The 53,842-nt window shown below is 70.3% G+C and carries 58 protein-coding genes; 38 read left to right on the forward strand and 20 right to left on the reverse strand.

Annotated features, from left to right (window positions below):
• Positions 1-56: 56 nt before the first annotated feature.
• The 4 genes from hemC to NVS83_RS16705 all read left to right on the forward strand — a co-directional run bounded on the left by hemC (position 57) and on the right by NVS83_RS16705 (position 4,866).
• Entirely contained in the window at positions 57-1,019 is a 963-nt protein-coding gene (gene hemC / locus NVS83_RS16690; RefSeq protein WP_258740325.1) for a hydroxymethylbilane synthase, read from the forward strand.
• Between the two features lie 5 nt (positions 1,020-1,024).
• Complete coding sequence (locus tag NVS83_RS16695; protein ID WP_258740326.1) at positions 1,025-1,741, forward strand: uroporphyrinogen-III synthase; 717 nt, start codon at positions 1,025-1,027, stop codon at positions 1,739-1,741.
• A gap of 93 nt (positions 1,742-1,834) precedes the next feature.
• Positions 1,835-3,253: a hypothetical protein gene (locus NVS83_RS16700; RefSeq protein ID WP_258740327.1), complete on the forward strand. Its 1,419-nt coding sequence runs from the start codon at positions 1,835-1,837 to the stop codon at positions 3,251-3,253.
• Positions 3,250-4,866: a heme biosynthesis protein HemY gene (locus NVS83_RS16705; RefSeq protein WP_258740328.1), complete on the forward strand. Its 1,617-nt coding sequence runs from the start codon at positions 3,250-3,252 to the stop codon at positions 4,864-4,866. The genes NVS83_RS16700 and NVS83_RS16705 overlap by 4 nt, the downstream gene beginning before the upstream one ends.
• A 494-nt stretch (positions 4,867-5,360) precedes the next feature.
• On the opposite strand, the gene cobT is transcribed toward NVS83_RS16705, so the two are convergent.
• The 3 genes from cobT to NVS83_RS16720 form a co-directional block, all read right to left on the reverse strand.
• Positions 5,361-7,349: a cobaltochelatase subunit CobT gene (cobT, locus tag NVS83_RS16710; RefSeq protein ID WP_258740329.1), complete on the reverse strand. Its 1,989-nt coding sequence runs from the start codon at positions 7,347-7,349 to the stop codon at positions 5,361-5,363.
• 169 nt (positions 7,350-7,518) lie between these two features.
• A complete protein-coding gene (gene cobS / locus NVS83_RS16715; RefSeq protein WP_258734552.1) occupies positions 7,519-8,502 on the reverse strand; it encodes a cobaltochelatase subunit CobS in 984 nt (327 codons plus the stop codon).
• 52 nt (positions 8,503-8,554) lie between these two features.
• On the reverse strand, positions 8,555-9,175 hold the full coding sequence (locus NVS83_RS16720) for a J domain-containing protein (RefSeq protein WP_258734551.1): 621 nt from the start codon (positions 9,173-9,175) through the stop codon (positions 8,555-8,557).
• A gap of 110 nt (positions 9,176-9,285) precedes the next feature.
• Between NVS83_RS16720 and NVS83_RS16725 the strand changes: the two genes are divergently transcribed.
• Positions 9,286-9,582 (forward strand): BolA family protein, encoded by a 297-nt coding sequence (locus NVS83_RS16725; RefSeq protein ID WP_258740331.1) that lies wholly within the window; start codon positions 9,286-9,288, stop codon positions 9,580-9,582.
• Positions 9,583-9,692: 110 nt separating this feature from the next.
• Here NVS83_RS16725 and NVS83_RS16730 read toward each other — a convergent pair whose 3' ends face one another.
• The 3 genes from NVS83_RS16730 to NVS83_RS16740 all read right to left on the reverse strand — a co-directional run bounded on the left by NVS83_RS16730 (position 9,693) and on the right by NVS83_RS16740 (position 12,815).
• Entirely contained in the window at positions 9,693-10,967 is a 1,275-nt protein-coding gene (locus tag NVS83_RS16730) for an HlyC/CorC family transporter (RefSeq protein WP_258734549.1), read from the reverse strand.
• A 124-nt stretch (positions 10,968-11,091) separates the two neighbouring features.
• Positions 11,092-12,228, reverse strand: a complete 1,137-nt coding sequence (gene aroB / locus NVS83_RS16735) for a 3-dehydroquinate synthase (RefSeq protein ID WP_258740332.1) — start codon at positions 12,226-12,228, stop codon at positions 11,092-11,094.
• Positions 12,225-12,815 (reverse strand): shikimate kinase, encoded by a 591-nt coding sequence (locus tag NVS83_RS16740; RefSeq protein WP_258740333.1) that lies wholly within the window; start codon positions 12,813-12,815, stop codon positions 12,225-12,227. The genes aroB and NVS83_RS16740 overlap by 4 nt, the downstream gene beginning before the upstream one ends.
• A 140-nt stretch (positions 12,816-12,955) precedes the next feature.
• Between NVS83_RS16740 and NVS83_RS16745 the strand changes: the two genes are divergently transcribed.
• The 4 genes from NVS83_RS16745 (at position 12,956) to NVS83_RS23470 (ending at position 17,206) form a co-directional block, all read left to right on the forward strand.
• The gene (locus tag NVS83_RS16745) at positions 12,956-13,099 is read left to right on the forward strand and encodes a hypothetical protein (RefSeq protein WP_258734546.1); all 144 of its coding nucleotides are present in this window, start codon (positions 12,956-12,958) and stop codon (positions 13,097-13,099) included.
• A 30-nt stretch (positions 13,100-13,129) separates the two neighbouring features.
• The gene (locus NVS83_RS16750; protein WP_258740334.1) at positions 13,130-14,128 is read left to right on the forward strand and encodes a site-specific tyrosine recombinase XerD; all 999 of its coding nucleotides are present in this window, start codon (positions 13,130-13,132) and stop codon (positions 14,126-14,128) included.
• A gap of 116 nt (positions 14,129-14,244) precedes the next feature.
• Positions 14,245-15,198, forward strand: a complete 954-nt coding sequence (locus tag NVS83_RS16755) for an acetyl-CoA carboxylase carboxyltransferase subunit alpha (RefSeq protein ID WP_258734544.1) — start codon at positions 14,245-14,247, stop codon at positions 15,196-15,198.
• Positions 15,199-15,292: 94 nt separating this feature from the next.
• Positions 15,293-17,206: a L,D-transpeptidase family protein gene (locus NVS83_RS23470; RefSeq protein WP_309486211.1), complete on the forward strand. Its 1,914-nt coding sequence runs from the start codon at positions 15,293-15,295 to the stop codon at positions 17,204-17,206.
• 128 nt (positions 17,207-17,334) lie between these two features.
• On the opposite strand, the gene NVS83_RS16765 is transcribed toward NVS83_RS23470, so the two are convergent.
• A complete protein-coding gene (locus tag NVS83_RS16765) occupies positions 17,335-17,736 on the reverse strand; it encodes a nuclear transport factor 2 family protein (RefSeq protein WP_258740335.1) in 402 nt (133 codons plus the stop codon).
• Positions 17,737-17,770: 34 nt separating this feature from the next.
• Positions 17,771-20,563 carry a preprotein translocase subunit SecA gene (secA, locus tag NVS83_RS16770; RefSeq protein ID WP_258740336.1) on the reverse strand — a complete coding sequence of 931 codons (2,793 nt, stop codon included), beginning with the start codon at positions 20,561-20,563 and terminating at the stop codon, positions 17,771-17,773.
• Between the two features lie 459 nt (positions 20,564-21,022).
• Between secA and NVS83_RS16775 the strand changes: the two genes are divergently transcribed.
• From NVS83_RS16775 to NVS83_RS16785, 3 genes are all read left to right on the forward strand, one after another.
• Positions 21,023-22,060, forward strand: a complete 1,038-nt coding sequence (locus NVS83_RS16775) for a peptidylprolyl isomerase (RefSeq protein WP_258734540.1) — start codon at positions 21,023-21,025, stop codon at positions 22,058-22,060.
• Between the two features lie 195 nt (positions 22,061-22,255).
• Positions 22,256-23,494, forward strand: coding sequence for a bifunctional glutamate N-acetyltransferase/amino-acid acetyltransferase ArgJ (gene argJ / locus NVS83_RS16780; RefSeq protein ID WP_258740337.1), 1,239 nt, complete (start codon positions 22,256-22,258; stop codon positions 23,492-23,494).
• 10 nt (positions 23,495-23,504) lie between these two features.
• The gene (locus NVS83_RS16785) at positions 23,505-23,915 is read left to right on the forward strand and encodes a (deoxy)nucleoside triphosphate pyrophosphohydrolase (protein ID WP_258740404.1); all 411 of its coding nucleotides are present in this window, start codon (positions 23,505-23,507) and stop codon (positions 23,913-23,915) included.
• Between the two features lie 6 nt (positions 23,916-23,921).
• On the opposite strand, the gene NVS83_RS16790 is transcribed toward NVS83_RS16785, so the two are convergent.
• Positions 23,922-24,803 (reverse strand): methyltransferase domain-containing protein, encoded by an 882-nt coding sequence (locus NVS83_RS16790; protein ID WP_258740338.1) that lies wholly within the window; start codon positions 24,801-24,803, stop codon positions 23,922-23,924.
• 112 nt (positions 24,804-24,915) lie between these two features.
• On the opposite strand from NVS83_RS16790, the gene NVS83_RS16795 reads away from it, so the two are divergent.
• The 4 genes from NVS83_RS16795 to NVS83_RS16810 are packed head-to-tail and all read left to right on the forward strand — an operon-like array spanning position 24,916 to position 27,492.
• The gene (locus tag NVS83_RS16795) at positions 24,916-25,782 is read left to right on the forward strand and encodes a ComF family protein (protein WP_441296846.1); all 867 of its coding nucleotides are present in this window, start codon (positions 24,916-24,918) and stop codon (positions 25,780-25,782) included.
• A 40-nt stretch (positions 25,783-25,822) separates the two neighbouring features.
• Positions 25,823-26,080, forward strand: coding sequence for a glutaredoxin 3 (gene grxC, locus NVS83_RS16800; protein ID WP_258734537.1), 258 nt, complete (start codon positions 25,823-25,825; stop codon positions 26,078-26,080).
• Between the two features lie 27 nt (positions 26,081-26,107).
• Positions 26,108-27,019 carry a carbon-nitrogen hydrolase family protein gene (locus tag NVS83_RS16805; protein ID WP_258740339.1) on the forward strand — a complete coding sequence of 304 codons (912 nt, stop codon included), beginning with the start codon at positions 26,108-26,110 and terminating at the stop codon, positions 27,017-27,019.
• Entirely contained in the window at positions 27,016-27,492 is a 477-nt protein-coding gene (locus tag NVS83_RS16810) for a DUF1178 family protein (protein ID WP_258740340.1), read from the forward strand. The genes NVS83_RS16805 and NVS83_RS16810 overlap by 4 nt, the downstream gene beginning before the upstream one ends.
• Before the next feature lie 6 nt (positions 27,493-27,498).
• On the opposite strand, the gene NVS83_RS16815 is transcribed toward NVS83_RS16810, so the two are convergent.
• The 3 genes from NVS83_RS16815 to NVS83_RS16825 are packed head-to-tail and all read right to left on the reverse strand — an operon-like array spanning position 27,499 to position 29,035.
• A complete protein-coding gene (locus tag NVS83_RS16815; RefSeq protein ID WP_374115079.1) occupies positions 27,499-28,125 on the reverse strand; it encodes a DsbE family thiol:disulfide interchange protein in 627 nt (208 codons plus the stop codon).
• Positions 28,122-28,292 (reverse strand): heme exporter protein CcmD, encoded by a 171-nt coding sequence (gene ccmD, locus NVS83_RS16820; protein ID WP_258734534.1) that lies wholly within the window; start codon positions 28,290-28,292, stop codon positions 28,122-28,124. The genes NVS83_RS16815 and ccmD overlap by 4 nt, the downstream gene beginning before the upstream one ends.
• A gap of 8 nt (positions 28,293-28,300) precedes the next feature.
• A complete protein-coding gene (locus NVS83_RS16825) occupies positions 28,301-29,035 on the reverse strand; it encodes a heme ABC transporter permease (protein ID WP_258740341.1) in 735 nt (244 codons plus the stop codon).
• Positions 29,036-29,195: 160 nt separating this feature from the next.
• Here NVS83_RS16825 and NVS83_RS16830 point away from each other — a divergent pair, with 160 nt between their 5' ends.
• Positions 29,196-29,579 (forward strand): DUF930 domain-containing protein, encoded by a 384-nt coding sequence (locus NVS83_RS16830; protein WP_258734532.1) that lies wholly within the window; start codon positions 29,196-29,198, stop codon positions 29,577-29,579.
• 12 nt (positions 29,580-29,591) lie between these two features.
• On the opposite strand, the gene NVS83_RS16835 is transcribed toward NVS83_RS16830, so the two are convergent.
• Positions 29,592-31,109, reverse strand: coding sequence for a pyruvate kinase (locus NVS83_RS16835; RefSeq protein ID WP_258740342.1), 1,518 nt, complete (start codon positions 31,107-31,109; stop codon positions 29,592-29,594).
• Between the two features lie 101 nt (positions 31,110-31,210).
• A complete protein-coding gene (locus NVS83_RS16840) occupies positions 31,211-31,426 on the reverse strand; it encodes a hypothetical protein (protein ID WP_258740344.1) in 216 nt (71 codons plus the stop codon).
• 322 nt (positions 31,427-31,748) lie between these two features.
• Between NVS83_RS16840 and ffh the strand changes: the two genes are divergently transcribed.
• The 5 genes from ffh (at position 31,749) to rplS (ending at position 35,731) form a co-directional block, all read left to right on the forward strand.
• Positions 31,749-33,302, forward strand: a complete 1,554-nt coding sequence (gene ffh, locus NVS83_RS16845; RefSeq protein ID WP_258740345.1) for a signal recognition particle protein — start codon at positions 31,749-31,751, stop codon at positions 33,300-33,302.
• A gap of 136 nt (positions 33,303-33,438) precedes the next feature.
• Positions 33,439-33,804, forward strand: coding sequence for a 30S ribosomal protein S16 (gene rpsP / locus NVS83_RS16850; RefSeq protein WP_258734528.1), 366 nt, complete (start codon positions 33,439-33,441; stop codon positions 33,802-33,804).
• A gap of 150 nt (positions 33,805-33,954) precedes the next feature.
• Complete coding sequence (gene rimM, locus NVS83_RS16855) at positions 33,955-34,497, forward strand: ribosome maturation factor RimM (protein WP_258740346.1); 543 nt, start codon at positions 33,955-33,957, stop codon at positions 34,495-34,497.
• An 11-nt stretch (positions 34,498-34,508) separates the two neighbouring features.
• Positions 34,509-35,228, forward strand: coding sequence for a tRNA (guanosine(37)-N1)-methyltransferase TrmD (gene trmD, locus NVS83_RS16860; protein ID WP_258740347.1), 720 nt, complete (start codon positions 34,509-34,511; stop codon positions 35,226-35,228).
• A 95-nt stretch (positions 35,229-35,323) separates the two neighbouring features.
• Positions 35,324-35,731, forward strand: a complete 408-nt coding sequence (gene rplS / locus NVS83_RS16865) for a 50S ribosomal protein L19 (RefSeq protein WP_258734525.1) — start codon at positions 35,324-35,326, stop codon at positions 35,729-35,731.
• 138 nt (positions 35,732-35,869) lie between these two features.
• Here the strand turns inward: rplS and NVS83_RS16870 are convergent, their stop codons facing one another.
• Positions 35,870-36,118, reverse strand: coding sequence for a hypothetical protein (locus NVS83_RS16870; protein ID WP_258734524.1), 249 nt, complete (start codon positions 36,116-36,118; stop codon positions 35,870-35,872).
• 254 nt (positions 36,119-36,372) lie between these two features.
• Between NVS83_RS16870 and NVS83_RS16875 the strand changes: the two genes are divergently transcribed.
• The 9 genes from NVS83_RS16875 to leuB all read left to right on the forward strand — a co-directional run bounded on the left by NVS83_RS16875 (position 36,373) and on the right by leuB (position 42,216).
• Entirely contained in the window at positions 36,373-36,564 is a 192-nt protein-coding gene (locus NVS83_RS16875) for a hypothetical protein (protein ID WP_258734523.1), read from the forward strand.
• A gap of 80 nt (positions 36,565-36,644) precedes the next feature.
• Positions 36,645-38,066 carry a 3-isopropylmalate dehydratase large subunit gene (gene leuC, locus NVS83_RS16880; RefSeq protein WP_258734522.1) on the forward strand — a complete coding sequence of 474 codons (1,422 nt, stop codon included), beginning with the start codon at positions 36,645-36,647 and terminating at the stop codon, positions 38,064-38,066.
• Positions 38,067-38,088: 22 nt separating this feature from the next.
• Complete coding sequence (locus tag NVS83_RS16885; protein WP_258734521.1) at positions 38,089-38,223, forward strand: hypothetical protein; 135 nt, start codon at positions 38,089-38,091, stop codon at positions 38,221-38,223.
• Between the two features lie 5 nt (positions 38,224-38,228).
• Positions 38,229-38,669, forward strand: coding sequence for a metallopeptidase family protein (locus NVS83_RS16890; protein WP_258740348.1), 441 nt, complete (start codon positions 38,229-38,231; stop codon positions 38,667-38,669).
• Positions 38,670-38,737: 68 nt separating this feature from the next.
• Positions 38,738-39,298 carry a cytochrome b gene (locus NVS83_RS16895; protein WP_258734520.1) on the forward strand — a complete coding sequence of 187 codons (561 nt, stop codon included), beginning with the start codon at positions 38,738-38,740 and terminating at the stop codon, positions 39,296-39,298.
• A gap of 96 nt (positions 39,299-39,394) precedes the next feature.
• Entirely contained in the window at positions 39,395-40,000 is a 606-nt protein-coding gene (gene leuD, locus NVS83_RS16900) for a 3-isopropylmalate dehydratase small subunit (protein ID WP_258734519.1), read from the forward strand.
• Positions 40,001-40,122: 122 nt separating this feature from the next.
• Positions 40,123-40,506 carry a RidA family protein gene (locus tag NVS83_RS16905; protein WP_258740349.1) on the forward strand — a complete coding sequence of 128 codons (384 nt, stop codon included), beginning with the start codon at positions 40,123-40,125 and terminating at the stop codon, positions 40,504-40,506.
• A 76-nt stretch (positions 40,507-40,582) separates the two neighbouring features.
• On the forward strand, positions 40,583-40,921 hold the full coding sequence (locus tag NVS83_RS16910) for a ribbon-helix-helix domain-containing protein (RefSeq protein WP_258740350.1): 339 nt from the start codon (positions 40,583-40,585) through the stop codon (positions 40,919-40,921).
• A gap of 185 nt (positions 40,922-41,106) precedes the next feature.
• Positions 41,107-42,216: a 3-isopropylmalate dehydrogenase gene (gene leuB / locus NVS83_RS16915; protein ID WP_258734516.1), complete on the forward strand. Its 1,110-nt coding sequence runs from the start codon at positions 41,107-41,109 to the stop codon at positions 42,214-42,216.
• 115 nt (positions 42,217-42,331) lie between these two features.
• Here leuB and NVS83_RS16920 read toward each other — a convergent pair whose 3' ends face one another.
• Entirely contained in the window at positions 42,332-42,604 is a 273-nt protein-coding gene (locus tag NVS83_RS16920; RefSeq protein WP_258734515.1) for a hypothetical protein, read from the reverse strand.
• A gap of 106 nt (positions 42,605-42,710) precedes the next feature.
• A complete protein-coding gene (locus tag NVS83_RS16925) occupies positions 42,711-43,643 on the reverse strand; it encodes a polyprenyl synthetase family protein (RefSeq protein ID WP_258740351.1) in 933 nt (310 codons plus the stop codon).
• A 238-nt stretch (positions 43,644-43,881) separates the two neighbouring features.
• Here NVS83_RS16925 and NVS83_RS16930 point away from each other — a divergent pair, with 238 nt between their 5' ends.
• The 4 genes from NVS83_RS16930 (at position 43,882) to NVS83_RS16945 (ending at position 48,441) form a co-directional block, all read left to right on the forward strand.
• Positions 43,882-44,562: a transglycosylase domain-containing protein gene (locus tag NVS83_RS16930; RefSeq protein WP_258740352.1), complete on the forward strand. Its 681-nt coding sequence runs from the start codon at positions 43,882-43,884 to the stop codon at positions 44,560-44,562.
• A gap of 155 nt (positions 44,563-44,717) precedes the next feature.
• Entirely contained in the window at positions 44,718-44,903 is a 186-nt protein-coding gene (gene rpmF, locus NVS83_RS16935) for a 50S ribosomal protein L32 (protein WP_018387408.1), read from the forward strand.
• Positions 44,904-45,228: 325 nt separating this feature from the next.
• Positions 45,229-46,530: an alpha/beta hydrolase gene (locus tag NVS83_RS16940; protein WP_258740353.1), complete on the forward strand. Its 1,302-nt coding sequence runs from the start codon at positions 45,229-45,231 to the stop codon at positions 46,528-46,530.
• A gap of 177 nt (positions 46,531-46,707) precedes the next feature.
• Positions 46,708-48,441: a GGDEF and EAL domain-containing protein gene (locus tag NVS83_RS16945; RefSeq protein ID WP_258740354.1), complete on the forward strand. Its 1,734-nt coding sequence runs from the start codon at positions 46,708-46,710 to the stop codon at positions 48,439-48,441.
• A gap of 116 nt (positions 48,442-48,557) precedes the next feature.
• Here NVS83_RS16945 and phaR read toward each other — a convergent pair whose 3' ends face one another.
• Positions 48,558-49,139: a polyhydroxyalkanoate synthesis repressor PhaR gene (phaR, locus tag NVS83_RS16950; RefSeq protein WP_258734510.1), complete on the reverse strand. Its 582-nt coding sequence runs from the start codon at positions 49,137-49,139 to the stop codon at positions 48,558-48,560.
• A gap of 259 nt (positions 49,140-49,398) precedes the next feature.
• Here phaR and NVS83_RS16955 point away from each other — a divergent pair, with 259 nt between their 5' ends.
• The 3 genes from NVS83_RS16955 (at position 49,399) to yddG (ending at position 52,519) form a co-directional block, all read left to right on the forward strand.
• Entirely contained in the window at positions 49,399-50,577 is a 1,179-nt protein-coding gene (locus NVS83_RS16955; RefSeq protein WP_258734509.1) for an acetyl-CoA C-acetyltransferase, read from the forward strand.
• A gap of 150 nt (positions 50,578-50,727) precedes the next feature.
• Positions 50,728-51,453, forward strand: coding sequence for an acetoacetyl-CoA reductase (phbB, locus tag NVS83_RS16960; RefSeq protein WP_258734508.1), 726 nt, complete (start codon positions 50,728-50,730; stop codon positions 51,451-51,453).
• 199 nt (positions 51,454-51,652) lie between these two features.
• Positions 51,653-52,519: an aromatic amino acid exporter YddG gene (gene yddG, locus NVS83_RS16965; protein ID WP_258740355.1), complete on the forward strand. Its 867-nt coding sequence runs from the start codon at positions 51,653-51,655 to the stop codon at positions 52,517-52,519.
• A 3-nt stretch (positions 52,520-52,522) separates the two neighbouring features.
• On the opposite strand, the gene NVS83_RS16970 is transcribed toward yddG, so the two are convergent.
• Entirely contained in the window at positions 52,523-52,963 is a 441-nt protein-coding gene (locus NVS83_RS16970) for a cupin domain-containing protein (RefSeq protein WP_258740356.1), read from the reverse strand.
• 3 nt (positions 52,964-52,966) lie between these two features.
• Positions 52,967-53,740: a hydroxyacylglutathione hydrolase gene (gene gloB / locus NVS83_RS16975; protein WP_258740357.1), complete on the reverse strand. Its 774-nt coding sequence runs from the start codon at positions 53,738-53,740 to the stop codon at positions 52,967-52,969.
• Positions 53,741-53,842 lie beyond the last annotated feature (102 nt).

Below are 53,842 nucleotides of genomic sequence, written 5' to 3' on the forward strand. Positions count from 1 at the left end.
TCCGGATGCCGGACGGCGTTTTTTCGCCCCGTGAACCGCTAGCATCGCAGGGCCCAATGACGCAATCGTCCCCTTCCTCCGCGCCTTCCGATCCTTCCGCCTCGCCGAAGCTCCGCCTCGGCACGCGCGGCAGCATTCTCGCCCTCTGGCAGGCCGAAGCGGTGCGCGACGCGCTGCTCAAGGCGCATGGCTGGGAGCCGGAGGCGATCGAGATCGTCACCATCCGCACCACGGGCGACGCCCTCACCGACCGCGCCCTATCCGAGGCGGGCGGCAAGGGGCTGTTCATCAAGGAGATCGAGGAGGCGCTGCTCGACCGGCGCATCGACCTTGCCGTGCACTCGGCCAAGGACATGGAGACGCGGCTGCCGGACGGGCTGCACATCGTCGGCTACCTGCCGCGCGGCGAGGTGCGCGACTGCCTTGTGAGCCGCGATGGCGGCGGTCTCGACGACCTGCCCCAGGGAGCGAAGGTGGGCACCGCCTCGCTGCGCCGCGCCGCCCAGCTCCGCCGGCTGCGGCCGGACCTCGAGATCGGGCTGATGCGCGGCAACGTGCAGACGCGCCTTGGCAAGCTCGAGCGTGGCGAGTTCGACGCGACGCTGCTCGCGCTCACCGGGCTGGAGCGGCTCGGCATCGCCGACAAGGCGAGCGCGATTCTCGGCACCGACGACTTCCTGCCCGCGGTCGGGCAGGGGGCGATCGCCATCGAATCGCGCTTCGGCGACATCGAGGTCGACGCGCTGCTGGTGAAGGCGGTCTGCCCGGTGACGGGGCTGGCGCTGCGCGTCGAGCGTGCCTTCCTCGGCGAGATGGACGGCTCCTGCCGCACGCCCATCGCAGGCCTCGCCGAGGTCGACGGCGAGGAGATCCATTTCCGCGGTGTCGTGCTCTCGCCCGATGGCGAGCAGTATTTCGAGATCGTCCGCCACGGGCCGGTGAACCGGGCGCTGGAGCTGGGCATCGCCGCGGGGCGCGAGCTGCGCGCCATGGTGCCGCCCGGTCTGATCGGCGGCTGAGCGCCATGGCGCCCGCTGCCCGCGTGCTGGTCACCCGCCCGGCGCCCGACGCCGAGGCGACGGCCGGCCGGCTGCGGGCGGCCGGATTCGCGGCCGTGGTCGACCCGATGCTGGTGGTCGAGCCATTGCCCGGCACGAGCCTGCCGGAGGGGCGTTTCGACGCGGTGGCGCTGACCAGCGTGAACGGGGCGCGGCTGCTGGCCGGGCGGGCCGAGCTCGCCGGGCTGCGCGCGCTGCCGCTCTACGCGGTCGGCCGGCGCACGGCGGCGGCCGCGCCGGCCGGCTTCGCGGCGACCCGCGTGGCGGGCGGCAGCGGGGCGGCACTGGCCGAGCTGCTGCGGGCGGAGCTGCCCCCCGGCGCCCGGCTGCTGCATGTGGCAGGCGAGGACCGGGCGGTCGATCTCGGCGCCGAGCTCGCGGAGGCGGGGATCGATGTCGGTCTGTTCGTGATCTATCGCGCGGTGCCAGCGAGGGCGCTGGCGCCGGCCACCATTGCCGCGATCGAGGGCGGGCAGGTGGGGGCGGCGTTCCACTTTTCCCCACGTACGGCGGCGACGCTGGCCGAGCGCGCGCATGAGGCGGGGGTGGCCGCGCGGCTGGCCGAAGTGGAGCATCTGTGCTTCTCGGCGGGGGTCGCCGCACCGCTCCGCTCCGCCGGATGGCGTACCCGTATCGCAGCGACACCGAGCGAAGAGGGGTTGTTCGCGCTGCTGAAGCGATGAAGCATGGGGTCCTCCGAGGTTGCGGCCGGCTGCCCCCCGGTCTATCCCGGGAACCACGACCCGGCCCGCGCTTTATGTTCCAGAGGTATGCACGTGGCGACTGACGATCCGACATTCGAGCCGAAGAACGATGGCGGAAAGAAAGGCGCGGGCAAATCGCGCCGCCGCCCGCCGCCGACGCTCGACCTCGCCGCCACTGAGGTGAAGTCGGCCGGTCCCAAGGCACCGGAGGACGAGGTTCCGCCCGCAGGCGCGCCCATCTCCGGAGAATCCGCGTCGCCGCAGACGGCGTCCGGGGAGACCGCCCCCGAGGGGACGGCCCCGCACGGCGCTCCCGGCAAGGTGCCGGTCCTCGACCTCGACGAGACGCCCGCCAAGGCCGACCCGAAGGACGAGACGGTGGTCGCCGCCGAGCCCGAGACGCCGGCACCGGATGCGCCGGACACGGCTTCCGCGCCGGGCGACGGCGGCTCCGGGGACGGTCCCTCCGAACCCGCGACGCCTCCCGTCGCCCCGCCGCCGCGCCGCCAGCTCGGCCTCGTCGGCGTGTCGATCGCGGCGCTGGTCGCCGGCTTGATCGGCGGCGCTTTCGCCTTCGCGGTGGCATCCACCTTCTACGGCGCCAGCCAGAACGTCGATGCCATCACCGAGCTCGAGGCGCGCGCGCTCGACCTGCGCCAGCGGGTCGAGGCGATCGAGGCCAAGGAAAACGCGGCCCCGTCCGGCAACGGCGGCGCCGTGCCTGCCGAGTTCGCCTCGCGGCTCGACGAGCTCGAGGCCGGGCTCGACGCGCTCGGCAAGAAGGTCGACGCGCCGCCCGCGCCGCCGGCCGGCCTGTCGGAGCTGAGCGACCGTCTGGCCTCGCTCCAGAAGAGCGTCGAGGCGATGCCCGCCCCGGCGCCGGCCGCCTCGCCCGATGACCTCGCCGCGGCCAATGCCCGCGTCGACACGCTGGAGCAACGCCTTTCCGCCCTTTCCACCGCCCAGGCGGCCGGCGAGCGCGGCCCGGCCCAGCTTCTCGCGCTCGACGCGCTGCAGGACGCGCTCGTCGCCAACCATCCCTTCGCCAGCGAACTGAGCGTCGCGCAGTCGCTGCTCGGCGACGAGGCGAGCGCGCTCGACCCGCTCAAGCCCATGGCGGCGAGCGGCTTTCCCGGCGGCCGCGCGCTCGCGGCCGAGCTGAAGCAGGCGACCGCCCCCGCACCCGCCGAGGGCGCGGCGCCGGCGGCCTCGCCCGATGATGGGGTGATCGACCGGCTGATGAAAAGCGCGCAGGGCCTCGTCGCGGTGCGCCACACCGATGCCGCGCCGCCCACGCTCGCCACCGCCGAGGCGGCGCTGACGCGCGGCGACTACGAGGCGGCGCTGACCGCCCTCCACGCGCTGCCGGAGGACACCCGCGCCGCCGCAGGCAAGGTGGTCGCGACGGTGGAGGCACGGCAGGAGGCGCTCGGCAAAATCGCCGCGCTCAACCACCGAATTCTCGGCTCGCTGGCGGGAGGTGCGCAATGATCCGGCTCGTCGTCTATCTGCTGATCCTCGCCGGGATCGCCTTCGGCGTCGCCTGGCTCGCCGACCGCCCGGGCACCATTGCCATGGACTGGCAGGGCTGGCACATCGAGACCAGCGTGCTGGTGGCCGCGAGCGGCCTCCTCGTGCTGGTCGCGGCGGTGATCCTGCTGTGGTCGCTGCTGCGGCTGATCGTGCGCTCGCCGGACATGATCGCCGGCTCCTACCGCCAGCGCCGCCGCAACCGGGGCTGGGCGGCGATCTCGCGCGGGCTGGTCGCGGTCGGCTCGGGCGACACGCTCGGCGCCAAGCGCGCGGCCAACGACGCCCAGCGCCTGCTCGGCCAGGAGCCGCTGACGCACCTGCTGACCGCGCAGGCGGCGCAGCTCTCCGGCGACGCCGCCGGCGCCGAGGCGACCTTCCGCGCCATGACCGAGACCACCTCGACCCGGATGCTCGGCCTGCGCGGCCTGCATGTCGAGGCGCGCCGGCGCGGCGACGCCAATGCGGCGCTGATGGCGGCGGAGGAAGCCGCCCGCTATGAGCCCGGTCTCGCCTGGGCGGCGGATGCGGTGATCGAGGCGCGCTGCCATGCCGGCGACTTCGCCGGCGCGCTGGCGGTGCTGGAGCGCGAGGCCGCCCATGGCGGGCTCGACCGCGCCGCGCATCGCCGCCGCCGTGCCGTGCTGCTGGCGGCGCAGGCGCAGGCACTCGAACTGGCCGATCCGGCGGTGGCGCGCGAGAAGGCGGTGGAGGCGACCCGCCTCGCGCCGACTCTGGTGCCCGCGGCCGAGGTCGCCGGCCGCCTGCTCGGCGCCAATGGCGACACGCGCAAGGCCGCCAAGGTGCTGGAGACCGCCTATGCGGCGACGCCGCACCCCGACCTCGCCGACGCCTATCTGCATCTGCGGCCGGGCGACTCCTCGCGCGAGCGGCTGAAGCGCATGCGCACCCTGACCGCGCGCATGCCGGCCCATGCCGAGAGCGCGTTGGCGCTCGCCCGAGCCGCGCTCGACGCGCAGGAGTTCGACGTCGCGCGCACCTCGCTCGGCCCTCTGCTGGGCGAGCCGTCGCAGCGCACCTGCCTGCTGATGGCGGAGCTGGAGGCGGCGGAGAACGGCGATGTCGGCAAGGCGCGCGAATGGACCGCGCGTGCGGTGCGCGCGCCGCGCGACCCGGCCTGGGTCGCCGACGGCGTGGTGGCGGAGAACTGGGGCCCGGTGTCGCCGGTGACCGGCAAGCTCGACGCCTTCGAGTGGCGGCTGCCGCCGGGCGTGGCGGCGACCCCGCTGCTGGAGAACGAGGCCGACCGGGTGAAGGCGGCGATTGCCGCCGCGCTGGAGAGCCGTGCGGCCAAGGAGATCAAGAACGAGGTGGAGAGCGCGGCCGCCGATGCCGCCGCCTTCGACCCCGCGCCGCTGAAGACTCCGCCGGCGGCCGATCCGGTGCCCAAGCCAATCGACACCCCCGCGCCGGTGCCGTCCCCGGCCGCTGCGCACCGTTCGGTGCCGCTGGCCCAGCCGGTGGTCGCCGCGCCGCACCTGCCGGACGATCCCGGCCCCGGCCCGTTCCCCGAGGACGAGATCAGCGAGAAGCGCGCGACCTTCGGCGTGTGATCGGGGCCGCCCGTTCCGGCGGGCGGCGCCTCCCGCTCGCGCGGCGATGGCCTCGCCTCGGCCGCCGGAGGACAGGCAAAGAAAAAGGGCGCACCTTTCGGTACGCCCCGGCTCGTTCCAAAGAAAGAGCACCGCCAGAAGCCGGCCGCTCGTCACGCGACCGGAGGGAAAGACCGTGGCCGGAGTACATCCGTCCTGACCCCGGTCCGATCGGCGAGGCGCTGACGAAGCGCCAACATGCCGAAAGCCCTTTCTGGCGGGTTGAAGCCTATATGGGGGTGCGCGCCCGCCGTTCAAGGGGGCTACGGGCGATTGCGGCGGGCATGTCTTCGCCGGGCTGAGAAGGCCTAGGCCACGGCGGCCGACACCCGCGCGGATGCCCATCGAAAAGCGGCGATCCCGCAAAGGCAGGCGAGCGCATCGCCTGCGTCTTCCCGGACGCCACCTCTCGCCCGGAGCTTAAGCCGGCCTCTCTTCAGGCCGGCTCGCCCCGCTCAGTGCACGCGGCGCGTGGGGATCGGCGTCGCGCCTGCACCCGAAGCGCCGGCGCCGGAGCCCGCGAGGCGGATGCCGGGGCTGGGACGCGAGGGCCGTCCGGCCATCTCCTTGCCGCCCTTGTCGCCACGGGTGCGCTCGTCGAACAGCTCGGCCAGCTTCTCGGTCATGGCACCGCCCAGCTCCTCGGCGTCGACGATGGTGACCGCGCGCTTGTAGTAGCGCGTCACGTCATGGCCGATGCCGATGGCGATCAGCTCGACCGGGGACTTGTCCTCGATCTGCTGGATCACCCAGCGCAGGTGGCGCTCGAGATAGTTGCCCGGGTTCACCGAGAGGGTGGAATCGTCCACCGGCGCGCCGTCGGAGATCATCATCAGGATGCGGCGCGATTCATTGCGCGCCAGCAGGCGGTTATGCGCCCAGTCCAGCGCCTCGCCGTCGATGTTCTCCTTCAGCAGGCCCTCGCGCATCATCAGGCCGAGATTGCGCCGCGCCCGGCGCCAGGGGGCGTCGGCGGCCTTGTAGATGATGTGGCGCAGGTCGTTCAGGCGGCCGGGCGAGCCCGGCTTGCCGGAGGAGAGCCACGCCTCGCGCGCCTGCCCACCCTTCCAGGCCTTGGTGGTGAAGCCGAGGATCTCGACCTTCACCCCGCAGCGCTCCAGCGTGCGCGCCAGAATGTCCGCGCAGGCGGCGGCGACCGTGATCGGGCGCCCGCGCATCGAGCCGGAATTGTCGAGCAGCAGCGTCACCACCGTGTCGCGGAAGTCGGTGTCGCGCTCGCGCTTGAAGGAGAGCGGCTGCATGGGGTCGAGGATGACGCGGTGCAGGCGCGCGGGGTCGAGCATGCCCTCCTCGAGGTCGAACTCCCAGCCGCGGCTCTGCTGCGCCATCAGCCGGCGCTGCAGCCGGTTGGCGAGGCGCGCGACGATGCCCTGCAGGTGCACAAGCTGCTTGTCGAGATAGGCGCGCAGCCGCGCCAGCTCCTCCGGGTCGCACAGCTCGTCCGCGTTCACCGTCTCGTCGAAGCGAGGGGTGAAGGGGTGGTATTCGGGTGGGCGCGGCTCGCTGGGCACCGCGTTCTGCGGGCGCCAGGGCTCGGAGGATTCGTCGGATTCGCCGAGCTCGGTGTCGTCCGCCAGCTCGGAGCTGGGCTGCTCCTGCTGCTCCTCGCTCTCCTCCGGCGTCTGGTCGGAGGAAAGGTCGGTGTCGACCTCGGTGGTGCCTTCCGAGCTGTCCTCCTGGTCCGCCTCGCTGCCCTGCCCGGAATCCTCGTCCTGGCGGTCGTCGGCGTCGGTGGAGGGGTCGTTGTTCTCGTCGAACGGGGCGATGTCCTCGCCCATGCCGAGCGAGGAGAGAAGGTCGCGCATCGCCTCGGCGAAGCGGGACTGGTCGTCGGCCGAGCCGGCGAGCTCGTCCAGCGCCGCGCCGCCGCGCTCCTCGACGAAGCCGCGCCAGAGGTTCACCAGCTCGCGCGCGGCCGCCGGCGGGGCCATGCCGGTCATGCGCTCGCGCAGCATGAGCGAGAGCGCGTGCTCGATCGGCGCGTCGGAGCGGTCGGCGAGATTGGCGAAATTGGCCTTCTGGTAGCGGTCCTCCAGCATGGCCGAGAGGTTGAGCGCGACCCCGTCCATGCGCAGCGCGCCGAGCGCCTCGCAGCGGGTCTGCTCGGCGGCCTCGAAGGCGGCGCGGGCGGTCTGGCCCTGCGGCACCAGCCGGCGGTGCACCTTGGGGTCGTGGCAGGCGAGGCGCAGCGCCATGGAATCGGCGTGGCCGCGCATCACCGCCGCGTCCTGCTTGGACATGCGCCGGCCTGGCTCGGGCAGGCGGGCGCGCCCGTCCGCGAAGCCGGGACGCTCGGAGCCGTAGGTGACCTCGATCTCGCGGTCGCCGGCGATGGCGCGCAGGCAGCCGGTGACGGCGCGCTTGAGCGGCTCGGTCGGGGCCTCCTTGGGCGGTGTACGCGTCGGGCGGTTCGAGGTGGTCATGGCAGTCGCCTTGTCTGTGGCGTCACCTCCCCCGGGCGGGGGAGGGCGTCTCGAATTTCCGTTCCGGCGGGGCATGGCGGCCCGCCGTGCCGGAGGCCGGCATGCGCGCCGCGCCGCCCCGTCCCTCTGCCCGGCCGTTCACGTGCCGGGAGAGGGCGCGGGCGCCGGGTCAGGACAGCACGACGTTGACGGCGGATTCGGCCAGTTCCTTGCCGAAGCAGCGCTGGTAGAACTCCGCCACCAGCGGGCGCTCCAGCTCGTCGCACTTGTTGAGGAAGGTCACGCGGAAGGAGAAGGCGAGGTCCTGGAAGATCTCGGCGTTCTCCGCCCAGGTGATCACGGTGCGCGGGCTCATCACCGTCGACAGGTCGCCATTGACGAAGGCCTGGCGGGTGAGGTCGGCGAGGCGCACCATGCGCGAGACCGTGTCGCGGCCTTCCGGCGTCTGCATCTGCTTGGCCTTGGAGACGACGATGTCGACCTCCTTGTCGTGCGCCAGGTAGTTCAGCGAGGTGACGATGGACCAGCGGTCCATCTGCGCCTGGTTGATCTGCTGCGTGCCGTGATAGAGGCCCGTCGTGTCGCCGAGGCCGATCGTGTTGGCGGTGGCGAACAGGCGGAACGCGCCGTGCGGGCGGATGACGCGGTTCTGGTCGAGCAGCGTCAGCCGGCCCGAGCTCTCCAGCACGCGCTGGATCACGAACATCACGTCCGGGCGGCCCGCGTCGTACTCGTCGAACACCAGCGCGACGTTGTTCTGGTAGGCCCAGGGCAGGATGCCGTCGCGGAACTCGGTGACCTGCAGGCCATCCTTCACGACGATCGCGTCCTTGCCGATCAGGTCGATGCGGCTGATGTGGCTGTCGAGGTTGACGCGCACGCAGGGCCAGTTGAGGCGGGCCGCGACCTGCTCGATATGGCTCGACTTGCCGGTGCCGTGATAGCCGGTGACCATGACGCGCCGGTTGTGGGCGAAGCCGGCGAGGATGGCGAGGGTGGTCGGGCGGTCGAACAGGTAGTCGGGGTCGACCTCCGGCACGTACTCGTCCGGCTCGGCATAGGCCGGCACGTCGAGATCCACGTCGATGCCGAACACCTGCCGGACCGAAACCTTCATGTCCGGCAGCGCGGGTTGCGTGTGCGAGGCAGTCATTCTTCCTCCGTTACCGGGCTTCTGCCGCGGGCTGGTCTGGCGGACGGCGTTGCTAGCAGTAGCCCGCGCTCTTGAGATGATTATAGGCCTGGATGACGTCGCGCAGGCGGTCCTCGGTCGAAATGTCGCCGCCATTCGCGTCCGGATGGTATTTCTTCACCAGAAGCTTGAACCGTGCCTTGATCTCCTGCGGCGTGGCCGAGATCTCGACGCCGAGCGATTCAAAGGCCCGGCGCTCGGCATTGCGGATCATCCGGTTCTCGCGCGGGGCCTCCGGCTCGGGTCGTTCGCTGCCGCCGACCTCGCCGAACATGCCGAACGGGTCCACAAAGCCTTCCGGCTGGTGGTGGCGGGCATAGGCCCGGCGTTCCGAATCGCCGCCCCGCGATCCCATCTTCCAGGTCGGCCGATGGCCGGTCATGGCATCCTTCTGATAGGCCATGACGTCTTCGTCCGGCATGCCGGAGAAGTAGTTGTAGGACTGGTTGTACTCGCGCACGTGATCGAAACAGTAGCGCCAGAACTGGCCCTCGCGGTCGCGGCCCTTCGGCGCGCGATGGGTCGCCGGATTGCAGCACCCCTGCCATTCGCAGACGGGGCCTTCCGCCTTAAGGCGACGATCGCGGTCCGGCTTCACGCGGATGCGGTCGAATATGGGGGAGTCGAACTTCATGACGGATCGATTATGCTTCTGCCGGGCCAGGTATACAAGAAACCGCGGCGCCGTCACCGTCCGTTCGGACGATATTGACGCCGGGCCGTTGGACGGATACCGCAGCGACCATGAGCGCCACCCCTGATCGTACCGATGCCGTTGCCGAAGCGCTGGCCCGCGTGCGGGCGGCGCTGGCCGAACTCTCGCCCCAGGTGCTCGAGCTCAAGGACGAGAGTCATCGGCATGAAGGCCATGGCGGGCACCGTGCGGGACATCTCACTCATCTTCGTGTGCGGATCGTGGCGGAGGCGTTCCGCGGTCAGAACCGTCTCGCCCGGCATCGCATCGTGAACGGCCTGCTGGCGGACGAGATCGCCCGCGGCCTGCACGCCCTGGCGATCGAGGCCTCGGCCCCGGGCGAATAGGCCCGGGCGCGGCGCGCCTGCGTTCGATGCCGGGAGACTGGCCCAGCCTATATGGGGCGTGCGCGCGCCAATTCCAGCGTATCGCGAGCGATAGGTTCCCGTCCGGCGCCTCAGGCCGGGCGCGGCAGCGGGCTCACCCGCAGCAGGGTGATGCGGTTGCGCTGCTTGCGCATCACCTGGAACCGGAAGCCGTGGAAGATGAAGGCTTGGCCCGGCTCGGGAATGATGCGCGCCTCGTGGATGACGAGGCCGGCGATGGTGGTCGCCTCCTCGTCCGGCAGTTCCCAGCCCATGGCGCGGTTGAGGTCGCGGATCGCCATCGAGCCTTCCACGCTCACCGAGCCGTCCGGATTGCGGCGCGCGCCGGCGAAGGCCTTGTCGTGCTCGTCGGAGATGTCGCCGACGATTTCCTCCAGGATGTCCTCCAGCGTCACGAGGCCCATCACCTCGCCATACTCGTCGACGACGAGGGCGAAGTGCTGCTTGCGGCGGCGGAACGCCTTGAGCTGGTCGGCAAGCGAGGTGACGTCCGGTACGAACCAGGCGGGCAGGGCGATCTTCTCGATGTCGAGCCCGGCGATGTCGTTGCCGATGGTGCGCAGCTCGCGCAGCAGGTCCTTGGCGTGCAGCACGCCGACGATGTTGTCGGGGCGCTCGCGCCACAGCGGCAGGCGGGTGAAGGGGGAGGCCAGCACCTCGTTCACCAGCTTTTCGGGCGGCTCGTCGGCGTTGAGGCTCGCCATCTTGGTGCGGTGGACCATGATGTCGGAGACCTCCAGCTCGCCGAGGTCGAGCAGGCCGCCGAGCATGTCGCGCTCGTCCTTCACCACGCTGCCCTCGCGGTGCAGCAGGTCGACCGCGCCGCGCAGCTCCTCGGCGGCGGTGAGCACGCTCTTGGTCTTGCCGACCGGCACCCCGACGGCGCCCAGCAGCGCGCGCACCAGCGCCTCGATGGCGAGGGTGAGCGGCCCGAACAGACTGACGATGGCGCGGATCGGCCGCGCCACCATCAGCGACACGCTGTCGGGATGGTTGAGGGCGATGGTCTTGGGCAGCACCTCGGAGAAGATGACGACGATGATCGTCATGCCGAGCGTCGCATAGGCGATGCCGGCCGAGCCGAACCAGGCCAGCAGCAGGCCGGTGGCGAGCGAGGAGGCGGCGATGTTGACGAGGTTGTTGCCGAGCAGGATGCCGCCGATCAGCCGCTCCCGGCGCTCCATCATGCGGTTGACGAGGGTGGCCCGCTTGTCGCCGTTCTTCTCCAGCGCGTGCATGCGCGCCTTGGAGGAGGCGGTGAGGGCGGTCTCGCTGCCCGAGAAGAAGAAGGACAGCAGCAGACAGACGGCGACGGCGCCGAGAGCCAGCCAGTCATAGGTCGTCAATGGGCCCTCCCGGGATTCGGCTTCCCCAGCTCTGGTGCCGCTCCCTGCCCGGACCGGCGGGGCGGCAGCGACGATGTGCGCGCGCGGCCCGAGGGGCCGCCCGCCCATTTCTAGCCCGCGTGCCTCAGCCGGCGGCGCGCTCGCGGTCGAGGAAGGCGCGCACGGCGGCCGGGTCGACGTCGCGGGCGATGAAGCACCGGCCGATGCCGTGGGTGAGGATGAAGGTCAGCGAGCCGCGCGAGACCTTCTTGTCCTGCGCGATCAGGTCCATCAGCCCGTCCGTGTCCGGCAGCGCGCCGGGAATGTCGGCGATGCGGGTCGGCAGGCCGACCGCCTTGAGATGGCGCGCCACCCGCTCGGCGTCCTCGGCGCTGCACAGGCCCTGGCTGGCGGAGAAGCGGAACGCCTGCGCGGTGCCGATCGCCACCGCCTCGCCGTGGAGAAGGCGCGAGGAGAAGCCCGCACCCGCCTCCAGCGCATGGCCGAAGGTGTGGCCGAGATTGAGCAGGGCGCGGTCGCCGGTCTCCTTCTCGTCGCGGGCGACCACGGCGGCCTTGGCGGCGCAGCTGCTGGCGATCGCCTCGATCCGCGCCGGGCCGCCGCCGAACACGTCCTGCCACCGGCGCTCCAGCCAGGCGAAGAAGGGCGCGTTGTCGATCAGCGCGCATTTGGCCACCTCGGCATAGCCGGCGCGGAACTCGCGCAGCGGCAGCGTGCCGAGCACGTCGGTGTCGGCCAGCACCAGGATCGGCTGGTGGAAGGCGCCGACGAGGTTCTTGCCGTGGCGCGAATTGATGCCGGTCTTGCCGCCGACCGAGGAATCCACCTGCGCCAGCAGGCTGGTCGGCACCTGCACGAAATCGACCCCGCGCCGCAGCGAGGCCGCCGCGAAGCCGGCGAGGTCGCCCACCACGCCGCCGCCCAGCGCCAGCACCAGGTCGCGCCGCTCGATGCGGCTCTCCAGCAGCGCGTCGACCACCTGCTCGAACACGCCGTAGCTCTTCGATTTCTCGCCCGGCTCGACCACGACCGCCGAGGGGGTGAGGCCGGCGGAGCGCAGCGAGTCCTCGAGCGTGGCGAGATGACGCTCGGCGACGTTGCGGTCGGTCACGATGCCCACCCGCGCGCCCGGCCGCAGCGCGGCGATGCGCGCGCCGGCCTCGGCGAGCAGGCGCGGGCCGATGACGATGTCGTAGGAGCGCTCGCCGAGCTGCACCGGCAGCGTGGTGACATCGTTGGAAAGAATGGCGGCTTCACTCACGCGTCTGCTCCCGTCCCGCTGCCGCCGAGATGGCGGTCGAGCGCCTCGATAACCTCGTCCACCATCACTTCCTGCGGCACGTCGCGCGAGGTGACGGTGACGGCCGCCCCGGCATAGACCGGATAGCGCTCATCGATCAGCCGCGCCAGCGTCCCGGCGGGGTCCTCGGTGCGCAGCAGCGGCCGGTCGTCGCGCCGGCGCACCCGGCGCAGCAGCAGGTCGAGGTCGGCCTTCAGCCACACCGAGACGGCGGCGTCGGCGATGGCGGCGCGCGTCTGCGCGTTCATATAGGCACCGCCGCCGGTCGCGAGCACCCCCGGGCCGCCCTCCAGAAGGCGGGCGATCACCTTCTTCTCGCCGTCGCGGAAGGCGGCCTCGCCGTGATGGGCGAAGATTTCCGGGATCGACATGCCGGCGGCCTGCTCGATCTCGGTGTCGGCATCGGCGAAGGGGAGGGCGAGCCGGCGGGCGAGGCGCTTGCCCACCGACGACTTGCCCGCCCCCATCATGCCCACCAGCACGATGGAGCGCGTGCCCAGCAGCTCGCGCAGCCTCGCCGCCCTGGCGTCGTCGAAATCGGTCGTCATCGCCCGTGTCCGTTGCTCGCTGGCGACCTATCATTGGCGATCCGGTGACGCAATGTGGCGCTGCTGCTTCCTTATGCCGGCCGAAACGCTCTAGCATGGGCCATTCCGGACTCATCGATTCGAACGGTCGTGCATCGCCCATGCCGAGCCTTATCCGTCTCCTCGTCATTCTCGCCCTGCTCGGGGGCATCGGCTACGGCACGCTGTGGGCCTTCGCCAATCTCGTCCATCCGCAGCCGCGGGAGATGAACCTGACGGTGCCGCAGGACCGCTTCGCCAAATGAGCCCGCGCGCGCCATGAGGGGAACGGCGCCATGACGGGAAGCGCGCGGGCGTTCCTCGACATGCTGGCCGCCGAGCGCGGGGCGGGCGCCAACACGCTCTCCGCCTATGGCCGCGACCTCGACGACTACGAGGCCTTCCTGCTCGACCGGGGGCTGGAGGCGGGCGCGGCGACCACCGAGGACATCCGCGCCTTCCTCGCCGAGCTCGACCGGCGCGGGCTCGCCGGCGCCAGCGTGGCGCGCAAGCTCTCCGCGATCCGCCAGTTCCACCGCTTCCTCTATGTCGAGGGCCATCGCGGCGACGATCCGGCAGCCGTGCTGGAAGGCCCGCGCCGGGTGCGCCCGCTGCCCAAGGTGCTGGCCGAGGCGGAGGTGACGCGGCTGATCGAGATCGCACATGAGCGCGCCCGGGCCGAGGCGCCGACGCCGGGCGAGGCGGCGCGACGCGCGCGCGTCGCCTGCTTCATCGAGCTGCTCTACGCGACCGGCCTGCGTGTGTCCGAACTCGCGGCGCTGCCCGCCTCCGCCGCCGGGCTGAAGGGCGAGGCGATCATCGTGCGCGGCAAGGGAAACAAGGAGCGGCTGGTGCCGCTCGGGGACGCAGCGAAGGCCGCCATGCGCGCCTATGGCGACGCGATGGCGAAGGCCGCCGAGGCGAGGACGTCCGGCGAGAAGGCCCGCGAGGGCCGGGCGGTGGGCCCTCAGGCCGCGAAGGCGGGCGGGCCGGGGACGCGCTGGCTGTTTCCTTCCGGCGCGGCGAGCGGGCACGTCACCCGCCAGCAGGTGGCGCTCGACCTCAAGGATCTCGCGCTCGCCGCCGGCATCGACCCGGCACGCATCTCGCCCCACGTGCTGCGCCACGCCTTCGCCAGCCACCTGCTGGCGCACGGGGCAGAATTGCGCATCGTGCAGACGCTGCTCGGGCACAGCGACATCTCGACCACGCAAATCTATACCCACGTACTAGACGAGCGGCTGAAAAGCCTCGTGCGCGACCTTCATCCGCTCGGCTCGGAGGAAAGCGAGTAACCCAAATGCCGGGCGTGCCTTGACGTCGCCCACCTATCCGGGCAGCTTCCGCGCGTTTCCGCCGGCTGCTCGTCCGGGCGCCCCACTCTCCTTTCCCCCGGTTCCATCGACAATCAATGCGAAGCTACCTCGATTTTGAAAAGCCCGTGGCCGAGCTTGAGGCCAAGCTGGAAGAACTGCGCGCCATGGCGGCGCAGGGCGACGCGGTCGCCATCGGGGACGACATCGTCCGTCTCGAGGGCAAGGCGCAGGACGCGCTGACCCAGCTCTATGCCAGCCTCACGCCGTGGCAGAAGACGCAGGTGGCGCGCCATCCGATGCGCCCGCACTTCTCCGACTATGCGAGTGCGCTGTTCGAGGAGTTCACCCCGCTGGCCGGCGACCGCAAATTCGGCGACGACGCGGCGATCGTGGGCGGGCTGGCGCGATTCCGCGGGCAGGCGGTGTGCCTGATCGGCCATGAGAAGGGCTCCACCACCGAGACCCGGATCAAACACAATTTCGGCATGGCGCGCCCCGAGGGCTACCGCAAGGCAGTCCGCTTGATGGAGCTCGCCGACCGCTTCGAGCTGCCCGTGGTGTCGCTGGTCGACACCGCCGGCGCCTTCCCCGGCCTCGACGCAGAGGAGCGCGGGCAGGCCGAGGCGATCGCCCGCTCGACCGACGCGTGCCTCGCGCTCGGCGTCCCCAATGTCGCCGTGATCATCGGCGAGGGTGGCTCGGGTGGTGCGATCGCGATCGCCACGGCGAACCGGGTCCTGATGCTGGAACACGCGATCTACAGCGTGATCTCGCCCGAGGGGGCGGCCTCGATCCTGTGGCGCGACACCGCGAAGGCGCAGGAAGCGGCGATGAACATGAAGATCACCGCCCAGGACTTGGCGCGCCTTCACATCGTCGACTCGGTCATCGCCGAGCCGGTGGGCGGGGCGCATCGCGATCCCGAGGCGGCGATGGTCGCGACCGGAGACGCCATCGAAGCGGCGTTGCGCGAGCTCGAGGGCCTGGACCCGCGGGGCCTGCGCAAGGCGAGGCGGGAGAAGTTCCTCGCCATAGGGCGCAATCTCTGAGGGGTATCCCGGCCGGGTTGCGGTAGGGTACGACCGAGGGTAACGCTTTCGAATCGGGTTCGTCTTGTTCGTGGACGAGCGGGGAGTGGTGAAGGTGAGCCTTCCGGTGTTGTCTCGGCTCTTCGGCGCAGGAGCGGGCGCGCGCTGGCGCATGGCCCTGCTCGGCGGCTGCGCCGCGCTCGCCCTTGCCGCCTGCACCGGCGACGAATCCCCTTCCATCAACGCCAAGGCGATGAAGGCGCTCTCGCCGCAGACGCTGGCGCTGATCAGCGACAAGGGCATGTCCAAGGACAGCCCGATCGTCGTGCGCATCTACAAGGAAGAATCGGAGCTGGAGGTCTGGAAGCAGACCACGAGCGGCGATTACGCGCTGCTCAAGACCTATCCGATCTGCCGCTGGTCCGGCGAACTCGGCCCCAAGGTGAAGGAAGGCGACCGGCAGGCGCCGGAGGGCTTCTACACCATCACCCCCGGCCAGATGAACCCGAACTCCAGCTACTACCTGTCGTTCGATCTCGGCTTTCCCAACGCCTATGACCGCGCCTGGGGCCGCACCGGCTCCAACCTGATGGTGCATGGCGACTGCTCCTCGCGCGGCTGCTACGCGATGACCGACGAGCAGGTGCAGGAGATCTTCGCGCTCGGCCGCGAGAGCTTCCGGGGCGGGCAGCGCGCCTTCCAGGTGCAGGCCTATCCGTTCCGCATGACGGCGGACAATCTGGTGCGCCATCGCAACAATCCGAACCTCGCCTTCTGGAAGATGCTGAAGCGCGGCAGCGACACGTTCGAACTGACCAAGCAGCCGCCGAAGGTCGACTATTGCAGCAAGCGCTACGTGTTCGACGCGACGCCGGTCGATCCGGGCCGGCGCTTCGACGCCTCCTTGCCCTGCCCGGAATACACCCAGCCCGACGGCCTCGCCGAGACGCTGGCCGCGCGTGCCCGGCAGGTCGACACCCAGATCGCCAGCGCCGGCCCGCTCGCGCCCGTCGCCCCGGTCACGACCGGCAAGGACGGCGGCATGAACAAGGTGTTCCTCGCCAAGCTGGCCAATCCCGAGCTTTCCGCGCCCGGCTCGCTGCCGGCCGTGGTCAAGCCGCCGGGGAGCGACTATGGCGTCGCCACCAACGAGCCGGCGCCGGAGGACACGATCGCGCTCGCCAGGGCCGACATGGTGCCGGTGAGCGCCGACGTGCCGCTGCCCACGCCCCGCCCGGACGATGCGCCGGGGGCGGGCACGCAGGTGGCCTCCGCTTCCGAGCAGCCCTCCTTCCTCAGCCGGCTGATCCCGAGCTCGACGGCGCGCGAGGCCGCATCCTCCGCCGTGCCGCAGGACGCGCCGGCGGCCGGTGGCACGGCTCCCGCATCGGCGCAGGTCGCCTCGCTCGAATCCGGCGGCGGCTTCCTCGACAGCGTGCGCAGCCTGTTCAGCCGGAGCGGCGAGAACCCGGATGCCTCGGCCACTGCCGCGGCGCCGACCACCGAGGCGCCTACCGGCGAGACGTCGAGCGGCTTCTCGTTCGGGCGCCTGTTCGGCGGCGGTCCGTCGGAGCCGGCGCCGAGCGCCGCCATGCCCGTCGACGCGCCGGTGCCGCCGGAACGTCCGGTCGTGCCCGCGCAAAGTTCGGCGCGCCCGGCCGCGCCGGCCCGGACCGCCGCGGTCCCGGCCCAGGCGCCGCGTCCGGCACCCGCCGCACCGAGCCAGCGCCCCGCGACGACGACCACGACGTCCTCCGCTGCCCCCGAGACGCCGCAGCAGCCCAGGCGCATGCCGGTGGTGCCGAGCCCCGGCCAGGCGGCGGCCCAGGCCTATTACGAGACGCTGTCGGGTTCGTCGGCGACGGCGACCGCTCCCGCGTCCGGTTCCGCCGCTGGGCCGGCGCTGCGACCCTCGGTCGCCGCGAACGGGCAGGAAGCGCTCTACGGCACCACGCCCGCCCGCACGGAATCGGGCCTGCCCGGCGCCAGCATCCTGTCGCCCGGCGGCTTCTCCTCCTCGGTGCAGTGACGGCGGTCGGCAGTCTGCCTTGCGCGGCCGCGCCGGTTTTCAGGTTCAGGTGGATATGAGTTGCCCCGGGACGATGCGTCCGGGGAAGGCGCGCCCCATGCGGCGCGTCGCGGAAGCCTGCCCGCCGCTCAGGCGATGAAGGTCGACTGGGTAGAGATGACGCGCCAGTCGCCGGCGATGCGCCGCCACACGCGCGAGTAGCGCATCGTCGCCGAGAAGGCGACGCCGGCCGCGTGGCCACGCACATCCACCCGCACCACGGCGAGCCCGGCATCCTCGCTGATCGCGCGCAGCCGGATGTCCGAGAAGACCAGCCGCGTGAGCTTCAGCGCGCCGGTGCGGTGGAGGTCGATGTCGTCCTGCTTGGAGAGGAACTGCCCGTTCTGGTCGACATAGATCAGGTCGTCGGCCAGGATCCGGTCGAGCGCGGCGACATTGCCGTGCAGCGCGGCGTGGCGCAGGCGCTGCTCGGCCGCCTCGATCTCGGCGAGGATGTCCTCCGATGGCGGGCCGGCTTCCGACGCGCTCATGAGGACATCCCGCTCATCCAGCCGGCCCTGCCGCTTACGCGAACTTGCCGTGGCAGTGCTTGTATTTGAGGCCCGAGCCGCACGGGCAGGGCTCGTTGCGCCCGACCCGGCCCCAGCTCGCGGGGTTGTTGGGATCGCGGCGCGGCGCGGCTTCGGCCTCCGGCGCCAGCGTGGCGGCGCTCGCGAACTCGGCATCGGCCAGCGCGAACTCGTCCTCGCCGGTGACGGCGTCGATGTGATGCGCGGTCACCGCCGGCTCCGGCTCGGTCTGCGGCGCAGCCATCACCTCGACCCGCATGAGCTGGGCGGTCACCGCCTCGCGCAGGTTCGAGAGCATCGCCTCGAAGAGCTGGAAGGCCTCCGACTTGTACTCGTTCAGCGGGTCGCGCTGGGCGTAGCCGCGCAGGCCGATGACCTGGCGCAGATGGTCGAGCGTGACGAGGTGCTCGCGCCAGAGATGGTCGAGCGTCTGCAGCAGGATCGACTTCTCGACATAGCGCATGATCTCGGGGCCGTACTGGGCCACCTTGGCCGCCATGGCCTCGTCGGCGCGGGTCTGGATGCGCTCGCGCATCTCCTCGTCGGCGATGCCTTCCTCGGCGGCCCATTCCTTGACCGGCAGCTCGAGGCCGAGCACGTGGCGCAGCGCCTCGCCGAGCCCGTCCGTGTCCCACTGCTCGGGATAGGCGTTGGGCGGCACGAAGCGGGTCACGAGGTCCTCGATCACGCCGTGGCGCATCTCGGCCACGGTCTCGGCGACGTCCTCGTCGTGCATCAGCTCGACGCGCTGCTCGAACACGACCTTGCGCTGGTCGTTCATCACGTCGTCGTATTTGAGCAGGTTCTTGCGGATGTCGTAGTTGCGCGCCTCGACCTTCTGCTGCGCTTTCTCCAGAGCCTTGTTGATCCAGGGATGGATGATGGCCTCGCCTTCCTTCAGGCCGAGCTTCTGCAGCATGCCGTCGAGCCGGTCCGACCCGAAGATGCGCATCAGGTCGTCTTCCAGCGACAGGAAGAACCTGGAATGGCCAGGGTCGCCCTGGCGGCCCGAGCGGCCGCGCAGCTGGTTGTCGATGCGCCGGCTCTCGTGGCGCTCGGTGCCGATCACGTAAAGACCGCCAGCGGCGAGCGCCTTCTCCTTGAGGACGGCGATGTCCGCGCGCAGGCGGGCCTCGGCGGCGGCGCGCTCCTCGCCTTCGGGCAGATGCGTCAGCTCGTGCGAGATCCGCATCTCGGCATTGCCGCCGAGCTGGATGTCGGTGCCGCGGCCGGCCATGTTGGTGGCGATGGTGATGGCGCCGGGCACGCCGGCCTGCGCGACGATGTAGGATTCCTGCTCGTGGTGGCGGGCGTTCAGCACCGCGAACACCCTGTCGTCCGCCTTGCCCTGGTCGCCGTCATAGAGCGGGCGGAAGGCGTCGGGGTCGGCGAAGTCCTTCTGGCGGAAGCCGCGCTTCTTCAGGAGCTCGGCGAGCAGCTCGGACTTCTCGATCGAGGTGGTACCGACCAGCACCGGCTGGCCGCGGGTCTTGCAATCGTCGATCAGGTCGATGATGGCGTTGTATTTCTCGCCGGCCGAGCGGTAGACCTCGTCGTCGTCGTCGATGCGCTGCACCGGCAGGTTGGTCGGGATCTCGATCACCTCGAGATTGTAGATGTCCTGGAACTCCTCCGCCTCGGTCGCCGCCGTGCCGGTCATGCCGGCCAGCTTCTCGTACATGCGGAAGTAGTTCTGGAAGGTGATGGAGGCGAAGGTCTGGTTCTCGGGCTGGACCTGGACCCGCTCCTTGGCCTCCAGCGCCTGGTGCAGGCCTTCCGAATAGCGCCGGCCCGGCATCATGCGGCCGGTGAACTCGTCGATGATGACGACCTCGCCGTTGCGCACGATGTAGTCCTTGTCGCGCTGGAACAGCGTGTGGGCGCGCAGCGCCTGGTTCACATGGTGGACGACGGTGACGTTCTCGATGTCGTACAGCGTCTCGCCCTTGAGCTGCCCGGCGTCGCGCAGCATCTGCTCCATCTTCTCCATGCCGGCCTCGGTCATGGTGACGGTGCGCTGCTTCTCGTCGACCTCGTAGTCCTCCTTCGCCATGCGCGGGATGAAGGTGTCGATGGTGTTGTAGAAGTCGGAGCGGTCGTCGAGCGGGCCGGAGATGATGAGCGGTGTGCGCGCCTCGTCGACCAGGATCGAATCGACCTCGTCCACCACCGCATAGTGGTGCGGGCGCTGCACCATCTGCGACAGCTCGTACTTCATGTTGTCGCGCAGATAGTCGAAGCCGAGCTCGTTGTTGGTGGCGTAGGTGACGTCGCAGGCATAGGCCTCGCGGCGCTCGGTGTCGTCCATGCCGTGGACGATGATGCCGGTGGTGAGGCCGAGGAAGCGGTAGACGCGGCCCATCCATTCGGCGTCGCGCTTGGCGAGGTAGTCGTTCACGGTGACGACGTGCACACCCTTGCCGGTGAGGGCGTTGAGATAGACCGGGGCGGTGGCGACCAGCGTCTTGCCTTCACCGGTGCGCATCTCGGCGATGCCGCGCTCATGCAGCACCATGCCGCCGATAAGCTGGACGTCGAAGTGGCGCTGGCCGAGCGCGCGCCGCGCCGCCTCGCGCACGGTGGCGAAGGCGGGCACCAGCAGGTCGTCGAGGCTGGCGCCGTTGGCAAGCTGCTCGCGGAACGCCACGGTGCGCGCGCGCAGCTCCTCGTCGGAGAGCTTCAAGAGCTCCGGTTCGAGCGCGTTGATGGCCGCGACTTTCGGCTGGTAGCCGCGCACGCGGCGGTCATTGGCCGATCCGAAAATCTTTCGCGCGATGGCGCCGAGCATGAGGCTTCCAATCCGTTCCCGCCAGAGTAGGTCCGGGGCGCGGCGAGACGGGCCGCCGGGCCCTTGGTTTGCAAGCCCTTGGTTCGCAAGCGGCAGGCGCGCGCGAGGCTCACTTCATCGAGACGCCATTTACGGCCGAAATGGGTCTGTCGGGCCGCGCCGCCGCGAACGGCTTGCGGGTTCTTGCGTCACATAAACGCGAGCGCGACCGAGGTCGCGCACCGCGTGCCACACTTATGAACGGGTTTGGGGGTTGTCAATCGCGGGTCGGACGTCGGCGCGTGGAGTTTTCTCGGACCGCCGTCCGGCCGGACGGGGCTGCTCGATCGTCACGACGGCGCGGCCGCCCCGTGCCGGGCCGATGTTCATTGTCCGTACCGTTACCCTTGCAACAAACGCCCGACTGGGCCAGCTTTCGCCGCCTCAACCGCGGACAACCGCAACCCAAGGACAGATTTCATGACCCCCCATCGCCTGCATGCCGCGCACACGTCGCGCCTCCGCCCTGCCGGGCTGCTGCGCGCCGCCGCCCTGGCCGCGCTGCTCGGCGTTGCCGTGCTGCCGACCCTGCCGGCGCTGGCCCAGTCGTCCACCGCTGCGCCCGCCGCCGCGCCGTCCGACACCGCCGCCCCGGCGGCGACGGATTCCGATCCCGTGCTCGCCACCGTGAACGGCACCGAGATCCGCCGCAGTGACGTCGCCGCCGCCACCGAGGAGCTGGGCCAGAACCTGCCGCCGCAGCTCAAGGGGCCGGCCCGCGACGAATATGTGCTCGGCTTCCTCATCGACCTGACCGCGGTGGCCCAGGCCGCCGAGGCCGAGAAGCTCGACCAGACCGCCGAGTTCAAGCGCCAGATGGACTTCATCCGCCAGCGTCTGCTGATGCAGGCCGCGCTCGACAAGGCGGTCAAGGACGCGATGACCGACGAGGCCATGCAGAAGACCTATCAGGACGCCGTGGCGAACCAGAAGCCGGAGGAGGAGGTGCATGCGCGCCACATCCTGTTCCGGGTCGACGCCAATGATCCCAAGTCCTCCGAGGCCGCCAAGAAGAAGGCCGATGCCGTCGAGGCGCGGCTGAAGAAGGGCGAGGATTTCGCCACCGTCGCCAAGGAACTGACCGAAGACCCCTCGGGCAAGGAGGATGGCGGCGATCTCGGCTTCTTCACCAAGGAGCAGATGGTGCCGGCCTTCGCCGACGCCGCCTTCAAGCTGAAGCCGGGCCAGATCTCCGAGCCGGTGAAGAGCCCGTTCGGCTGGCACATCATCAAGGTCGAGGAGACCCGCGAGAAGCCGGTGCCGACCTTCGAGGAAGTGAAGCCGCAGATCCAGCAGTTCCTCGCCCAGAAGGCGCAGGCCGAGGCGGTGCAGAAGCTGCGCGAGCAGGCGAAGGTGGTGAAGACCGACGCCGCGCCGAAGCCGGACGCGCCCGCCGCGGATGCGCCCGCCACGGATGCCCCGGCCCAGCCCGCCGACCCGGCGAAGCCGGCGCAGTGATCGCGGCCCTTCGGGTTCCGATCGACTGACGGAACGAAGGCCCCGGATCGCGCATCCGGGGCCTTTTTCCTTGCGCGGGCGGTTCGTTCCGCAGCGCCGCGCATGTGCGCCCTCTCATCCACGCCGTCTTGCGGATGTCTCGCTTCTCGGGCACACCCGTGCGGCCCTTCCCCGCCCATCCAGCCGAGACGTCCCATGTCCCACGCTTCCCCGGTCTCTCCCCTCGCGCCGAAGACGACGCCCGATGTCGGCCCGGTGGCCGGCGTGCGCTTCGCCACCGCCGAGGCCGGCATCCGCTACAAGGGCCGCACCGACGTGCTGCTGGTGGAGATGGACGAGGGGACGAGCGTGGCCGGCGTGTTCACCCGCTCGAAATGCCCCTCGGCCCCGGTCGAGTGGTGCCGCGACAACCTCGCCGGCGGAAGAGCGCGGGCGCTGGTGGTGAATTCCGGCAATGCCAACGCCTTCACCGGCCAGAAGGGCCGCGAGGCGACCGCGCTGACGGCGAAGATCGCGGCCCGGGCGCTGGGCTGCGCGGAGGGCGAGATCTTCCTCGCCTCCACCGGCGTGATCGGCGAGCCGCTCGACGCCACCAAATATGACGGCGTGCTGGAGGAGACGGCGACCCGTCTCGCGCCGCTGCCCTGGATCGACCCGGCGCGGGCGATCATGACCACCGACACCTTCCCCAAGCTCGCCACCGCGAGCGCGACCATCGACGGGGTGAAGGTGCGCATCGCCGGCATCGCCAAGGGCGCGGGCATGATCGCCCCCGACATGGCGACCATGCTCTCCTTCGTCTTCACCGACGCGGCGATCGCCGCCCCGGCGCTGCAGGACCTGCTCTCCAAGGGCGTGGTCGACAGCTTCAACGCCGTGACGGTGGACGGCGACACCTCGACCTCCGACACGCTGATGATGTTCGCCACCGGCGCCGCCGGCGCGCCGATGATCGCGGACCCGAAGGATGCCCGGCTGGCGGGCTTTCGCCGCGCGCTGAAGGGCGTGCTGGCCGACCTCGCCGAGCAGGTGGCGCGGGACGGGGAGGGCGCGCGCAAGCTGGTGAAGATCCACGTCACCGGCGCGGTCTCCAAGCGCTCGGCGCGGCGCATCGCCATGTCGATCGCCAATTCGCCGCTGGTGAAGACCGCGGTGGCGGGCGAGGACGCGAACTGGGGCCGCATCGTCATGGCGGTCGGCAAGGCGGGCGAGCCGGCCGAGCGCGACCTGCTGACGATCTCCTTCGGCGACATCCGGGTCGCCCACAAGGGCGCGCGCGATCCCGACTACGACGAGGCCGAGACCTCCGCCTACATGAAGAACGAGGTGATCGACATCACCGTCGACATCGGGCTCGGGCGCGGCTCCGACCGGGTGATGACCTGCGATCTCACCAAGGAATATATCGCCATCAATGGCGACTACCGTTCCTGAGGGCGCGCCGATGAAGCTCGTCCTCGTCGCCGCCTGCGCGCTCGTCGATGCGGACGGGCGCGTGCTGCTCACCGAGCGTCCCGAGGGCAAGCAGCTCGCGGGGCTGTGGGAGTTTCCCGGCGGCAAGGTGGAGCCGGGCGAGCGGCTGGAGGAGTGCCTGATCCGCGAGCTCGCCGAGGAGCTCGGCATCACGGTGGCGGAGCCGTGCCTCGCCCCGCTCACCTTCGCCAGCCACACCTATGAGACCTTCCAGCTGCTGATGCCGCTGTGGATCTGCCGGCGCTGGGAAGGCACGCCGCACGGCCGCGAGGGCCAGCGCCTCGCCTGGGTGAAGCCCGGCCGCCTGCGCGACTACCCGATGCCGCCGGCCGACGAGCCGCTGATCCCGGTGCTGCTCGATCTGCTCGGGCCGGGGCGCTAGCGCGCTCTACTTTTCGCCGGGCAGCCGCCCCTCGGGCACCTTGAGCGCATCGGCGAGGCGCATCTTCGCCGAGCCGGGGCGCAGCGGCTTCTGCTGGCTCTCATGCGGTGCCCAGCCGGAGATCCACACCACCTCGAAGGTGGCGCGCAGGCGCCCGTCCGGATCGGAGAAGCGCTCCGCATAGACCTCGAACAGGCGCGCCAGCGTGTCGCGGCGCAGCGGCGCGCGGCGCCGGTCGGCGAGCGGGTTGGCCGCGCCCATGCGGCGCAGGTCCTGCATCAGCGCCAGCGGGTGGGCGTAGCGCACGGTGATGCGGTCGACATCGGTGACCGGCAGGGCGAGACCGGCGCGCTGCAGCAGGGCGCCGAGGTCGCGCAGGTCCGCGAACGGCGCGACGCGCGGCGAGATGCCGCCCACGGTCTCGCTCTCGGCGACCGCGAACGCCTCGCGCAGCTCGGAAAGCGTGCCGGCGCCGAACAGGGCGGCGAGCAGCAGCCCGTCCGGCTTCAGCGCGCGGCGGATCTGCGCCAGCACGCCCGGCAGGTCGTTGACGGTCTGGAGCGCCAGCGCGGAGACGACGAGGTCGAGCGTCTGGGCGCCGAAGGGCAGGGCCTCGGGATCGATCACCGCATCGACGTCGACGCGCTCGGCCGGCCCGCAGGCGAAGAGCCGCCCGACCATCTCGGAACGGGCGAGCGCCGCGCTGACGGCGGAGGCCGGCGTGCCGAGATCGACCGCGCTCTCGAAGCGGCGCTTCACCGCGCCGAGCCGGTCGGCGAGGTCCTCGGCCACCCGGTCGAGCAGGAAGGTCTCGGCGCCCAGCGCCAGCGCGCGCCGCCGCCGCGCCGCGAGCGCCTCGGGGTCGAAGATCGCGACGGGTCCGGACATCGGCACTCCTCGGGGTTGGGTCGCCGGAGCCATAGGACGCTCGCGCGGCCGGGTCAAAGCCCGGTGGCCGGCGCCCGGTGCACGGATCGGTGACGGCTCCTGCGCAGATGGTATGCTGGTCGCCATGGACAATGGGCAGGGGCCGGAAATCGCCGCCGGAAGCGGCAATGAGGCAGCACCCGCGGCGGGGCTGCTGGCGCGCACGGCGATGCGCGTCGGCCGGGGCATGCGCGCGGCCGCCCGCGGTGCGGTCGACCTCGCCCTGCCGCCGAGCTGCATGGCCTGCCGGGCGGCGGTGAGCGAGCCGGGCTGCCTGTGCCCCTCCTGCTGGTCGAGGCTCAGCCTCATCGAGCGGCCCTATTGCGACCGGCTCGGCATCCCGCTGCCCTATGATTCCGATCCCGTCGGCGGGAACCCGCGCCTGTCGGCCGCCGCGCTGGAGGCGCCGCCTGCCTATCACCGCGCCCGCGCCGCCGCTCTGTTCGGCGAGGTGGCGCGCGACCTCGTCCATGCGCTCAAATATGCCGACCGGCTCGACGTCGCCGCGCCGATGGCGCGGATGATGGCCCGGGCCGGGGCGGACGTGCTGGCGGATGCCGAGGCCCTGGTGCCGGTGCCGCTTCACGCGATGCGGCTGTGGCGGCGGCGCTTCAACCAGTCCGCCGCCCTCGCGCTCGCGCTGCAGTGCATCAGCGGCGTGCCGGCGCGCACCTCCTGGCTGGCGCGCCGCCGCGCCACGCCGCCCCAGGTCGGGCTCGACCGTGCCGCCCGTGCGGCCAATGTCGCCGGCGCCTTCGAGGTGCCCGACGAGGCGCGCGCCGAGCTGAAGGGAAGGCGCGTGGTGCTGGTCGACGACGTGCTCACCACCGGCGCGACGCTTGACGCCTGCGCCAAGGCGCTGAGCCGGGCGGGCGCGGGGCGGGTGGACGTTCTGGTGTTCGCGCGGGTTGTTGACGGGCCCTCATCGCCCATATCATAGGAAGCCGCCGGCTCGTGCCGGGGCTGACGAGGCCGATCCCATGTCCCAGGTCGAGATCTACACCACCTATACCTGCCCCTACTGCATCGCCGCCAAGGAGCTGCTGAAGCGCAAGGGGGTGGAATTCTCCGAGATCAACGTGACCGGCGACCCGGTCGCGCGCTCGACGATGTCGAAACGGGCCAATGGGCGGACCAGCGTGCCGCAGATCTTCATCGACGGCCGCCATGTCGGCGGCTGCGACGACATCTACGCGCTGGACGAGGCGGGCGAGCTCGACACGCTGCTCGCCACCTGACCGACCTTCAGCCGACAGAGACACGCCATGACCGATGCTTCCACAGCCGCGAAGGCGCCCGAACGGGGCGCTCCGTTCCGCGCCGCGCTGGTCCAGATGCGCACCGCCAAGAGCGTCGAGGCGAATGTCGCGGCGGCATCGGAGCTGATCCGCGAGGCGGCGGCCGGCGGGGCGAGCTACATCCAGACGCCGGAGATGACCGGCACGATGGAGGAGAATCGCCAGGCGCTGTTCGCGGTGCTGCACGAGGAGGAGAGCGATCCCGCGCTCAAGGCCTTCCGCGCGCTCGCGGCCGAGCTCGGCGTGCACCTGCACATCGGCTCGCTGGCGGTGAAGGCGAGCGAGCACCGGGCCGCCAACCGCTCCTTCCTGCTCGGCCCGGACGGGGCGATCCTGGCGCGCTACGACAAGATCCACATGTTCGACGTCGACCTGCCCAATGGCGACGTCTACCGCGAATCCGCGGCCTACCGCCCGGGTGAGCTCGCCGTGGTGGCCGACCTGCCCGGCGTCCGCCTCGGCATGACCATCTGCTACGACCTGCGCTTTCCCGCGCTGTACCGCGCGCTCGCCGAGGGCGGGGCCGGCATGCTCGCGGTGCCCGCCGCCTTCACCCAGTCGACCGGCGAGGCGCACTGGCACGTGCTGCTGCGGGCGCGGGCGATCGAGAACGGCGCCTATGTGCTCGCCGCCGCGCAGGGCGGGGCGCATGAGAACGGGCGCAAGACCTTCGGCCACAGCCTGATCATCGACCCCTGGGGCACGATCCTCGCCGAGGGCGGCACCGAGCCCGGCGTCATCAGCGCCGAGATCGACCCGGCGAAGGTCGCCTCGGTGCGCACGCGCATCCCCTCGCTCGAGCACGGCCGGCGTTTCGAGCTGGTCGGGCCGGCGGATACGGGCCGGCTCCACCTCGCCGCCTCCGGTGACGCGGCATGATCCTCTATTCGCTGTGCTGCGCGCACGACCATCGCTTCGAGAGCTGGTTCCGCGACTCGGCCGCCTATGACGAGCAGCGCGCGCGGGGGCTCGTCTCCTGCCCGGCCTGCGGTTCGGCCGAGGTGGAGAAGGCGATTATGGCGCCCTGGCTCGGGCGCGGCACCGGCAAGGACGAGGCGGCAAGCGAGCCGGAGCCCGCGCGCGAGGCCCCGCCCGGCGCGCCGCAGCCGGTCGCACTGATGTCGGAGAAGGAGCAGCAGCTTCGCGCCATGCTGAAGGCGGTGCGCGAGCACGTGCTCACCCATTCCGACTATGTCGGCGAGGAGTTCGCCGAGACCGCCCGGCGCATGCATGAGGGCGCGGAGGAGAAGCGCCTGATCCACGGCGAGGCGAGCCATGAGGAAGTGCGCGCGCTGCTCGAGGACGAGATCGAGGTGATGCCGCTGCCGGCGTTGCCGGACGAGCGGAACTGAGGGCCGTCAGGAGCCGGCGGCCATCGCCTTCTCGATCGCCGGCACCAGCCGCTCGCGCAGCCCCTGCTCGTCGATAGGGCCGACGAATTTGTAGGCGATGCGCCCGTCCTTGCCGATGACGAAGGTCTCCGGCACGCCGTAGACGCCCCAGTCGATCGCGGCGCGCCCGTTGGGGTCGACGCCGACCGCCGCATAGGGGTTGCCGAAGCGGCCGAGGAAGCGGCGCGCGTTCTCGCCGTCGTCCTTGTAGTTCAGCCCGACCAGCCGGAAGCCCGGCATCTTCGACAGTTCGACCAGATAGGGGTGCTCGTCGCGGCAGGGCGCGCACCAGGAGGCGAAGACGTTCAGCACCGTCACGCCGCCGCTCATCCCGGCCGAGGAGATGCCCGGCACCGGCGCGCCGTCGTGGGTCAGCCCCTCGAGCGGGTCGAGGGCGAAGCTCGGCACGGGGTGGCCGATGAGCGCCGAGGGCAGGCGCGAGGGATCGCCCGAGAACAGCCGGCCATAGAACAGTGCCGCCAGCGCCGCGAAGGCGATCAGCGGCAGCAGCACCAGCAGCCGGCGGCCGGTGCGCCCGGCCGGTTTCTCTGGTGCGGCGCTCGACGTCTCGGGGGGAGGGGGCGCGGCGTTCACGAGGCGTCACCGCCCGCCGAACGACGCCTTATGCCGCGCGCTTCCAGCTCCGCCAGCCGGCGCCGCACGGCGCGCCCGTCGAGCACGGTCCACAGCGTCAGCAGGCCGAGCACGACGACGCTGGCCGCGAAGGCGGCGATGATGAAGACGGCGTGCTCACCCAGCATGGCGCGGCTCACGCATAGGCCGCTTCGGCGGCGGCGCGGGCTTCGAGCACGCGCAGGCGCCGGCGCAGGATCTCGGTGCGCATCGCCGCCATGTGCAGGGCGAACATCACGAGCGTGAAGCCGATGGCGCAGATCATCAGCGGCCAGAGCATGCTGGGGTCGATGGTCGAGCCGCCCATGCGGAACACCGAGGCCGGCTGGTGCAGCGTGTTCCACCAGTCGACCGAGAACTTGACGATCGGCACGTTGATGAAGCCGACCAGCGAGAGCACCGCGGCGGCGCGGCCGGCCTGGTTCGGGTCCTCGATCGCCGAGCGCAGCGCCAGCAGGCCGAGATAGAGCAGCAGCAGCACCAGCATCGAGGTCAGCCGCGCGTCCCACACCCAGTAAGTGCCCCACATCGGCCGGCCCCAGAGCGAGCCGGTGACGAGGCACAGGAAGGCGAAGCAGGCGCCGATCGGCGCCATCGTCTTGTGCGCGACGTCGGCGAGCGGATGGCGCCAGACCAGGATGCCGAGCGAGGAGAGGGCCAGCAGCGTGTAGCCGAGCATGGCGAGCCAGGCGAACGGCACGTGGATGTACATGATCCGCACCGTCTCGCCCTGCTGGTAATCCGCCGGGGCGCGAAATGCTAAGACAAGCCCGATCGCCACGATCACAATGGCGGTACCGGATAGCCACGGCAGGACGCGCCCGGAAAGGGCGAGAAAGCGGGTGGGGTTTGCGAGATCCATCAACGCCATGGCGCGGTTCTAATCTGCCGCGCCGGTGGCGGCAACACGGTGGACCTGCGGCAGAACGCGGATGTGAAGACACAGGATGGACACATGCGGCCGGTTGAAGGTACCAGCCAATACGAAAGGGATTCGGGTGCTCATGTCTTCTTCGACTACCGCAACCATCATGTGTCTCGCGTTTGGCGGTCTCATCCTGATCGCCGTTGCAACGACGGCCGAGGCCCGCTCGCGCGACGCCGAGATGAAGATGCTCGATCCTTCCGAGCGGATCGAGCAGCGCTGCAACACCAAGGCGATGGGCGAGGTCGGACGTGATCACAAGGGCATGAAGCCGGACGAACTCGTGGCTTACGCCTATTCCGACACGCATCTGAAAGGGCCGAGGATCAAGGCCCCGGGTGCGGCGATCCGCAGCGGCCGGACCTGGTACCACCTCTCCTATGACTGCCTCACCGAGCATGACGGCATGGATGTGAAGACGTTCAGCTACAAGCTCGGCTCGGCGATCCCGGACTCGGAGTGGTCGCACCACTACCTGGTCGCGCCGTAGGGCGCGCCGGGGCTACCAGCTTCGGAGCGCGCGCAGCGTCGGGGTCTTCTTGTCGAGATGGCCGGCCATGCGGCCGAGCAGGCGCCCGAGCAGGTCGACCGCCTCGATCACCGCTGGCCCCTTGTTCAGCATGACGCATTCGGCGCGAGCGGCCATGGCGGCGTCCGTCATCTCGCCGCGCGAGGGGATGCCGTCGCGCACCAGGTCCTCCAGCACCTGGGTCGCCCAGATCGCCGGCACGGCGGCGGCCTCGCAGATCCACAGCAGCTCTTCCTGCATCTCGGCGAGGCGCTCGAAGCCGATCTCGGCGGCGAGGTCGCCGCGCGCGATCATCACGCTGAACGGGCCGCGGCCGGCGGCGCGGGCGATCAGGTCGGGCAGGTTCTTCACCGCGTCGGGGCGCTCGATCTTCGCCATCAGCCCGAGCGGGCGGTCGGGGTCGCGCCCGTGGCGGGCGATCGCTTCCTCGATCAGGTCGATGTCCTCGGGCCGGCTGACGAAGGAATAGCCGATCATGTCCGCGCACTCGATCACGGTGGCGAGGTCTGCGTCGTCCTTCGCGGTGAGGGGGGAGAGGCCGAGCGCGGTGTCAGGCAGGTTGATGCCCTTCTCCGGCTTGAGCTTGGTACCCTTCTCGCGGGCATGGCGGATGCGGATCACCGCCTCGCCCTCGGCAAGCCTCTCCACCACGCCCTCGACCTTGCCGTCGTCATAGAGCACGCGGTCGCCTACCGCGAGGCGGGTGACGATCTCAGGCAGTGAGACGGCGGCGGAAAAGGGGGCCTCCTCATCCGGGCGCGGGGCGCCCTGGGCGACGAGGCGCAGCGCGTCGCCGGTCATCAGCCGGCCGGAAGGCTTGCCCTTCTTCATCGGCAGCACCGCCTCGGTGCGGATCTTCGGCCCGGCAATGTCCATCAGCACGGCGATGCGCCGGCCCTGCGCCTCGCCGGCCGCGCGTACGTGATGGGCCATCGCACGCCACGCCTCGGCATCGTCATGGGCGCAGTTGATGCGCGCGACGTCCATGCCGTGCTCCACGAGGGCGGCGACGAAGGCCGCGTCGGTCGCCGCCTCGCTCGGCAGCGTTACCATGATCCTCGTGTAGCGCCCGGGCGGTTCGGCACCGAGGCTTGCCGCGCTCGCCGCGTCGAGCCGGGTCTCGCCGGCGAAGAAGGCCGCCGCATCCGGCGCCGGGAACGGGACGGGGCGGCCGGTGAGCGCGGCGAGCACGGCCAGCACCGCGTCCAGCGTCGGCAGCACGCGGCTCTCCAGCCGGCCGAGCGAGGACAGGCCGCGCCGCATCAGCTCGCGCTGCAGCCCGCGCAGGTCGTGATGGCGCAGGGCGAGGTAATGGGCGAGGTTGGCGAGGGCGGGCTCCTCGCGGCCGGACGCCTGCGCGAAGCGGGCCGCGGGCGGCGCGCCGTCCTGCGCGACCGCGCCGCGCAGCGCCAGCACGGCCTCGAACAGCGCGCCGTCGTCGAGGTCGTCGGCCGGGGCGGAGAGGGAGACAGCCTTCTCGCGGACGTTCATCACCAGAGCTCCTGCATGAAACGGGATCAGGCTAGGAGGGCGATATTGCGCGGTTGTGACCGGCCGGCCGTGCGTGGAAACCGTTATGCCGGAGGGGAAGTCTAGCGGGTCTCGACCCTGCGGGTGGCGACCAGCTTGTGGTAGGTCGCCTGGTCGGCGCCGCGGTTCTTGTTGACGAGGCCGTCGCGCGCGAGCTTGTCGAGGATCGACCTGATCTCGCCCTCCATCTCCTTCGCATAGGCGATGGCCACGCTTTCGGCGGTGAGGCCGCCGCGGCTGCGGCTGACGATGGAGAGAATGTGAGCTTCCAGATCCATGGCCCGTCTTCCACGATTCCCGTGCGATGATAGCACGTCATGCCGGGCGTTGCGGCGCGCGCGGGGTTGCGCGAACATGGCGGGCGGCCGGGTTGCGGGGCGATCCGGCGGGTGCGGGAAGGTGCTGGGGAAGCGGGCGGCAGGCCGGTTTCCTTGACTTCGCCACCTTCCCAAAGTACAGCCCTGCCGATCCTCGCACATCTCGCGAGCCGACCTACCGCCCGGGCCCGTGAGCCCGGAGGTCAACCTCCGACAGCGCGACGCGCCCTCGGGGGCCATTCGGCTTTGCGGGATACACCGGCGGGAATGGAGCGGCGAACGCATGTTCGATTCACTGAGCGACCGCCTTGGCGGCATACTCGACCGGCTTAAGAAGCGCGGCGCCCTCACCGAGGCCGACGTCAACGAGGCCATGCGCGAGGTGCGCCGGGCCCTGATCGAGGCCGACGTCGCGCTCGACGTCGTGCGCTCCTTCACCGACCGGGTGCGCGCCCGCGCGGTGGGCGCGGAGGTCATCAAGTCGGTCACGCCCGGCCAGATGGTGGTGAAGATCGTCCATGACGAGCTCATCGGCATGCTCGGCTCGGACGCCAAGCCGATCGACCTCGAGGCCGCGCCTCCGGTGCCGGTGCTGATGGTCGGCCTGCAGGGCTCGGGCAAGACCACCTCCACCGCCAAGATCGCCAAGCGCCTGACCGAGCGCGGCAGCCGCAAGGTGCTGATGGCCTCGCTCGACACCCGCCGCCCGGCGGCGATGGAGCAGCTCGCCACGCTCGGCACGCAGGTGAACGTCGCCACGCTGCCGATCGTCGCCGGCCAGAGCGCGGTGCAGATCGCCCGCCGCGCCATGGAGGCGGGCCGGCTCGGCGGCTACGACGTCGTGATGCTCGACACCGCCGGCCGCGTCACGCTCGACGAGGCGCTGATGGCGGAAGTGGCCGAGGTGAAGGCCGCGACTAGGCCGCACGAGGTGCTGCTGGTCGCCGACAGCCTCACCGGCCAGGACGCGGTGAACACCGCCAAGGCGTTCGACGAGCGCGTCGGCCTCACCGGCATCGTGCTGACCCGCGCCGATGGCGACGGGCGCGGCGGTGCCGCCCTTTCCATGCGCGCCGTCACCGGCAAGCCGATCAAGCTGATAGGCACCGGCGAGAAGATGGACGCGCTGGAGGATTTCGATCCCCGCCGCGTCGCCGGGCGCATCCTCGGCATGGGCGACGTGGTGTCGCTGGTCGAGAAGGCGGTCGAGAACATCGACGCCGAGAAGGCGATGGCCGCCGCCGAGCGCATGCGCAAGGGGCAGTTCGACCTCGAAGACCTGCGCATGCAGCTCGACCAGATGGAGAAGCTGGGCGGGCTCGGCGGGCTCATGGGGATGCTGCCGGGCGTCGGCAAGATGAAGAACCAGCTCGCCGCCTCGGGCATGAATGACGGCGTGATCAAGCGTCAGAAGGCGATCATCGATTCGATGACCCGCAAGGAGCGGCGCAATCCCAAGCTACTCGACGGCTCGCGCCGCAAGCGCATCGCCGCCGGCTCCGGCACCAAGGTCGAGGAAATCAACCGCCTGATGAAGATGCATCGCCAGATGGCGGACATGATGAAGGCGATGGGCGGCCCCAATGCCAAGCGCGGCCCGATGGCGGGCCTCGCCAACATGTTCGGTCTGGGTGGCGGCATGGGGGGCGGCATGCCGAGCCCCGAGCAGCTCAAGCAGATGGCGGAGAAGATGCCCGGCGGGGGCAAGGGCGCGGCCGGCGGCCTGCCGAACCTGCCGCCGAACTTCCCCGGCAACATGCCCGGCCTCGGCGGCATGCCGGGTCTGGGCAAGCCGGGCGGGCTTCCGGGCCTGCCGGGCTTCGGCAAGAAGAAGTGACGATCCGATACACCGTCGCGAGCTTTGCCTTCCGGCTCTCCACCCGCCGCCCGAACGCGGCCGGTGCGGGGCCCCGGAACCGGCCCGCAAGCGACGCACGACACGACTGACATCGACTAGCTGAAAGGAAAGACCAATGTCCCTGAAGATCCGTCTCGCCCGTGGTGGCGCCAAGAAGCGTCCCTATTACCGCATCGTCGTCGCCGACTCGCGCTCCCCGCGCGACGGCCGCTTCATCGAGAAGATCGGCACCTTCGACCCGCTGAAGGCGAAGGACGCCGAGGACCGCTTCGTGCTCGACGTCGAGAAGGCCAAGGCCTGGCTCGCCAAGGGCGCCCAGCCGACCGACCGCGTCGCCCGCTTCCTCGACGCGCTCGAGCTGCGCAAGCGCGAGGCGCGCAACAACCCGAAGAAGGCCGAGCCGGGCAAGAAGGCGCAGGAGCGTGCCGCTGCCGCTGCTGCCGCTGCCGCCGCCGGCGAGGAAGCTGCTCCGGCCGAGTGAGGCCCGGGCTTCGACGTCTTTCCTTCGCGTCGGCGAGGCACCCGGCCCGGCCGGGTTCCTCGCCCCGCGTGGGGCGAGGGTCGCGGCCATCGCCTCCGGTTCCCGACCCGGTCTCTCCCGAGCGAGAGGCCCAGAGCGTGACAGCCCGCCATGCCGAACGAGCGCATCCTCATCGCCCGCATCGGCGCCCCGCACGGGGTGAGGGGCGAGATGCGCCTTTTCGTGTTCGCGCAGGATCCGGGCGCGCTGCTCGACTACCGCCCGCTGACCGACGAGGCCGGCCGGCGGCATTTCGAGCTCGCGGCGCTGCGCCCGGCGAAGGACCATTTCGTCGCCCGCCTCAAGGGCGTCGACAGCCGCGAGGCGGCGCAGGCGCTCACCAATGAGGGCCTGTTCGTGGCGCGCGACCTGCTGCCCGCGACCGAGGACGAGGACGACTTCTACCAGGCCGACCTGATCGGGCTCGCCGCCGTCACCACGGAGGGCGCGCCCTTCGGCAAGGTGGTGGCCGTGCACGATTTCGGGGCCGGCGACATTCTCGAGATCGCGCCGGAACAGGGCGGCAAGACGCTGATGCTGCCCTTCACCCGCGCCGTCGTGCCGACGGTCGACATCCGCGCCGGCCGCGTCGTCGTCGATCCCGGCGAGTGGGCGCGCGAGGAAGCCCCGCCCCCCGAGGCGGACAGAGGCTAGGAGCGCGGCTCATGTGGCGCGCCTCGGTCGTCACCATCTTTCCCGACATGTTTCCCGGCCCGCTCGGCCTCTCGCTGGCGGGGCGCGCGCTGGCGCAGGGCGCGTGGGCGCTCGACACGGTCGATCCGCGCGACCACGCCACCGACCGCCACCGCTCGGTCGACGACACCCCGGCCGGTGGCGGGCCGGGCATGGTGATGCGGGTCGACGTGCTCGCCCGCGCCATCGACGCGGCCGCGCCGCAAGGCGATGCTCGCCCGCGCCTGCTGATGACGCCGCGCGGGCGGCCGCTGACCCAGCAGCGCGTGCGCGAGCTTGTGGCGGGGGAGGGCGTCGTCGTCGTCTGCGGGCGCTTCGAGGGCGTGGATGAGCGCCTCGTCGCGGCGCGGGGGCTCGAGGAGGTCTCGGTCGCCGACGTGGTGCTCTCGGGCGGGGAGATCGGCGCGCTGGTGCTTCTCGACGCCTGCGTGCGGCTGCTCGACGGCGTGATGGGCCATCCCGATTCCGGCACCGAGGAGAGCTTTTCCGCCGGGCTGCTGGAATATCCGCAGTTCACCCGGCCGCAGAGCTTCGAGGGGCGCGAGATCCCCGCCGTGCTGACCAGCGGCGACCACGCCAAGGTGGCGCGCTGGCGACACGAACAGGCCGAGGCGACGACCCGCGCGCGCCGGCCGGACCTGTGGGCGGCTTACGCGCAGGCGCATGACGGTTCTGCGACGAATAAGGAATGACAAGCGCGGCGACTTCGCGTATAGGGCGCGCCGTCACTATGAACTGACAACAGCAAGATGCGGGCGGCGAAGGCCGGTCCGCCAGAGGTGATGTTATGGTCGATATCATTAAAGAGCTCGAGACCGAGCAGGCCGCCAAGCTCGCCGCCCAGCGCGAGATTCCCGACTTCCAGCCCGGTGACACCGTCATCGTGAACGTGAAGGTGAAGGAAGGCGAGCGCTCCCGCGTGCAGGCCTATGAGGGCGTCGTGATCGCCCGCACTGGCGGCGGCATCAACGAGAGCTTCACCGTCCGCAAGATTTCCTACGGCGAGGGCGTCGAGCGCGTGTTCCCGCTCTACTCGCCGAACATCGACAGCCTCAAGGTTGTGCGCCGCGGCAAGGTGCGCCGCGCCAAGCTCTATTACCTGCGCGATCGTCGCGGCAAGTCGGCGCGTATCGCCGAGCGCCAGGACAAGAACGCCGGGAAGAAGAAGGCCGCGCCGGTCGCCGCCGCCGAGTGATCCGGCCGCCTGCGTGCCGGCGGCGCGCGGGACGAATCGCCGACGATTTTGAAAGCCGGGGCTTGCCCCGGCTTTTTTGCGTTCGGAAGGGCGCGGTGCTGGCCGCCGTCCGGCAGGGCGGAGTGAGGCGCAAGGGCCTCAGCAATCCTTGATGTGGCGCACCTTGGTCTGCGTCTGCTGCTCGACGATCAGTGTGCCATCGCCGACGAAGGCGGCCTGCATCACCGTGGCGAAGTCCGGCTTGCGCAGCGGGCAGGTGATGAACTGGCTCTGCCGCGGCAGCTCCTTCTCCACCGCCGGGCCGATGTCGATGCGGTTCTTCGCCTCGACGGCCGCGACGAGTGCGCCAATGGCGGCGATGATGAGTGCGATGTCGGTGACGCGCATCAAGAACTCCAGCCTTCACCGGATGAACCTAACGCAAGGTTTTTTGTTACGCTATAGATAATGACGCTGCGGAATGACTGGATATATAGAGTCGTTCCTCGTCGTAATACTTAATAATACGGATATTCCATTCTTAATACATTATTCCAGTGGGGCGATTGCCGGCCCGCGCATGATGGCGTGGACGTCCCGACGTCGTCGGCGTGGAGCTGCGCATTGTTCGCGGCGCCAAGACTTGCTAGAAGGGTTCCACGATGATGACGATTGGCTGCATAGCGGATGTGTGCCGGGGCGCGCGGGATGGCGCGGCCCAGGATTGCGCACGTCCGGAGGCGCGCCGGCGGCTGCCGACCACGATCGGCTTCGCGGCGGTGCCCGACCATGTGCGCATGCCCAATCGCTTCTTCGGCCGTTTCACCGCCTGCGCGGTGGCGGGGCTTAGCTGAGCGCCGCCCGGAGTCCCGTGCTCCCGGCTGCGCTGCTTCAAGCCCGATTTTCCCCCGTTACAGACAAGTGAGACGCCGAGATGAGCACGTCTGCTCCCCGTACCCTGTACGACAAGATCTTTGACGACCATGTGGTCGATCGGCAGGAGGATGGTACCTGCCTGCTCTATATCGACCGCCACCTCGTGCATGAGGTGACGAGCCCGCAGGCCTTCGAGGGGCTGCGCGTCGCCGGCCGCAAGGTGCATGCGCCGTCCAAGACGCTGGCCGTGGTCGACCATAACGTGCCGACCACCGACCGCCGCTTCGGCATCGACGACCCGGAGAGCCGCACCCAGGTCGAGACGTTGGCCGAGAACGCGCGCGACTTCGGCATCGAGTACTTCAACGAGCTCGACAAGCGCCAGGGCATCGTCCACGTCATCGGGCCGGAGCAGGGCTTCACCCTGCCGGGCACGACCATCGTGTGCGGCGACAGCCACACCTCGACGCATGGCGCGTTCGGGGCGCTCGCGCACGGCATCGGCACCTCGGAGGTCGAGCACGTGCTCGCCACCCAGACGCTGATCCAGAAGAAGAGCAAGAACATGCGCGTCACCGTCGACGGGAAGCTCCCCGAAGGCGTGACCGCCAAGGACGTGACGCTCGCCATCATCGGCGCCACCGGGACCGCCGGCGGCACCGGCTTCGTCATCGAATATGCCGGCGAGGTGTTCCGCAACCTGACGATGGAAGGCCGCATGACGGTCTGCAACATGTCCATCGAGGGTGGGGCCCGCGCGGGCATGGTGGCGCCGGATGCGACCACCTTCGCCTATGTGAAGGACCGCCCGCGCGCGCCGAAGGGCGCCGCCTGGGACGCGGCGCTGCGCTACTGGGAGACGCTGCGCTCGGACGAGGGCGCGTTCTTCGACAAGGAGATCCGCCTCGACGGCGCGGCGCTGCCGCCGATCGTCTCCTGGGGCACCAGCCCGGAAGACGTGATTTCGGTCGAGGGCGCGGTGCCCGATCCGGATTTGATCGAGGACGAGGGCAAGCGCGAGGCCAAGCGCCGCGCGCTCGCCTATATGGGCCTCACCGCCGGCACCCGGATCACCGACATCGCCATCGACAAGGTGTTCATCGGCTCCTGCACCAATGCCCGGATCGAGGATCTGCGCGTCGCTGCGAAAATCGTCGCCGGCCACAAGGTGCGCGAGGGCGTGAGCGGCATGATCGTGCCGGGCTCGGGGCTGGTGAAGCTGCAGGCGGAGGCCGAGGGGCTCGACGCGATCTTCAAGGCGGCGGGCTTCGACTGGCGCGAGCCGGGCTGCTCCATGTGCCTCGCCATGAACGCCGACAAGCTCGGCCCGGAGGAGCGCTGCGCCTCCACCTCGAACCGCAATTTCGAGGGCCGTCAGGGCCATAAGGGCCGCACCCATCTCGTCTCCCCCGCCATGGCGGCGGCGGCGGCGATCGCGGGCCGCTTCGTCGACGTGCGCCGCTGGCCGCACGCGGCCTGAGGCGGCGCGGGGAGAGCGTCCGGTGGACCGCCCGCCCTACACCGATCCGCCGGAGGATGACCCCATCGAGGTGTGGGGCCGGCGGATCGGGCGCGGGCTGGCGATCGTGGTGGGACTGGCGCTCGCCTACTACCTCCTCGCCACCTATCTGCGGTGACGGTGATGAGCGACGCGAGCAAAGCCGACACGAGCGAAGCACTGGCCTGGTCGGCGCGCAGCGCGCCCTCGCTGTCCGACATGGAGGCGATGGCCGCGGACGCCTATGCCCGCCTGCCGGACGGCTTCCGCGCCATGTGCGGGAACCTCGTCATCAATGTCGAGGATTTCCCCACCGACGAGGTGCAGGACGAGATGGAGACGGAGAGCCCGTTCGACCTTCTCGGCCTGTTCCAGGGCATCGGCCTGGCGCAGGGCTACGAGTTGGCCTCCGGGGCGCTACCCAACATGATCTTCCTCTACCGCCGGCCCATCCTCGACTACTGGGCCGAGCACGAGGAGACGCTGGGCGACATCGTCACCCATGTCCTGGTGCACGAGATCGGCCACCATTTCGGCCTCTCGGACGACGACATGGAGCGGGTGGAGCAGGAAGCGGGTACGTAACCGGCCGTATTGGCGACATAATCCATGTCATCTTAGAAACTCTCTAAACTGTAGAGGGTTTCGCCATCATGGCTCGCGACGTCTCCGCTCCGGCCCCTGTCCAGGCCTACAGCCTGCCGCTCAGGGCACTTCACTGGTTGACGGTGGTCGCCATCATCGTCGTCTACGGGGTGACCTATCTCGAGGCTTTGTTCCCGCGCGGCTCGGCGGGGCGCGAAGTGATCTGGTGGACCCATATCTCCGTGGGCCTCACCGTTCTCGGCCTGGTGGTGGCGCGGCTCGCGCTGCGCGCGATCGGGCCGGTTCCGCCGCCTTCGGCGGCCCTGTCGCGACCGGTCCATCTGGCCGCGACGCTGGCTCACGTGCTGCTCTACGTGCTCCTGCTCGTCACTCCCGCTGTCGGCATCTATCTCGCCTTCCTGCGCGGCAACGAGGTGACGTTCTTCAGCCTGTTCACGATCCCCTCGCCGGTGGCGACGGATCGGACCCTGGCGGGGCAGGTGCAGGAACTGCACGAGGTGCTGGCGAATGCGCTGGTGATCCTGGCGCTGCTCCATGCGCTCGCGGCGGTGGCGCATCACACGATCCTGAAGGACGACGTGATGCGCCGGATGCTGCCGGGCCATTGAGGCGGCCGATCCGCTGGGCATTCGTCGGCCGGGTTGCTAGGAAGGCGGGAAAGCCCGCGTGCCGGCGCGATGCCGGGCGGATCGGAGGAACGAGACGTGGAGAAGTTCACCACCCTGAGCGGCGTCGCGGCGCCGCTGCACATGGTCAATGTCGACACCGACATGATCATCCCCAAGCAGTATCTGAAGACGATCAAGCGCACCGGCCTCGGCAAGGGCCTGTTCTCGGAGCTGCGCTACAAGGATGACGGCTCGGTCAACCCTGATTTCGTGCTGAACAAGCCGGCCTACAAGGGCGCGTCGATCATCGTCGCCGGCGACAATTTCGGCTGCGGCTCCTCGCGCGAGCACGCGCCCTGGGCGCTGCTCGACTTCGGCATTCGCTGCGTGATCTCCACGTCCTTCGCCGACATCTTTTACAACAACTGCTTCAAGAACGGCATCCTGCCGATCAAGGTGACGCCCGAGCAGCTCGAGGCGCTGTTCGACGACGCCGCGCGCGGGGCCAATGCGGTGGTGACGGTCGATCTGGCGAACCAGACCATCACCGGTCCGGACGGGGGCAGCATCACCTTTGAGATCGATCCGTTCCGCAAGCACTGCCTGCTGAACGGGCTGGACGATATCGGCCTCACCCAGGTCAAGGCCGACAAGATCAAGTCCTACGAGGCGACGCTTGCCGAGGAGCGCCCCTGGGCGTGATCCCGGCCGGCCCCGGCCCCGCGCCGGGCCGATCGAGCTGCCGAACGGCCGGGCAGGTCCCGGCTGTCCGTCCCGAACGCGAGAGCCTGCCCGTCCGTTCGCGAAGCCCGGAGGCGAGGCGCATGACCCGTCGGCTGATCTCCTCCGGCTCGCCCTTCGAGGCGCTGGCCGGCTATTCGCGCGCGGTGGTGGACGGGGACGACATCTTCGTTTCCGGCACCACCGGCTACGATTATGCCCGCATGACCCTGCCCGAGGGGCTCGCCGAGCAGACACATGCGTGCTTCGCCAACATCGCCGCCGCGCTCGCCGAGGCCGGGGCCGGCCTCGATGACGTGGTGCGGGTGCGCTATATCGTGGCGCAGCGCGACTATGCGGACGAGGTGTTCCCGATCTTCGGCAGCTATTTCGCCACCGCGCGGCCGGCCGCGACCCTCATCGTCGCCGGGCTGCTGCAGCCGGAAATGAAGATCGAGATCGAGGTTACCGCCCGCCGTCACCGGTAAGAATTTTTGACCTTTACAGCCCGCCTCTCCCGGGATGGAATTCGCGCCAAGCAGAACAGCCTACCGGGAGAACGCCATGTGCCGTATTTTTGCGGGCCAAGCGCCCGACACCTATGAGAGCCAGACCCGCTCGGTTCGGGTCGGCGGACACACCACCTCCATCCGCCTCGAAGCCGCCTTCTGGAACGTGCTGGAGGAACTCGCCGCCCATCAGGGCATGAGCCTGGGCAAGTTCGTTTCCCATCTGCATGACGAGGTGCTTCAGCTCCATGGCGAGGTGCGCAACTTCGCCTCGCTGCTGCGCTGCTGCTGCCTGATCTATCGCGGCGACATCCAGGCCGCCGCTGTCGGCCCGGTCGCGCCCGGCCGGCTGGCGCAGGCGGGGGCGCAGGCGTCGCTCGCGGCGGCGGAGTAGCGACGCGCGCCGGCGCAGGGGACGGCGGGAGGCGGAGCGCGCGGTGCCGGGCGAAGCTCCGGCCGGCGGGCGTTCGGTTGCCCTTCGGTGGCCACGCGCCGCTTGCCAGCACACGCGCCAACCATTAGCACTCGCTCGCCCGACTGATCCGACGAGTTTCCAAACAGGCGCAAGCGAGAGAACCCATGGCGACCCACAAGCTCCTCCTCCTTCCCGGCGACGGCATCGGCCCGGAGGTCATGGCCGAGGTGAAGAAGGTCGTCGGCTGGCTCGATTCGCACGGCTTCGCCTCCTTCTCGATCGAGGAAGACCTCGTCGGTGGCGCCGCCTATGACGAGAACGGCGTGCCGATCAGCGACGACGCCATGGCCAAGGCGTTCGACGCCGATGCCATCCTGCTCGGGGCGGTGGGCGGCCCGAAATGGAACACGGTGGGCTTCGACGTGCGTCCCGAGGCCGGCCTGCTGCGGCTGCGCAAGGACCTGCAGCTCTTCGCCAATCTGCGCCCGGCTGTGTGCTACCCGGCGCTCGCCGAGGCTTCCAGTCTCAAGCGCGACCTGGTCGAGGGCCTCGACGTGCTGATCGTGCGCGAGCTGACCGGCGGCGTCTATTTCGGTGAGCCCAAGACCATCACCGACCTGCTGGACGGCCAGAAGCGGGCGGTCGACACCCAGGTCTACGAATCCTACGAGATCGAGCGCATCGCCCGCGTCGCCTTCGAGCTCGCCCGCACCCGCAGCAACCGGGTCGTCTCCACCGAGAAGCACAACGTCATGAAGACCGGTGTGCTGTGGAAGCAGGTGGTGAGCGAGGTGCACGGCTCGGAATTCTCCGACGTCCAGCTCGAGCACCAGCTCGCCGATTCCTGCGGCATGCAGCTCGTGCGCAATCCCAAGCAGTTCGACGTCATCGTCACCGACAATCTGTTCGGCGACATCCTTTCGGACGTGGCCGCGATGCTGACCGGCTCGCTCGGCATGCTGCCCTCCGCCTCGCTCGGCAGCGTCGAGGAGATTTCCGGCCGTCGCCGCGCGCTCTACGAGCCGGTGCACGGCGCGGCGCCGGACATTGCCGGCAAGGGGCTGGCGAACCCGATCGCCATGATCGGCTCGCTCGGCATGGCGATGCGCTATTCGTTCGGCCTCGGCGAGGCGGCGGACAAGCTGGACGCGGCGATCGCCGGCGTGCTGGCGCAGGGCTACCGCACCGCCGACATCTATTCGGACGGCATGACCCGGGTCGGCACCACCGGCATGGGCGACGCCATCCTCGCCGAACTCGGCAAGGCGGGCTGAGGCCTACCGCGGGCTGAGCCTCGCCGCTCTTCCCCAGAGACGACAAAGCCCGGCGCGAGCCGGGCTTTTTTCATGCCGTGCGAACCGCGCCAGCCTCGAGGGGGCGGCGGGCGGCTCAGTACTGCGGCAGGTAGAACTCGGTCGGCAGCGGATAGCGGCTGCCGGTGATCCCACCTTCGCCGCCATACTGCGGATAGCGCGGCTGGGTGGCGAAGATGTAGTTCAGGTCGCGCGCCGTACCGGGCTTCACCACCGGGCCGGGATCGAGATAGGACCGGGGCGGCTGCTTGCGGATGATGATGCGCGTCTCCTGCGCTTCCGCCGGCGCGGTAGCGACGAGGGCGGCGCCGGCGAGCAGGCCGGCGAGGATGAGCGGGGCGGCACGCATTTTCACCTCCTGGCGACGCAAGGCTGCGCGAAGCATCTGCACGACGCACGCTTACGTCACGATAAGAATGGGCGCACCTTATCGTTCCGTCGAGATGAGGAAACCCCTAATTCCGCCGATTTGCCACGAAACGTGCCGCTTCCGCCAACAGTGTGGCCGCGCTGCCGAAAACCGAAAGCGCCGCCTCGGCTTCTCCGACCAGACGCTCGAGCTCCAGCCGCGCACCGTCGATGCCGAGCGAATCGATCAGCGTCGCCTTTCCGGCGGCCGCGTCCTTGCCCACGCGCTTGCCCACCGTGCCGGCGTCGCCCTCCACGTCGAGCAGGTCGTCGGCGATCTGGAACGCGCGGCCGAGGGCGTGGGAATAGCGGGCGAGGCACTGGCGCCGCTCGGCATCGGCCGAGCCGAGGATCGCGCCGGCCGCGCAGGCGAAATCGAGCAGGGCGCCGGTCTTCATCGCCTGCAGGCGCTCGATTTCCGGCGCCGCGAGGGGAGAGCGGGCGCCGTTCTCGAACCGGCCCTCGGCGGCGAGGTCGAGCATCTGCCCCCCGACCATGCCGGCGCCGCCCGCCGCGCGGGCGAGGCCGGCCACCAAGGCGATGCGGATCGCCGGTTCGGCGGCCGCGTCCTCGCGCGCGAGTATGTCGAAGGCAAGGGTGAGCAGCGCGTCGCCGGCGAGGATGGCGGTGGCGTCGTCGAAGGCGCGATGGACGGTGGGCTGACCGCGGCGCAGGTCGTCGTCGTCCATCGCCGGCAGGTCGTCATGCACCAGCGAATAGCAGTGCACGCATTCCAGCGCCGCGGCGGCGGGCAGGGCGGCCGCGCGCGGGACGCCGAACAGGGCGGCCGATTCGACCAGCAGGAAGGGGCGCAGCCGCTTGCCGCCCGCCAGCGCCGCGTGGCGCATCGCCGCCGCCAGCCGCGCGCTGCGCGGCGAATTGCCGGTGATGGCATCGTCGAGATAGGCGACGACGGCATCGGCGGTCTCGCCGAGCGCAAGCGCCAGGGCGGAGGACGGATCGTCGGCGGAACTCGTCATTACTATGCTCTACAGGGCGGGAGGTCTGGGTGCCCCAGCTCGAGTGACGGGTCAAGCGACCGGCCGGCGATGGCGGGACCATAATCCAGTGCGGCACGAATTGCGCGCGGGATCGTTGCCCGCCCGGCGATGGCGCGCGTGAGACCGCACATGCGGCAATTCCTCAACACGTCTTGAACACGGTCTTGGTCGAACGCGCCCGTGCCGCTAGGTAGAGTAGGGGAACGAAGGGGAGAGCATGGGGCTGATACGGGCATGGGCTTGGAAGGCGGCGCTGATCGTCGTCGCGACGCCGCTCGTGCTCGGGCTGCTCTACAATCTCGTTCAGCCGGTCTCGACGCTGATGCTGGCGCGCTGGGTGAGCGGCCAGCCGGTGGTGCGCGAATGGCGGCCGATCGCCGACATCTCCCCGGCGCTGGTGCGCAGCGTGCTAGCCTCGGAGGATGCGCGCTTCTGCACCCATATCGGCATCGACCTCGTCGAGCTGCAGCAGGTGCTGGACGACAGCGACGGCATGGACGCCTCGCGCGGGGCCTCCACCATCACCATGCAGCTCGCCAAGAACCTGTTCCTGTGGAACGGGCGCAGCTATGTGCGCAAGGCGCTGGAGATGCCGCTGGCGCTTTATCTCAACGTCGTCATGTCGAAGCGCCGGCAGCTCGAGATCTATCTCAACATCGCCGAATGGGGGCCTGACGGCGAGTTCGGGGCTGAGGCGGCGGCGCAGGCCGCCTTCGGGCGTGGGGCGGACAGGCTGAGCGCCCGCCAGGCGGCGCTTCTCGCCGTCACCCTGCCCAATCCGCACCATCGCCGCCCGGGAAAACCGGGTCCGGGGCTGAGCCGGCTCGCGGGCAATCTGCAGGCCCGGCTGCCGCGCGAGGGGCCGGAGCTGACCGCCTGTCTCGGGCTCGACCGGTAGCGCCCGCGAACGAAGCGTTTGCGGAACGCAGCCATGTGCCGCGGACCCCTTTAATTCGCGCGCGCGAGTCTGTATAAGCCGCCACTCGAATTACGCAGGATCCGGCGCCGGCCCGCCCCATGGGAGCGCGCGTCTTGCCGGCAGAGGAGTAGACCATGGCCGTTCCGAAGAAGAAGACCAGCCCGTCGCGTCGCGGCATGCGCCGTTCCGCCGACGCGCTCGCCAAGCCGACCTATATCGAGGACAAGGATTCCGGCGAGCTGCGCCGTCCCCACCACCTCGACCTGAAGACCGGCATGTACAAGGGCCGCCAGGTCCTCAAGGTCAAGGCCGAGGCCTGACCGCCGGCGCGGCCGCGTCGCCGCGCGCCGCAAGGTTCAGCGCGAAATCATTTTCAGCGCGACATGAGCAAGGCTGGTTCCGCTTCGGAGCCGGCCTTTTCGTGTATGGGGGACGGCCCGCGCGGGCGGCAAAACCTCGTTAGCCATGGAATACCGTCAGCCACGCGCGGCGCTTACCAGCCCTCTCGCGAGGTGTTACAACTCCCGTCTCTAACGTCGGGGCACGTCCAGGTCGGGGGAACGCTGCGTGTTGCGTATCGGGAGTAGGTCGGGCCCTGCCGGGGCCGATGTCGGGGGTCGCCGGCGGGTTTTCGCCCGCGCGGTCGTGGTGCGCGCATTAGTGGTGCGCGTGGGCGTGATCGTGGTGGCCGGCGGCGTGCTCGCCGGCTGTGCGGGGCGCCCGGGACCGGATGCGCTGATGGCGACCGAGGACAACGTGCCCGGCACCACGGAACACGTGATCCTCGTCGCGTCGGCGCGCGAGCCCGATCCGAGGCCCGGCGTGTTCTACAGCGGCGAGCGCGCCGACAAGCTGAGCTTCGCGCGCATCGACATGACCGTGCCGCCGACCCACAAGCCGGGCATGGTGGAGTTTCCCAAGCAGGGAGCGCTGCCCAATCCCGCCACCGACATGGTGGTGCGCGACGCGGTCTATCGCCAGAGCGGGCAGCAGTTCGTCGACGACCTGAAGGGCGAGCTCGCCAAGCGGCCCAAGGGCGACAAGGACATCTTCATCTTCGTCCACGGCTACAACACGCTGTTCTCGGAGGCGCTGTACCGCTTCGCCCAGCTTGCCGAGGATTCGAAGTCGCCCGCCGTGCCGGTGCTGTTCACCTGGGCCTCGCGCGGCTCGACCGCCGATTATGTCTATGACAGCAACAGCGCCACGGCCGCGCGCGACGAGCTCGAGAAGACCATTCGCCTCGCCTTCGACAGCGGTGCCGAGCAGGTGAGCATCCTCGCCCATTCGATGGGGAACTGGGTGACGGTGGAGGCGCTGCGGCAGATCGCGATTTCCGGCAAGGCGCTGCCGGAGGGCAAGATCGGCAACATCATCCTGGCCTCGCCCGACATCGACGTCGACGTGTTCAAGACCCAGCTCGCGCGCTTCCGCGCGCCCCACAAGCCGTTCATCGTCGTGGTCTCGCGCGACGACAAGGCGCTCGGCCTGTCCGACTTCATCGCCGGCGGCAAGCCGCGGCTCGGCGCCTACACCAATGACGAGGACCTGGTGAAGATGGGCGCCGTCGTGGTCGACATGACCGACGTCAAGGCGCAGGACGGGTTCAACCACGGCAAGTTCACCCAGCTCGCCGAGATGGCGCCGGAGCTGCGCGGCATGGTCGCGGGGGCGGCGGCGCGCAAGAAGGACGAGGTGAACGTGGCGGGGATCCAGTTCCACGGCCTGGACCGCTTCACCCTTTCGCTGCCGAAGTTCATCACGCCGGCCGCGGCCGCCACGGCGCCGCCTGTGCCCGCGACGGGCGCACCGGATGCGGCGCAGGAAGCCGCCCAGGCTGCGGCGGCAGCGGCCGCCGCGCCGGAGGGGGAGGGGGCCACAAGCGCGGCGGACGATCCCGATACCGCCATGGTCGCACAGGCGCAGCGGGCAGCGCCGGGCCAGTAACCCGAAAAACGGACTTGCCGGGCGGCGCGGACGACCTGACCATTGGTTCGCGCCGACCCGAGCCCCGCCGTTCCAGTTGATGTAGAGTCCCGCTCATGACGCTTCCGCCCGACCCCGGCCCATGGGTGCGCCATGCAGAGATGCGCCATGCTCGGGTGCGCCAAGCCGGGGTGCGCCATGTCTGAGAATGGTTCGCCGCCCTCGTCCGCCGGCCAGAAGACACGATCGCCCGAGATCGGGCCAACCGAAGAGCTGCTGCCGGAGACGGTCGCCGACATCTTGCGCGGGCTGGAAGGTGTCGCCTATCGCTGGACGCTGGAGGACGACCGCGTCACCTGGAGTTCCTGCGCCGCCGGCCTGCTCGGCCCGGAGCGTCTCGCCTGGTCGCTCAGCGGGCGCGACTTCGCGCGGCTGATCGCCACCGGTTCCGGCGCCAGCCGCTTCGAGGCGGCTCAGGTCGCGGCGCCCGCGCATTCGCCTGGGGCGGCACGGTTCGAGACCAGCTACTGCCTCGACCTGCCGCCGGACACCGAGCTCGGCCGGTTGTGGGTGGAGGATCGCGGCATCGGCCATTTCGACGCCGAGGGCCGTCTCGTGCGGGTCGACGGCCTGCTGCGGCGGCTCTCCAGCGGACGCCCGGTGCGCGACGGTGCGGAAGGTGCACTCGCCGTACAGCCGGACCGCCAGCGCCTCGCCACGCTGCTGGAGCAGAACCTCGTCCGCGTGCTGGGCGAGGGCGGTGAGTTCGGCTTTGCGCTGATCGGGCTCGACCATCTCGGCCAGCTCAACGATGCCTATGGCTTCCACACCGCCGACGAAGTCATCGACATCATGTTCATGCGTCTGCGCGCGCGGATCGAGCCAAGCGACGAGCTGGCGCGCTTCTCGGGCAGCAAGTTCGGGCTGATCGTCAGGGGTCGGCCGATGGACGGCTTCGTCGGCGCGCTCGAGCAGATCGTCGCCTCGGTGAACGCGACGCCGCCGCGCACCAGCGCCGGCGCGGTCGCCGCCTCCGTCACCGCGGGTGGGCTGATCGCGCCGCGCCAGGCGCGCAGCGTGGAGGAGATCTTCGCCCGGGCCCAGGATGCGCTCCACAGCGCGCGCGAGGCGGTGCGCGGTGGCGTCGAGCTCTACGCGCCGAGCTTCGACCGCGCGGCGGAGCGGCGCGCCAACCTGCATTTCGCCGACGACATCGTCTCCGCGCTGGCCGACCGGCGGGTGTCGCTGGCGTTCCAGCCGATCGCCGAGGGCGTGAGCCGGCGTATCGCCTTCCATGAATGCCTGGTGCGGATCACCGGCCGCGACGGGCAGGTGTTCGACGGCGCCGCCATCATTCCCGCCGCGGACCGGTTCGGGCTCACCCGGCTGCTCGACCGCCGCTCGCTGGAACTGGCGCTGGCGGCGCTGACCGATGATCCCGAGCTGCGGCTCTCGGTCAACGTCTCGCCGGCCACCATCCATGACGGTGTCTGGCTGGAGCTGATGGAGGAGGGCGCGCAGGCGGGGCTTGCCGAGCGCGTGATCGTCGAGCTGACCGAGAGCGCGACCATCGCCGACATCGAGGCGATGCGCCGGCGGGTGCACTGGCTGCACAGCCTCGGCGCGCAGGTGGCGATGGACGATTTCGGCGCCGGCTACACCTCGTTCCGCAACCTGCGCCGGCTCGACGTCGATTATCTGAAGATCGACGGCAGCTTCATCTGCACCATGATGCAGTCGGCGGACGACCGGCACTTCGTGCGCTCGCTGCTGGAGCTCGCCGGCAATCTCGGCATCGAGACGGTCGCCGAATGGGTGATCGACGAGGCCACCGGCCGGCAGCTCGTCGACTGGGGCTGCACCTATCTTCAGGGCCAGCTCATCGGGCTCGCCAGCGAGCGCCCGATCCCGAACCCGCCGCCCGCGAGCTGAGCGGGCCGGCGCGCCGGAAGGGAAGGCGCCCGAACGCGGTCCCGCCTTGCCGCGCGCCTGTCGCCATCGGCGGAACGAACCGCCGGACGCCTGCCGGCGTCCGGCCGCTTCCGCTTCTATTCCTTGGGGGTCTCGCCCAGCTTGTCGAGGCGCTTCTGCATGTCGGCGACCTGGCGCTTCAACTCGTCGAAATCGTCCGGCTTGGCCGCCGCGGCGGCGGCCGGCGTGGCGGGCGTCGCTTCCTCGCCGCGGCCATTGGGCAGGAACATCTTGAAGGCGCGGTCGAAGATTTCCATGTTGCGCCGCACCTGATCCTCCATCACCCCGAAGCCGCCGACTCCGAAGGTCTTGGAGAACTGCTCGCGCAGGGTGGCCTGCTCCTTGGCGAAATTCTCGATCGACATGTCGAGGTATCGGGGAACCAGCATCTGCATGCTGTCACCGTAAAAACGGATGATCTGGCGCAGGAAGTTGATCGGCAGCAGATTCTGCCCCTTGCCTTCCTGCTCGAAGATGATCTGCGTCAGTACCGAATGCGTAATGTCTTCCGATGATTTGGCGTCGTAGACGACGAAGTCCTCACCGTTCTTGACCATCTGCGCCAGGTCTTCCAGCGTTACATAGGTGCTGGTGCCGGTATTGTAGAGACGGCGGTTCGCATATTTCTTGATGGTGACGGGTTCGTTGGATTTTGCCATTGTGATCCGGTCGCCTTGCTCGTTTCCCATTGAAAACTCTAGGACGTTTCAAATCCCCCGGCTACAGGATTGTGCAGGCGCTCTGACGCAGCGAACGGCATGGTCCGGTCGGCCTTCGGGCAATATTCGGCGCGGAATCTGCGGCGCCATTGACATGTGTCAGTTGCGCCAACAACGATGACGGCACATTTCAGAGGCGAACGGCGCGCCTGGCGACGATCGGCAGGCGCCGAGCCCGACCTAGCGGAGGACGTCATTCATGAAAGACGACATTGTCATCGTCGGCGCGGCGCGCACGCCGGTCGGCGCCTTCAACGGTGCGCTCTCGTCTCTGCCGGCCCACGAGCTGGGCAAGGTGGCGATCCAGGAAGCGCTGAACCGCGCCGGCGTCGCGCCCGACGAGGTGAGCGAGACGATCATGGGGCAGATCCTCACCGCGGGTGAGGGGCAGAACCCCGCGCGCCAGGCGTCGATCGCCGCCGGCATCCCGGTCGGCAGCCCGGCCTGGGGCGTGAACCAGCTCTGCGGCTCGGGCCTGCGCTCGGTCGCGCTCGGCTACCAGGCGCTGATGAACGGCGACAGCGAGATCGTCGTCGCCGGCGGCCAGGAATCGATGAGCCAGGCGCCGCACTGCGCGCATCTGCGCTCCGGCACCAAGATGGGCAGCCTCGAGATGGTCGACACCATGATCAAGGATGGCCTGTGGGACGCCTTCAACGGCTATCACATGGGCATGACGGCCGAGAACGTCGCGCGCCAGTGGCAGATCACCCGCGAGCAGCAGGACGAGTTCGCGGTCGGCTCGCAGAACAAGGCCGAGGCGGCGCAGAAGTCCGGGCGCTTCAAGGACGAGATCGCCCCGGTGACCATCTCCACCCGCAAGGGCGACATCGTGGTCGCCGACGACGAATATCCCCGCCACGGCGCCACGATCGACGCCATGGCCAAGCTGCGCCCGGCCTTCGCCAAGGACGGCACGGTGACCGCGGGCAACGCCTCGGGCATCAATGACGGCGCCGCGGCCATCGTGCTGATGACCGCCGCCAAGGCCGCCAGCGCCGGCAAGACGCCGCTGGCGCGCATCGTCTCCTGGGCGCAGGCGGGCGTCGATCCCTCGATCATGGGCACCGGGCCGATCCCGGCCTCGCGCCGCGCGCTGGAGAAGGCCGGCTGGAGCGCCGCCGACCTCGATCTGATCGAGGCCAATGAGGCCTTCGCCGCCCAGGCCTGCGCCGTGAACAAGGACCTCGGCTGGGACACCTCCAAGGTCAACGTCAATGGCGGGGCGATCGCGCTCGGCCATCCGATCGGCGCCTCCGGCGCGCGCGTGCTGACCACGCTGCTCTACGAGATGCAGAAGCGCGACGCCAAGAAGGCGCTCGCCACGCTTTGCATCGGCGGCGGCATGGGCATCGCCATGTGCGTCGAGCGCGACTGACGACGACCGGCCGCCCCTTATCGCCAGCGGGGCGGCCGTATCTCCCTTGGGAAAAGACGAGCGGGCTATGTACTAAACCCGTATCGTCGCTCAATAAAAACGACGTAGAAGCCGTCGTAGCTTTTGGGACGGAAACCAGAGGGGCGTGAGATGAGTCGAGTTGCGTTGGTCAGCGGCGGCACCCGTGGGATCGGGGCGGCCGTGTGCAAGGCCTTGAAGGCCGCCGGGTACAGCGTCGCCGCCAACTACGCCGGGAACGCTGAGGCGGCCGCCGCCTTCTCGGCCGAGACCGGGATCCCCACCTTCAAATGGGACGTGTCCGACTTCGAGGCCTGCAAGGCGGGCATCGCGCAGGTCACCGAACAGCTCGGCCCGGTCGAGGTGCTGGTCAACAATGCCGGCATCACCCGCGACGGCATGCTGCACAAGATGGGCCCCGAGCAGTGGCACTCGGTGATCAACACCAACCTCAATTCGGTGTTCAACATGTGCCGCAACGTGATCGAGGGCATGCGTGAGCGCGGCTTCGGCCGCATCGTGACGATCTCCTCGATCAACGGCCAGAAGGGTCAGATGGGGCAGACCAACTACTGCGCCGCCAAGGCGGGCGAGATCGGCTTCACCAAGGCGCTGGCGCAGGAGAACGCGATCAAGGGCATCACGGTGAACGCGATCTGCCCGGGCTATATCGGCACGGAGATGGTGCGCGCCATGCCGCAGGACGTGCTGGAGAAGCGGGTGCTGCCGCTGATCCCGACCGGCCGGCTCGGCGAGCCGGAAGAGGTCGCGCGCTGCGTGGTGTTCCTGGTCGCCGACGAGGCGGGCTTCATCACCGGCTCGACGCTGAGCGCCAATGGCGGCCAGTACATGAGCTGACGCCGGCGCTGGCGCCGGATCGCTGAGAGGCGGCGCGCGGCCGGCGGGCCGCCGGGGAGGGCGGCGTGAGCCCGCACGCCAGCCCTTGGCGCGGGTGAGCCCCTGCCTCCAGCCTGCGCGGGGCCGGGCGACCATCTTCGCGGATGCGCGCCCCGTCGAATTGGGCTAAGCGGGAGCCTCATTCCCGCTGCCGCATCCCATGTCCCGCAAAGCCGCCACCCTCACGGGCCTTACCGCCATCCTGCTCTGGTCGACGCTCGCGCTCGCCACCTCGGCGACCGGCGCCGTGCCGCCTTTCCTGCTGACCGCGCTCACCTTCGCCATCGGCGGCTCGGTCGGCCTGCTGGCGGGGCTGATGCGCGGGGTTGGGCTTGGCGTGTTCCGCCAGCCCTGGCCGGTCTGGCTGCACGGGGTGGGCGGGCTGTTCGGCTACCACTTCTTCTATTTCTCGGCGCTGAAGCTCGCCCCGCCGGCTGAGGCCGGGCTGATCGCCTATCTCTGGCCGCTGCTGATCGTCCTGCTCTCGGCCTTCCTGCCGGGCGAGCGGCTGCGCGTCGCCCATGTCGCGGGCGCGCTGATGGGGCTCGCGGGCACCGTCGTGCTGCTCGGCGCGCGCGCCGGCGGGCTCGGCTTCTCGCCGGACTATTTGCCCGGCTACGCGGCGGCGGGTGTGTGTGCGGTGGTGTGGTCGGTCTATTCGGTCGCCTCGCGCCGCTTCGAGAGCGTGCCGACCGAGGTCGTCGCCGGCTTCTGCCTCGCCACGGCGGTGCTCTCCGTACCGTGCCACCTGCTGTTCGAGCCGGCGATCTGGCCGAACGGGGCGCAGGAGTGGCTCGCCGTGCTGGCGCTCGGCATCGGCCCGGTCGGCATAGCCTTCTATACGTGGGACATCGGCATGAAGCGCGGCGACATCCGCCTGCTCGGCGTCGCCTCCTATGCGGCGCCGGTGCTGTCCACGCTGCTGCTGATCGCGGCCGGATTCGCCGCGGCGAGCTGGTCGCTGGCGCTCGCCTGCGCCCTCATCGTCGGCGGTGCGGCGGTGGCGACGCTGCTGGCGCGCCGCTGATCCTTAGCCCGGCGACCAGCCGGGCGCGGCGAGCTCGAAGCCGGCGAACTCGAAGCCGGGCGCGACCGTGCAGCCCACCAGCGTCCATTCGCCGAGGCTGCGCGCCGACTGCCAGGCGCCGTGCGGCACCACGCGCTGCGGCTCCTGCCCGTTGAGGAGGTCCGGCCCGAGCCGGTAGTTCACCGCCGGGTCGGCCTGGTCCTCGGCGATCAGCAATTCGAGCGGCGCGCCGGCGTACCAGTGCCAGATCTCGACCGCGTCGACGCGGTGCCAGTGCGAGGTCTCCCCCGCCGCGAGCAGGAAATAGATCGCGGTCGACACGGCGCGCCCCTCCGCCGTGCGGTGGGCGTCGCGGAAGGTCTCGCGGAAATGCCCGCCCTCGGGGTGCGGCTGGAGGCCGAGGCGGGCCACGATCTCGCGCGCGGTGAGGCCGGACAGGTCCATCGCTCAGCCCCGGAAGCTGTTCTTCAGGTTGCGCAGCTCGGTGAACACTGCGCCGGGGTCGGCGCCGGGCAGGCCGATGCGGGCGGCGAGCTCGGGATCGTCCGCCTTCATGAAGGGATTGGTCGCCTTCTCCGCGCCGATCGTGGTCGGCAGGGTCGGCTTGCCGGCGGCACGCAACTCCTCCACCTCCTTCAGCCGGGCGGCAAGGGCGGCGTTGTCCGGGTCGACGCTGGCGGCGAAGCGGGCGTTGGAGAGCGTGTATTCGTGCCCGCAATAGACCTTGATGTCGTCGGGCAGGGCGCGCAGGCGCAGCAGCGATTCCCACAGCACCGGCGGATCGCACTCGAAGGGGCGCCCGCAGCCCATGACGAAGAGCGTGTCGCCCGAGAACAGCAGGCGCTCGTCCTCGAACAGGAACACGATGTGGCCCTTGGTGTGGCCCGGCGTCTCCATCGCCCGCCCGACCAGGCCGCCGACCGCCACCGGGTCGCCGTCGACCAGGGTGAAGTCGAGCCCGGGGATCGAGTCGCGCTCGGCGCCGGGGCCGATCACGGTGGCGCCGAAGCGGGCTTTGAGCGCCTCGATGCCGGCGGTGTGGTCGGTGTGGTGATGGGTGACGAGAATATGGGTGAGGTCCCAGTTCTCGCGCTCCAGCGCCGCCAGGATCGGCGCCACTTCCGGGGCGTCCACCACGGCCGTTGCTTCTGTCGCGGGGTCGCGCAGCAGCACGGCGTAATTGTCGGCGAGGCAGGGGATCAGGCGCAGTTCGACAGGCATGTCACTCCTCGTGTCGGATGGGCGAGCAGGCCTTGGTTCTGCAGGCGAGGCGACGGAAGCGCCGCGCGGCGCTCCCGTCCATGCCCGCCATGATAATGCGAG

This window comes from Ancylobacter mangrovi, assembly GCF_024752335.1.
Classification (GTDB): Bacteria; Pseudomonadota; Alphaproteobacteria; order Rhizobiales; family Xanthobacteraceae; genus Ancylobacter; species Ancylobacter mangrovi.

What these genes read in the sequence shown, in the direction of transcription:
- hemC (WP_258740325.1), top strand. Translation starts at nt 57, where the DNA reads ATGACGCAATCGTCCCCTTCCTCCGCGCCTTCCGATCCTTCCGCCTCG.
- NVS83_RS16695 (WP_258740326.1), top strand. Translation starts at nt 1,025, where the DNA reads ATGGCGCCCGCTGCCCGCGTGCTGGTCACCCGCCCGGCGCCCGACGCC.
- NVS83_RS16705 (WP_258740328.1), top strand. Translation starts at nt 3,250, where the DNA reads ATGATCCGGCTCGTCGTCTATCTGCTGATCCTCGCCGGGATCGCCTTC.
- cobT (WP_258740329.1), bottom strand. Translation starts at nt 7,349, where the DNA reads ATGACCACCTCGAACCGCCCGACGCGTACACCGCCCAAGGAGGCCCCG.
- cobS (WP_258734552.1), bottom strand. Translation starts at nt 8,502, where the DNA reads ATGACTGCCTCGCACACGCAACCCGCGCTGCCGGACATGAAGGTTTCG.
- NVS83_RS16720 (WP_258734551.1), bottom strand. Translation starts at nt 9,175, where the DNA reads ATGAAGTTCGACTCCCCCATATTCGACCGCATCCGCGTGAAGCCGGAC.
- NVS83_RS16725 (WP_258740331.1), top strand. Translation starts at nt 9,286, where the DNA reads ATGAGCGCCACCCCTGATCGTACCGATGCCGTTGCCGAAGCGCTGGCC.
- NVS83_RS16740 (WP_258740333.1), bottom strand. Translation starts at nt 12,815, where the DNA reads ATGACGACCGATTTCGACGACGCCAGGGCGGCGAGGCTGCGCGAGCTG.
- NVS83_RS16745 (WP_258734546.1), top strand. Translation starts at nt 12,956, where the DNA reads ATGCCGAGCCTTATCCGTCTCCTCGTCATTCTCGCCCTGCTCGGGGGC.
- NVS83_RS16750 (WP_258740334.1), top strand. Translation starts at nt 13,130, where the DNA reads ATGACGGGAAGCGCGCGGGCGTTCCTCGACATGCTGGCCGCCGAGCGC.
- NVS83_RS16755 (WP_258734544.1), top strand. Translation starts at nt 14,245, where the DNA reads ATGCGAAGCTACCTCGATTTTGAAAAGCCCGTGGCCGAGCTTGAGGCC.
- NVS83_RS16765 (WP_258740335.1), bottom strand. Translation starts at nt 17,736, where the DNA reads ATGAGCGCGTCGGAAGCCGGCCCGCCATCGGAGGACATCCTCGCCGAG.
- secA (WP_258740336.1), bottom strand. Translation starts at nt 20,563, where the DNA reads ATGCTCGGCGCCATCGCGCGAAAGATTTTCGGATCGGCCAATGACCGC.
- NVS83_RS16775 (WP_258734540.1), top strand. Translation starts at nt 21,023, where the DNA reads ATGACCCCCCATCGCCTGCATGCCGCGCACACGTCGCGCCTCCGCCCT.
- argJ (WP_258740337.1), top strand. Translation starts at nt 22,256, where the DNA reads ATGTCCCACGCTTCCCCGGTCTCTCCCCTCGCGCCGAAGACGACGCCC.
- NVS83_RS16785 (WP_258740404.1), top strand. Translation starts at nt 23,505, where the DNA reads ATGAAGCTCGTCCTCGTCGCCGCCTGCGCGCTCGTCGATGCGGACGGG.
- NVS83_RS16790 (WP_258740338.1), bottom strand. Translation starts at nt 24,803, where the DNA reads ATGTCCGGACCCGTCGCGATCTTCGACCCCGAGGCGCTCGCGGCGCGG.
- NVS83_RS16795 (WP_441296846.1), top strand. Translation starts at nt 24,916, where the DNA reads ATGCTGGTCGCCATGGACAATGGGCAGGGGCCGGAAATCGCCGCCGGA.
- grxC (WP_258734537.1), top strand. Translation starts at nt 25,823, where the DNA reads ATGTCCCAGGTCGAGATCTACACCACCTATACCTGCCCCTACTGCATC.
- NVS83_RS16805 (WP_258740339.1), top strand. Translation starts at nt 26,108, where the DNA reads ATGACCGATGCTTCCACAGCCGCGAAGGCGCCCGAACGGGGCGCTCCG.
- NVS83_RS16810 (WP_258740340.1), top strand. Translation starts at nt 27,016, where the DNA reads ATGATCCTCTATTCGCTGTGCTGCGCGCACGACCATCGCTTCGAGAGC.
- ccmD (WP_258734534.1), bottom strand. Translation starts at nt 28,292, where the DNA reads ATGCTGGGTGAGCACGCCGTCTTCATCATCGCCGCCTTCGCGGCCAGC.
- NVS83_RS16825 (WP_258740341.1), bottom strand. Translation starts at nt 29,035, where the DNA reads ATGGCGTTGATGGATCTCGCAAACCCCACCCGCTTTCTCGCCCTTTCC.
- NVS83_RS16830 (WP_258734532.1), top strand. Translation starts at nt 29,196, where the DNA reads ATGTGTCTCGCGTTTGGCGGTCTCATCCTGATCGCCGTTGCAACGACG.
- NVS83_RS16835 (WP_258740342.1), bottom strand. Translation starts at nt 31,109, where the DNA reads ATGAACGTCCGCGAGAAGGCTGTCTCCCTCTCCGCCCCGGCCGACGAC.
- NVS83_RS16840 (WP_258740344.1), bottom strand. Translation starts at nt 31,426, where the DNA reads ATGGATCTGGAAGCTCACATTCTCTCCATCGTCAGCCGCAGCCGCGGC.
- ffh (WP_258740345.1), top strand. Translation starts at nt 31,749, where the DNA reads ATGTTCGATTCACTGAGCGACCGCCTTGGCGGCATACTCGACCGGCTT.
- rpsP (WP_258734528.1), top strand. Translation starts at nt 33,439, where the DNA reads ATGTCCCTGAAGATCCGTCTCGCCCGTGGTGGCGCCAAGAAGCGTCCC.
- rimM (WP_258740346.1), top strand. Translation starts at nt 33,955, where the DNA reads ATGCCGAACGAGCGCATCCTCATCGCCCGCATCGGCGCCCCGCACGGG.
- trmD (WP_258740347.1), top strand. Translation starts at nt 34,509, where the DNA reads ATGTGGCGCGCCTCGGTCGTCACCATCTTTCCCGACATGTTTCCCGGC.
- rplS (WP_258734525.1), top strand. Translation starts at nt 35,324, where the DNA reads ATGGTCGATATCATTAAAGAGCTCGAGACCGAGCAGGCCGCCAAGCTC.
- NVS83_RS16870 (WP_258734524.1), bottom strand. Translation starts at nt 36,118, where the DNA reads ATGCGCGTCACCGACATCGCACTCATCATCGCCGCCATTGGCGCACTC.
- NVS83_RS16875 (WP_258734523.1), top strand. Translation starts at nt 36,373, where the DNA reads ATGATGACGATTGGCTGCATAGCGGATGTGTGCCGGGGCGCGCGGGAT.
- leuC (WP_258734522.1), top strand. Translation starts at nt 36,645, where the DNA reads ATGAGCACGTCTGCTCCCCGTACCCTGTACGACAAGATCTTTGACGAC.
- NVS83_RS16890 (WP_258740348.1), top strand. Translation starts at nt 38,229, where the DNA reads ATGAGCGACGCGAGCAAAGCCGACACGAGCGAAGCACTGGCCTGGTCG.
- NVS83_RS16895 (WP_258734520.1), top strand. Translation starts at nt 38,738, where the DNA reads ATGGCTCGCGACGTCTCCGCTCCGGCCCCTGTCCAGGCCTACAGCCTG.
- NVS83_RS16905 (WP_258740349.1), top strand. Translation starts at nt 40,123, where the DNA reads ATGACCCGTCGGCTGATCTCCTCCGGCTCGCCCTTCGAGGCGCTGGCC.
- NVS83_RS16910 (WP_258740350.1), top strand. Translation starts at nt 40,583, where the DNA reads ATGTGCCGTATTTTTGCGGGCCAAGCGCCCGACACCTATGAGAGCCAG.
- leuB (WP_258734516.1), top strand. Translation starts at nt 41,107, where the DNA reads ATGGCGACCCACAAGCTCCTCCTCCTTCCCGGCGACGGCATCGGCCCG.
- NVS83_RS16920 (WP_258734515.1), bottom strand. Translation starts at nt 42,604, where the DNA reads ATGCGTGCCGCCCCGCTCATCCTCGCCGGCCTGCTCGCCGGCGCCGCC.
- NVS83_RS16925 (WP_258740351.1), bottom strand. Translation starts at nt 43,643, where the DNA reads ATGACGAGTTCCGCCGACGATCCGTCCTCCGCCCTGGCGCTTGCGCTC.
- NVS83_RS16930 (WP_258740352.1), top strand. Translation starts at nt 43,882, where the DNA reads ATGGGGCTGATACGGGCATGGGCTTGGAAGGCGGCGCTGATCGTCGTC.
- rpmF (WP_018387408.1), top strand. Translation starts at nt 44,718, where the DNA reads ATGGCCGTTCCGAAGAAGAAGACCAGCCCGTCGCGTCGCGGCATGCGC.
- NVS83_RS16945 (WP_258740354.1), top strand. Translation starts at nt 46,708, where the DNA reads ATGTCTGAGAATGGTTCGCCGCCCTCGTCCGCCGGCCAGAAGACACGA.
- phaR (WP_258734510.1), bottom strand. Translation starts at nt 49,139, where the DNA reads ATGGCAAAATCCAACGAACCCGTCACCATCAAGAAATATGCGAACCGC.
- NVS83_RS16955 (WP_258734509.1), top strand. Translation starts at nt 49,399, where the DNA reads ATGAAAGACGACATTGTCATCGTCGGCGCGGCGCGCACGCCGGTCGGC.
- phbB (WP_258734508.1), top strand. Translation starts at nt 50,728, where the DNA reads ATGAGTCGAGTTGCGTTGGTCAGCGGCGGCACCCGTGGGATCGGGGCG.
- yddG (WP_258740355.1), top strand. Translation starts at nt 51,653, where the DNA reads ATGTCCCGCAAAGCCGCCACCCTCACGGGCCTTACCGCCATCCTGCTC.
- NVS83_RS16970 (WP_258740356.1), bottom strand. Translation starts at nt 52,963, where the DNA reads ATGGACCTGTCCGGCCTCACCGCGCGCGAGATCGTGGCCCGCCTCGGC.
- gloB (WP_258740357.1), bottom strand. Translation starts at nt 53,740, where the DNA reads ATGCCTGTCGAACTGCGCCTGATCCCCTGCCTCGCCGACAATTACGCC.